Here is a 57671-nt window from a genome sequence, read left to right on the forward strand (position 1 = left end):
GTGGCGAGAGTGACGATGTCTTGGTGATTTGGTGGCACGGATTGTTCGCTTTGACCGATTCCGATTGTGAATTTGTTAGGGTCGATTCCGCGGTGTTCCGCCAATTCTTCGAGGTTTAGGTAATAGTGCGGCGTTGCGAAGGAGATGCGGTCGATGCCGACGGCAAGGGGAGTGGTTGTTGTGGTTGCGGCTGTGTTGGCTGCTGCGGTTGCTGATATTTCGATATTTTGTGTGCTCATTTGTCCTAAAACCCCTAAATTTTCTTAATTTTTACTTGATTCTCGTAACTTTTGAAGTAATTGTGTAACTTTTTCTGTAGTTCTTTCTGCAGGGCTAAGTTGCAAAATATTATGCGTGATTTCTGTGATTTCCGCACCTTTGGCACCTGCTGCAATTGCTAGGTTTGAAGACTGCAATGCCATGTGACCTGCTTGAATTCCAGGGCCTGCTAGTGCACGAAGAGCCGCAAGATTTTGCACCAAACCGAGCGCGGCAAGCGTATTTCTAAAGTCGTTTGCGTTTTTGTATTTGCCGATTTTGATCGCGAGTTTTGCCATTGGAAGCGATGAGATTGAGCCGCCGACAATGCCGATCTGTAGCGGAATTTCAATACTGCCGTGGAGTATGGTTTTTCCGTTTAAAGTTTCGGTGTTCCACTTTGACAGTGGTAGGTAGCGACCGGAGCGCGCCGCCCACGCGTGTGCTGCCGATTCTAGCGCTCGCGTATCATTCCCGGACGCGAGCGCGGCTCCTGCGATTCCGTTTAGGATTCCTTTGTTGTGCGTGGCGGCGCGTGCAGGGTCGCTGGCGGCAAGCGCGCTCAATGCCGCGATTCGGCGCGCAAGGCACTTTCCCTCGCGCTCTCGTTCAGAGTCTTCCAGCCGCCTGGATGCTAGTGCTTCAACCGGTATATGCACTTCTGCTGTGCTGGCAACGCGGCTGGTGTTCGTGAGTATTGCAACTAGCGCCTGCACGCCGAGCCAGCTTTCCAGCTGGGCTTTGACGGCTTCGCCCATAGTGTTCACTGTGTTTGCGCCCATTGCGTCGCATGTGTCTACGTCAATCTCGAGCTTTGCGAAGCCGTGCAAAGCTGAAGCGCGGCATTTTCGCGCGCCGCCACCCCTTTTACTCATTGATGGGTGTGACTCGTTTGCGATGCGCAACAGTTCTGCAACCTTTTCTTTATCTTCAACGATTCTGCTCAAACGCGCCGCCACGCTCCCGTCAGCGTCCTCAAAAGCTATTTGCGCTGTAGTCACGTATTGTGGCGAGTTTGCTACAATGCAACCTTCAATGCTTGCTGCAGCAATCCGCGCCCCATTGCACGCAGCTGCAATCACGGATGGCTCCTCAGTTGCAACCAGCACGTCACGCACTTCGCTGTTCACAATCAGCCCACGCACAACGCCAACCGGCAGCGTATACTTTCCAATTTGATGCTCAATCATATGATTTGCAACGTCTGTAGAAATTGTAGTATCGGAACTTTCCGCAAACTGTTTAAGCAAAAATGCTGCCTCAGCCTTGTTAATTGCGCCCTCATTTTGCAAGGTTTTTATGCGATTTTCCACGCTTAATTCACGAAAAGCAGCCATCGAAATCACCTCATGATTTGTAGACTACGAATGCTTCTGATCGCTTTGCATTCTGACTTGGTTGTTTGCATTCTGACTTTATTGTTTTACATTCTGGCTTGATTGTTTCGCATTCTAATTTGCATAGAAACGCCGATTCCGCCGCCGACGCACAGCGCAGCAACTCCATTTAACTTATTGCTATCTCGCAAAGCGTATATAAGCGTCGTCAAAATCCTCGCTCCGCTAGCGCCAAGCGGATGTCCGAGTGCAATTGCTCCACCGCGTACGTTGAGTTTTGACTCGTCAATATGAAGTTGCTCCGAAACAGCAATGCTTTGCGCTGCAAACGCTTCGTTTATTTCGAATAAGTCAATGTTGTCAACGTTGCTGCCGGTCGCATTTAGCATGCGTTCCATTACATGTTTTGGAGCGTATCCCATTAAATCTGGGTCGATTCCGCCTTCTGCGAATCCCACAATTTGCGCAAGATATTCAATTCCGTGCGCTTGCGCGTAATCTTTGCTCATAAGCACTAGAGCTGCAGCTCCGTCGTTAATTCCGCTTGCGTTTCCTGCAGTTACAGTCGATTCGTGCTTGCAAACTTCGTTTTCGCCAACTTCGCGCTTGTCAACTTCGCAAGTCGCGTCCGCAGTTTCTTCCGACGCTTTAAAAAGCGTGCGCAATTTCGACAACTGCTCTAAAGACGTATCTTCGCGAGGATGCTCGTCGCGAGTTATAACAGTTCCGTTTGCAAGCGTTACTGGCACAATTTCAGAAGCAAAATCGCCTCTTTTAATAGCGGCAACAGCTTTTTGGTGAGATTTAAGTGCAAAAATATCTTGTGCTTCGCGAGTGATACCAAATTTTGCTGCAACATTTTCTGCAGTAACGCCCATTGCGTCGCCAGTAAAAGCGTCGTTTAAGCCGTCTCGTTGCAAACCGTCAATAAGCGCAAAATTCCCGTATTTGTGTCCGCTAAATCGCGAATTAGTTGCGTAAAACGGTACGTTGCTCATGCTTTCAGTGCCGCCTGCAACAACAACTTGCGCATCTCCCATAACGATTGCGGATTGTGCTAAGCGCACTGCTTTTAAGCCGGATCCGCATACTTCGTTAATTGTCATTGCGCAGCTAGAAGTATCTAATCCTGCTTTTAACGCAATTTGGCGAGCAACGTTTTGTCCGCTGCTTGCTTGTAATACGTTTCCAAAAATAGCTTGATCCACGTCGTGTGAGCTAATTCTAGCGCGTTCTATTGCTGCTTTTGCTGCGATTGTTCCTAAATCAACTGAGGAAAGCGAAGATAAGCTGCCGCCGAATTTGCCAATAGGCGTACGTACAGCGCTTGCAATCACCACTTCAGTCATATGTTTAGCCACCTAATCAATTGTTTGTTGCAATACGTGTTGAAGTATACCAACCGGACTACTTTATCGTATTTTTCGACAAAATTACCATTTGCGAAAAATTTTTCTCGTTTCCTTCACAATTAAGCGTGCTTCAATGAGTTTGCGCTTCCGAATCCGGCATAAACTTCACAGCCGCGTAAATTAAGAGTCGTATTTCTCCCAAACCTTCTGAAGCTTTGCAGTAATGCTCTGCAAACGTTGATTTACTACTGTCCAAAGAACGCTAACATCCGTGCTACTGCACACGTCACACCGGGCACAAATACCACACACCCCACCGCAGCTTAATTTCGTGACTTTAGTTGCACGAATACCAGTGTGGTAGAGATTTGAGATTTTTCGCACTGAGCGAAGGACGCTCGCGCAGCGCTTTGACCGAGCTTGAAATCATTGGGATTTCAAGCTCGGTCAAAGCGTGATTTGGCTCAATTGTGAAGCACGGTGTGCTTCACATGCCAAATCAGCCTCACGGCTACCAATAGCCGTGAGGAATAAGCTCGCTACGAAACTCGCGTTGGAAGTCCACTGGACTTCCAACTTTAGCGAGTTTCCGCTCCGAGTTACTTTCGCGCGCTACGCTCTAAGCGCGAAAGCAGGTCGGAGCGCTACTTACGGAACGAAATCGAGCCGTCAACAGGATCCATCGCGTCAACAATCGCCAGCGAATCCAAGTCATATCCGGCTTCACGAAGCGCATCTCCACCACCTTGGAAGCCCTTTTCGATAGCGATTCCAATGCCGGCAACGCTAGCTCCAGCATGATTGCAAATGTCGATTAATCCTTGCAAAGCTTTGCCGTTCGCCAAAAAATCATCCAAAATAAGCACGCGATCTTCCGCACTTAAATACTTACGTGACACAATCACCGGAAACTCGCGCTGCTTTGTAAAAGAAAATACCGTAGATACGTATTGGTCGCCATCGAGATTAATTGACTGAGCTTTCTTTGCAAAAACTACAGGAACTCCGCCAAAATGACGTGCTGCAACACATGCAATTCCAATACCAGAAGCTTCAATCGTAAGAATCTTAGTAATATTTGCGTCGCGGAAATGCTCAGCCCAAGCGGCTCCCATATGATCAAATAAATTCACATCGCACTGGTGGTTCAAAAAAGCGTCTACTTTTAATACATTGCCTGGTTTTACGATACCATCTTGGAGAATGCGTTCTTCCAGTTCTTGCACGATGCGCCCCTTCTTACGAACAATTACATTGCAGTACGCTCAAGCATACCCAAGTTCGTGACACAATACGAGTAAAAACGACTGCAGCATGTGGTAAACCTGATTAAATACGTGCGCAATTAAAACGTGGGGGCGTTTTATTGCTGAAGCTAAAACGTAGGTAATTGGCAGCATTAATGGAGTACAAGTATGAGCGTAAGTATGGGCGCAAGTATGAATGCAAATATGAGTGCAAAAGATAGCGATTACGGATATGTAAGTGATTTGTTGGGGAATCCAGTTGATTCGTTCGATTCTGACGATCGTTTTTACGAGAATGTTGCGGATGTGAATGATTATGCCAACTACAGTTACGACGAGTATGCTGACGCTTACGCTAAAGAGCCTGATTTTACGCAGCAAGAATATGCGTCTGATCAAGAATCAGTGCCTCCTCAAGAAGAAGTGCCTTCCCAACAAGAAGCTCTTGCCCAACAAGAACTGCTTCCTCAAGAATCTCAAGAATATTCCCAAAATTTCGCACATTCTAGAGTTGCAGTTGACGCGCAAAAACTACTCGACGGCTTAAATCCGCAACAATCTCAAGCAGTCCAGTACGACGGACCGGCACTGCTTATTGGAGCAGGAGCTGGAAGCGGCAAAACGCGAGTTCTTACGCGAAGAATAGCTTGGATATTAAGCCAAAAAGGTGCCTGGCCAAGCCAAATTCTTGCCATCACTTTTACAAACAAAGCAGCTGCCGAAATGCGTGAACGTTTAAGCAAACTTATTGGTAGCGAAGCAAATACTATGTGGGTTTCGACGTTCCACTCTGCATGTGTGAAAATACTTCGCAGATCAGGACAGTATATTGGCTTAAAATCAGGCTTTTCTATTTACGATACTTCCGATTGCGAGCGATTAGTAAAAATTATTGCAACAGAGCTTAACGTTGATATTAAGCGTTTTACGCCACGCAGCATTTTGGGCAAGATTTCGGATTGCAAAAATAGTTTAATCACTTGGCGTGAGCAACTAGACATGTATGCTAACGATTACAAGCCTGGTGTTGCAGGTCAACAAATTGCGCACGCTGGCAATTCTGAAGCTGTTTACGCAACTATTTATGCGGAATATCAGCATCGTTTATCTCAAGCAAATGCGGTTGATTTTGACGATTTAATTATGCGAACTGTGCAACTCATGCGCGAAGTACCAGAAGCTGCGCAATATTACCGCCATAAGTTCCGCTATATTCTTGTAGACGAGTACCAGGATACGAATCACGCTCAATACGAGCTTATTCGCGAGCTTGCTGGAGTGGATGTAAAGCAAAATAGTGCAAATCCATCTCAGCAAAATAACACTCCTGCATCAATCACAGTTGTAGGTGACTCCGACCAGTCGATTTACGCTTTCCGCGGAGCAGATATTCGCAATATTCAAGACTTTGAAAAAGATTTTCCAAACGCTACAACTATTATGCTTGAGCAAAATTATCGCTCTACGCAAACTATTTTGGATGCTGCAAATGCAGTTATTTCGCATAATCAAGGACGAAAGCCTAAAAAATTGTGGACGGCACTAGGTAAGGGCGCTCCAATTACTGGTTATGCAGCAGACAGTGCTCAACAGGAAGCAGCTTGGGTTGCGCAAGAAATAGCGCGATTAGCAGGTGAAGAGGGCGTTGCTTATTCGGATATGGCGATTATGTATCGCGCTAATGCACAGTCTCGTTCGCTGGAAGATGCGCTCGTTAAAGCAGGTCTTCCGTATCAGCTTGTTGGTGGCACGAAGTTTTACGAGCGTCGCGAAGTAAAAGATGCGCTCGCATACTTGCAATCTATGGCAAACCCAGATGACGATGTGAATATGCGTCGAATTTTGAATGTGCCTAAGCGTGGGCTTGGAGCGCGTGCGGAGGCTTTGTTAACGCTTTATGCTCAAACACAAGGAGTTAGCTTCTGGCAAGCCTTGGAGCATTTGGAGTCAATCGAAGGTATGCCAACTCGCACTGCAACCAAGCTTAAAGAGTTCCGCGAGCTTATGCACAACTTAATTACGTGTATGCAAAACAATGACTCGAAACCTTCTAAAGTTATTGACAGCATACTGAACGACAGTGGTTTGCTGGAGGATTTGCAACGTTCTGAAGATCCTCAAGATGCCGCTCGCGTGGATAATTTGTCGCAATTGCAGTCGGTTGCAGCTGAGTATGAGCAGAATACGCCGGATGCTAGTGTTGCTGGTTTCCTTGAAACGACGGCGCTTGTGGCTGATTCGGATCAATTGCCGGATGAAAATGAGGACACTGGTAAAGTTACGTTGATGACGCTTCACACGGCTAAGGGTTTGGAGTATCCGGTTGTGTTCCTAACTGGCATGGAGCAGGGAACTTTTCCGCATTCTCGCGCTTTGGAAGACGATGGCGAGCTTTGCGAGGAGCGTCGTCTTGCTTATGTTGGTATTACGCGAGCTAAGCAGCGTTTGTATGTTACGCGTGCTGCTGTTCGTGCGCAATGGGGGCAGGCTCAAGATATGCTTCCAAGCCAGTTTTTGGATGAGATTCCAGATAATTTGATTGATTGGAAGCGCAGAGAGTCTGATGTTGAGCGTTGGGGTGCTTCGTCTAGACGCGGCGATGATTTCGATAGCGATTTTGATAGTGATTTTGGCGGCGATTTTGATAGCGACTTCGGCGGCTGGGATGACGATTATAGCGATGCGTTTAGTGAAAAAACAACTTATGGTGGAAGCAGTTACAGTTCTGAAAAATCGCATGGCTCTAAGTCTTACGGAAGAAATAAATCGTATGGCTCGAGTTCTTACGGATCTTCTTACGGAAAGTCTTATAGCAAGTCTTATGGCTCTTCTTACGGATCTTCTTATTCTAAATCGAATTGGTCTAAGTCAAGTGCAGTAAAAACGCGCAAAGTTACCGCAAAAACTGCGGCTTCAACAAGCGCAACAAAAGTTGGTTCAACTTCCTCAGTTATGAATAAAGACAATCATCTAAATATTCAAGACTTCCAAGTTGGCGACAAAATTACTCACGATACTTACGGCTTAGGAACCGTGCTAGCAACGCAAGATAAGGGCAGAAACTCAATTATTACAGTCGATTTCGGCTCCGATGGAGTAAAGCGACTAATGCTTAGAGTTGCACCAATCGAGAAATTATAAAATCTTCTATTTATGCACTTTAATGTAAGATAAATTTTTAACAAGGACGTGGCATTCGCGGGTGTGGGTGCCGGGAAGCGTGTTGCATTAACGAAAATGTGACACTAAAAAATAAAAACATACATTTCATGAGGTATAAATGATGAAAAACAAATTATTCGCATCAATTCCTGCAATTATTTTCGGCTTGCTTATTGCCATTGCGCCATTGACGTTTGCAAAGCCATGCTCAACCGGAGGCATGCACAAAATGCATATGATGATGCAACCTATGGCATGCTACTACACAGGTCGTGCAGCTGTTGGAATTGGCTTAGTTATTGCAGTACTTGGAATTATTGCGCTATTTGTTAAAGAAAATGTTCGCATTGGTTTAAATATTGCTGTAGTTGTGAATGCTTTGCTTATGCTTGTTGTTACAACATTCCTTATTGGCGTGTGCAAGAGCCCAATGATGCATTGTGCATCAGTTATGCGCCCAACGCTGATTGTTCTGTCTGTACTCGCATTGGTGTTCGCAGCTGTTTCCGTGTATTTGGATAATAAAGAAGATTAATAGTTCAAATAGTTCAAAAAGCTTACTAAAGCAAAATTATGCGCACTATTACGCTAAAGCGATTGCCGCTGGAAAATCTTAAACGCAAGCCATTGCGCACTGCTGCACTTATTGTTGTATCTGCGTGCTTGTCTGCAATATTTTTCGGCGGCTCGCTGATTTCTATGAATCTTGAACGCGGCTTGAACAGTATGCGAGAACGTATGGGAGCCGATATTATGGTTATCCCTCAAGGTACGCACACTAAGGCAGAAGCGTTGCTTACAAACAGTGGTTCAAGCACTTTTTATTTCACTAACGATATTGAGAATTTAGTAAGACGCTCTCCGGGTGTGCAAAAGGCGAGTGCACAAACGTATATTTCTTCGCTTTCTGCAGGATGTTGCGCTGAAAAATTGCAAATTATTGGTTTTGATCCCGATTCTGATTTTGTTATAGGTCCTTGGATTTATTCTCAACATAAGCAGAAGTTACAAAAAGGCGAGATAATTGCTGGCGCAAATGTAATCGTGTCTTATATGAATACTGTTCGTCTTTTTGGACACCAATGGCCTGTAGCTGCACAGCTTGCAAAAACCGGCACAAGCATTGATAATTCAGTGTTTGTGCGACGCGAAAGTGTGCCGCAAGTAGTTGAGTATTCAACGAAAGTAGGGCACACTGCTATTCCAAAGGAATATGCTAAAAAAGCAGTTTCTGCAGTACTTGTAAAAGTACAAAAGGGTTACAGCGCGCAAGAAGTTGCAAAAAATATTCGCAAAACAACTGGTCTTTCAAGCATTGGCATAGTTTTTCCGGGCGGAATTACAGCAACTACGCAAGCTAATCTTGGTGTTTTTACTCGCACGTTGACTTTTATAATTGCTGCGTGCTGGCTAGTTGGATTGCTAGTTTTAGTTGCAGTGTTTTCAACATCTGTAAACGAACGCAAAAAAGAGTTTGCTTCTCTTCGCATACTTGGCACAACAAGAAATATGCTTTTAGGCGTTGTCGTTAGGGAATCTGCGATACTTGGCTTAGTTGGTGGAGTATTGGGTGTTGCGTCTGCAAGTCTTATATTGTTCCCTTACAGTTCTCTTATTTCTGAACAATTGCAGCTTCCGTATTTGGAAGTGACTGCGCTACCAGTAGCAGTGCTTATGTTAGCGTCTGTGCTACTTGCGCTTGTTGCAGTTGTTGTAGCTTCAGCGCTTACCACATTGCGCATTGCTATGCGCGAAACGTATTTGACACTTAGGTCAGGTGAGTAAGTATGGAAGATAAGAGTCAAAAACTGCCAAGTAATGAGTTTGATATTTTACCTGTTGTTGAGCTTACTCGTGTAACTCGCGAATTTATGCGCAGAAAACACAAATTTTTTGCAGTAAATAACGTGAGTTTTGCGCTAAATAGCGGCGATTTTGTGGCAATCGTTGGAAAGTCAGGTAATGGAAAATCTACTTTACTAAATTTGATTGCTGGGTTATTGAAGCCAACGCATGGAAGTGTAAAAGTTTGCGGCGAAGAGATTTCTGAACGCACTTTTAGTGATGCAAAAATGTCTCGTTTGCGCGCATGTGATATAGGTTTTGTGACGCAATCGCAGACGCTTTTACAAAATCTTACTGTGCATGACAACATACTTTTACCTGTGCAAATTGCAGCTAGTGCTTGTGAAGTAAGTAAGTCTGGAATAAGTAAGGCTGAAGTAAGTAAGGCTGAAGTAAGTAAGTCTGAAGTAAGCGAAGATTTAAACGAGACTCGCGCGTTAGAACTTTGCAAGCAATTGCATATTGAAGATTTACTGTGGTGCTACCCAAATGAGCTTTCGGGTGGTGAAATGCGTCGCGTAATGATTGTGCGCGCGCTAATAAACAATCCAAAGCTTCTTATTCTTGACGAGCCTACTGGCGATTTGGATGTAGAGCATACTCGCATAGTTGTGAAAATGTTGCGCGAGGCTGCAAAAAATGGTGTGGCAGTGCTCATGGTAACTCACGATGTTGAGGCTGCTCGATGTGCGGATCGCAAATACACAATGGATGCTGGCTCCCTTCGCTAATTTATTCTTACGGGTGTGTAGAATCAGAAACGATGCCTATTTTGTGTAAGCATCATCTGGAGCCTTAGCCCATCAGTGGGTCGGCGCGCGGTAGTTATGGCGTTATTTCAACGTTTTAATACTTACGCGTTCGTGTGTTAGCACGAAGAAGCACTGGAGAGGCCGGCTCAGCGTGAGTAATTTTTAAGTATTTTAACGAATGCTTAAAATTTTGGCTCACGTTCCGTTCAGATAACGACAGAATTAAAGGATTAGTTATGACTAATATTCAGCGTTCTCGCCGTCAGGTGCGTCTTTCTCGCGCCCTCGGCATCGCTTTAACCCCAAAGGCTCAGCGTATCTTCGAGAAGCGTCCATATGCTCCAGGTGAGCACGGTCGCACTCGTCGTCGCACCGAGTCCGATTACGCAGTACGTCTTCGCGAGAAGCAGCGTCTTCGCGCTCAGTACGGCATCTCCGAGAAGCAGCTTCGTGCTGCTTACGAGAAGGGTACGCACACTGCAGGCCAGACCGGTGACGCAATGCTCACCGATTTGGAAACTCGTCTTGATGCTTTGGTTTTGCGTGCAGGCTTTGCTCGCACCACCGCCCAGGCTCGTCAGTTTGTTGTACATCGTCATATTTTGGTTGATGGCAATCTTGTCGATCGCCCATCTTACCGTGTGAAGCCAGGTCAGACCATTCAGGTTCGTGCCAAGAGCCAGACCATGGTTCCATTCCAGATGGCTGCAGAAGGCGTTCATCGCGACGTTTTGCCAGCAGTTCCTGGTTACCTCGATGTGAATCTTGCCTCTTTGAAGGCTACTTTGACTCGTAAGCCGGAAGTCGATCAGATTCCAGTTGAAGTCAACATTCAGTACGTCGTCGAATACTACGCTCGTTAATTCGCCGATTTAATTCTTAAGGACATACCGCTTGACCCCTGTTGCGCATTCGCGTGGCAGGGGTCAATGCGTTTTTGTCGATTTCATCGGTTTGTTTGGTGTTTTCGACAGTTATGTACCGCGTAGTGCAATAATGGAGTTATGTTGCTGCATCTTTATTTAGTGCGTCACGGTCAGACGCTATTTAATCGCTATAATCGACTGCAAGGCTGGTCAAATTCTCCACTTACTGAAAAAGGTTTGAAAGATGCGGACACGGCCGCAAAAAAGCTAGAAAATATTGCTTTTGCTGCAGCTTATTGTTCGGATACTACTCGTGCGCAAATCACAGCACAACGTATTCTCGATGCAAATGAATCTGCCGGTAACGTGCGCCCGACGCTTGTAAGCGACATGCATTTTCGCGAGCAATGTTACGGCTATTTTGAAGGTCAAGATATGCAAATGGCTTGGTGGGCTGCAGGAGCACCTCACGGAGCTCACACTTATAACGAAATCGTTGAAAAATTTGGGCTTGCAGCCACTCGTGACATGCTTAAAGAAGCGGATCCTTTCCACGATGCCGAGTCAGATATCGAATATTGGACTCGCGTAGAAGACGGTTTTGCGTTAATCGCTTCAAATTCTTTGCTTAACGATGGAGATAATGTTTTGCAAATTTCGCATGGCAACACTTTGCTAAGTCTTATGCACCGTTTTGCGCCTGCAGGTTACGATTTAAGCGAGCGCCCGGCAAACGGAAGCGTAACTAGGCTCGATTTTGACACTACTAAACCTATTGATAACGCTATTACTATCCAAGGCTACAACGAGTAGATTCTACTTTTTAACTTTGTTATATGCGTCGTTACCGTTCGTTAGTCTTAAGTCATTGCGAATGGTTTTAACTGTAGTCTGATTTGCTATTGTATTAGCTTTCAGCGCGGTGAAGTCTTAAGCAAAAATGGTACAGAAAGAGGTTACGATGAGCGTTGGAGACATAGCTGCTCTTATTGCCGCGATTGCGTTTACTGTGCTTTCGGGTTTTTTGATTTATCCGCTAATTAGATTGGGCAAGTTGTTCGATCAGATTGCGAAAACTGTCAAAGAGTCGGGTGAGCATGCGATGCCTGCAATTGACGAGTCTGTGACGACGATTAAGCAAGTTAATAAGACTCTTGACGATGTAAACGCTGTTTCAGGAGCTACGCGCACAACTGTTACGAATATTGGTGCTCTTACTGATTTGTATGGTGCTTTCCTTGGAAAACCGCTCGTAAAAATTGCAGCTGCCGGTTACGCTCTAAAAGATACTGTTTCTTCTTTCTTCAATAAGCCGACTGTGCCAACAGACAAGAATAGTGCCAATAGTAACGCTTCAAAAGAATCCTCTGATAAGAATGCAACTAAGAATGCAAGCAGGGGGGAGTAATGTTCAAGCGTTTATTTTGGATGTTTGTTGGCATTGTAATTGGTGTTCTTACAGTTACGAAGGCTCGTGCATATGTTAAAGCAAAAATGCCGTCTTCTGCTAGTCGTTTTATATTTGATAAGGAACCGAAAAATATCACATTGCGCACAGTAATGGGATTGTTTAAAGATTTCAATACTAGCCGTAAAGAGCATGAAGCTGAGCTTAATTCTCGTTATGCTAATCGTAGAAATAGGGAATTTTAAATAAAAAACGAGTTTTTCATAATTTCGTTACTTTGCTAAGTTTAGTTAAGTTAAGTATTGAAGTACTATATTGAATGTTTGCATGATTGCGTCGTGCGTCATGCGGCACGATTTCGTGTGAGCGTTGCATGTGGCTTTTGTTTGTGACGGTTATTTGTGACAGTTTGCGTGGGTCTTGCTAAAAATTACACAAGGAGTTCGTACGTATGCGCACAGCAGAAATTGCAAAGCGTTATCTTGACTATTTTGCTAAGAATGGTCATATGGTTGTTCCTTCGGCTTCTCTTATTTCGCCGAACCCAACAACATTGTTTACTATTGCCGGCATGGTGCCGTTTATTCCTTACTTGCTTGGTGAGCAGACGCCTCCTTCGCGTCGTATGGCTTCGAATCAGAAGTGCGTTCGCACTCTAGATATTGACGAAGTTGGTAAGACTACTCGTCACGGCACCTTCTTCCAGATGGTTGGTAACTTCTCGTTTGGCGATTATTTTAAAGAGGAAGCTATTCACTACGCTTGGGAGCTTTTGACAACTCCTCAAGATAAGGGCGGCTACGGTTTCGACCCAGAAAAGCTTTGGGTTACTACTTATACTGACGACGATGAAGCCCGCGCAATTTGGAAGAACGAAGGCTTCGACCCAGAGCATATGCAAGTTTTCGGTATGGAAGATAACTTCTGGACTACCGGCGGCCCTGGTCCTGGCGGCCCATGCTCTGAAATCTACGTGGATCGCGGTCCTAAATATGGTCGTGACGGCGGTCCTGCTGCCGACGAATCTCGTTTTATTGAGATTTGGGATTTGGTTTTTGAAAATTACCAGGTAGATAACGTCAAATCTAAGACTGATTTGCATATTGCTGGCGAACTCGATCAAAAGAATATTGATACAGGCGCTGGTTTGGAGCGTTTGGCTTACCTTATGCAAGGCAAGGAAAACATTTACGAAACCGATGAAGTTTACCCAGTTATTGAAGCGGCAGAAAAGCTTAGTGGCGTAAAGTATGGCAGCAACGCTGATGCGGATGTTCGTTTCCGCGTTGTAGCAGATCACGTGCGTTCCGCTTTGATGATTATGAGCGATGGCGTGCGTCCAAGCAATGTTGGCCGCGGATACGTGCTTCGCCGTCTTCTTCGCAGAACTGTTCGCGCAATGCGTATGCTTGGCGTGCAAGATCCAGTTTTGCCAACCTTGTTCCCAGTTTCTAAGTCTGCTATGGAGCCAAGCTATCCGGAGCTTAACGATACTTTCCACGAGGTTAGCGAAGCTGCTTACGGTGAAGAGGATGCTTTCCGTCGCACTCTTGAAAAGGGCACGACTATTCTCGATTTTGCTGTTGAAAAAGCTAAGAAAGAGAAAAGTGACGACCCTATAGTTGGCGGCGCAGACGCGTTTACTTTGCACGATACTTACGGCTTCCCAATTGAGCTTACTCTTGAGATGGCAGCTGAGCAGGGTGTCAAGGTCGACGAAGCTAAGTTCCGCGAGCTTATGAGCGAGCAGAAAGGTCGCGCTCGCGCTGATGCTTTGAAGAAGCGCCACAACGTGGACGTTAGCGTTTACGACGATATTAAGAAGGCTCTTGAAAAGCCAATTGACTTCCTTGGCTACACTGACTTCTCCAGCCGTTCTAACGTTTTGGCAATTGTTGAAGCAGGTAAGGGCTCTGTTAAAAGCGTTAGCGCTCCTGCAAACGTTGAGATTATTCTCGACCGCACGCCATTCTACGCTGAGCGCGGCGGTCAGATTGCTGACCAGGGTGAGATTATTTCCGACGACGGCGCAATTTTGGAAGTTGACGACGTTCAGCGTCCAATCAAGGATTTGATTGTTCACAGCTGCCGTTTGACTGAAGGAACGCTTAACGTTGGCGCTCCTGTAAACACGAATATTGACCAGGTTCGCAGGGCTGCTTTGGCACGTTCTCACACCGCTACTCATACTCTTCACAAGGCTTTGCGAGAAGAGCTTGGTCCTCAGGCAACTCAGCGCGGTTCCGTGGTTGATCCAGACCGCTTGCGCTTCGACTTCCAGTGGCCAAAGGCTGTTGATAAGGATGCGCTTTCTCGCGTTGAAGCTCGCGTAAACGAGCGTATTCGCGACGATTTGCAGGTTGTTCCTAAGGAAATGCCAATCGACGATGCTTTTAAGCTTGGAGCAATGCACTTGTTCGGCGAAAAGTACGGCGATGTTGTGCGCGTGGTTGAAATCGGCGACGGTTGGAGCCGCGAGCTTTGCGGTGGCACTCACGCTAAGAGCACCGGAAAGATTGGTATGGTTACAATTCTTTCCGAGTCTTCTATTGGCTCTGGCGTTCGCCGTATTGACGCTCTTTGCGGCGAGGCAGCGTACGAGTATGGCGCCCGCGAGCACACTTTGGTTGCGCAATTAGCAGACATGGTTAATGCTCGCCCAGACGAGTTAGCTGAACGTTTGGAATCTTTGCTTAACAAGATGAAGGATTCTGATCGTAAGCTTGCTTCTGTTTACGAAGCTCAATTAAATGAAGCTGTACCAACATTAGTTGATGAAGCAAAGAATAGTAACGAAAAAGTTAAGTTGGCTCTTAAGAATGTTGGCAACTTTGGCTCATTCGATGCTTTGCGCAAGACAGTCCTAGATATTCGTGCTCGTTTAGGTGAAGATGCTCCAGTGGTTGTTGCACTTGCTGGTGTTAATGAAGACGATCGACCAATGATTGCAGTAGCTACAAACGAAGCTGCTCGCGGTCTTGGCGCTAAGGCTGGCGACTTGGTTCGTACTGCTTCCAAGGTGCTTGGTGGCGGCGGTGGCGGCAAGCCAGACTTCGCTCAGGGCGGTGGTACAGATGCTTCTAAGCTTGATGAAGCTCTCGAAGCTGCGAAATCAGAAGTAGCTAAGCTCGCCTAGTGCGTGTTTTACAGCTTAAAAATTTACGAATCTATACCAAAAGCAACACGAAATATGGTGTGGTTAGGTATTGATTTAGGTGACGCAAGGGTCGGACTTGCACTTTCCGACCCTGGTCTCACCTTTGCACATCCTATTGGTAATGTGCAAGTGTTTGGAGATTCCTTCCATGCTATAGATGAAGTGCTTGAAGTTATTGAAGATAACAATGTAGAAAAAGTTGTTATAGGCTTGCCTTTGCAACTCGATGGCACTGAAGGAAAATCTGCTAAAAAAGCTCTGCGCTGGGGGAAGAATCTAATAAAACGCATGCAAATATTGCATGACGAAAAAGATTGGACGTTGGATTATATGCCAGAAGTAGTTTGGAAAGATGAGCGTCTGACAACAGTAAGTGCTCATCGTCAGCTTTTGCAAGCGGATCTTTCTACTAAAAAGCATCGTCCAATGGTAGATCAGCAGTCGGCAGTGTTGATTTTGCAGTCTGCGCTTGACGCAAATAATGCAGAGTAGTTTTGAAAATCGAGTAAAAGCAGAAATAGCGAAGAGGAGAATAGCGTGTCTGACAATTTTGATGAATTTTTTGACAAACATGCAAAGTGGACTGAGCATGATGGCGAGCTGTCGTCAGAATCATCTAATTCTTCTAAATACAAGTCTTCGACTGTTAGCTCCAGAAAACGTGCTAAAGCTCGTCTTGAAGCAAAAAAACGCAGGCGTAGAGCAAAAGTCGTTTTATCTATTCTGCTCGTATTCGTATTAGCTGTTGTTGGATATTTTGGATACAGTGCGGTTCGCGCGTGGAAATTATCTCAAAATAGCGAGTCGGTTGCAGACTGGCCAGGTCCAGGCTTTGGAACGGTTGAGTTTACTATTGACACCGGCGAGGGTGCTATTAGCGTTGCCAACAAATTAGTTAAGGCAAATGTTGTTAAATCGCAAGCTGCATTCACTTCAGCTGTTTCTGCAAATAATAAAATTTTGTATCCTGGCGTTTACTCACTGAAAAAACATATGGCTGCTATTGATGTAGTTGATATTCTTTCAGATCAAACAAAAGCAGGCGGATTCCTTGAAGTTCGTGCAGGGGATCACGCAGCAGACGTTTTGCAAAAAGCTTCAACATTATCTGGAATAAGTTTAGATAAATTCAAGGCTGCGTTAGCTGATGGTGCTGCAGGAATTCTGCCTGCTGAAGCAAACGGTAGTGTTGAAGGCTGGCTAGAGCCTGGAGTTTATAACGTAAAAGCTATGAAAAGTGCGGATGCTATTCTTTCCGCAATGGTAAAAAAGCGTATTGAAAAACTTGATTCTCTTGGAATTCCTAAAGGTAAAGATAGAGAAAAAGCCTTAATTATGGCGTCTATTGCCGAAGCTGAAGTGAATAATCGCGAATATTATGGCAAAGTTATTCGCGTAATACTGAACCGTTTGGCAAAAGATATGTCGTTAGGAATGGATTCTACTGTTGGTTACGGCGCAGGAGTAAAACCTATTAAACTCACGCAAGCAATGCTTGACGATGCAAATAATCCGTATAATACACGTATTCATAAGGGTTTGACCCCTACGCCTATTGGCATTGCTGGCGACAGCGCGTTGCTTGCAACCATTAAGCCTCAAGATGGTCCATGGCTTTACTTCGTCACCACGAATTTGAAAACTGGTGAAACGAAGTTTGCGGATAACAAAGACGACTTTTTGAAATTCCGCGACGAGTACAAGCGCAACAATCCTGAAGGCAACTAAACTGTTAAATAAAAATATAGCTTTTAACCACATATATGTTTTGAGGTTGTAACAGTTTCGCAAGTTTTCGTAATCTGCTTTAATGAAGCAATTAATTATTACGATACTATCGGTGCTGCCAACGCTCACATGTTTAATTTCAGTTTGCGCAACAGACATAAAAAGTCGCGTAGTGCCAAGACTTTGGGTTGTTATTGCAGGAATTTTTCAATCTTTTGCGAATCTCATATATTCGATTATTTTGTTTAGAAATATTAGCGTGCTTATTTTCGGCTGGATTTCTTGCGTAATTATTTTTGCAATTTACTGGAGTATACGAAAAATTTCCGCAAAAAATGCTATTGGTTTCGGAGATGTTACGAGCGCGTCAATGATTGCGCAAGCCTTGGTATTATTCGGCTTTTACTGCTTAATTTACTGGTTCGCTTTAGTTGGAGCAGTTGGCTTACTTTGGCTTTTGCTATGGAAAATTTACTGCAAAATCTGCTCGCCAATCAACGCATCAATACCATTCGTACCAGTAGAAGCAATATCTGCAATACTCGCAGCATTGCTGTCAATAACAACCTGCTCAATACTTGGTAGTTAGTAGAGTAAAGTATTTAGACGCGTAAATTACTTGAGAATGGAGAAATGGCATGCTTAGATGGCAAACGGCAGGGGAGTCGCACGGTGAAGCATTAGTAGCCATGATTGAAGGTTTGCCGGCTGGCGTGCGCATTACTAGCAATGATGTAGTTTCGGCACTTGCTCGCCGTCGCCTTGGTTATGGTCGTGGCGCGCGTATGAAGTTTGAGCAAGACAAAGTGCGTCTTTTAACTGGAGTTCGCCACGGCGTAACGCTTGGTTCTCCGATTGCTGTAGAAATCGCGAATACAGAGTGGCCAAAGTGGACCGAAGTAATGAGTGCAGATCCTTTGGATCACGAGGTTGAGCAAGTTGGCAGAAATGCTCCTTTGAGCCGCCCTCGTCCAGGGCATGCGGATTTAACTGGTATGCGCAAGTATGGTTTTAATGATGCTCGCGAAGTTTTAGAGCGTTCGAGTGCTAGGGAAACAGCTTCGCGCGTTGCTTTGGGTGCTATTGCTGATGCGTTTTTACAGCAAGCTTTAGGCGTGCGCACAGTTGCGCATGTTATCGGCATCGGCGGCGAATACACTAACAAAAGTTTAGCTTTACCAACACCAGATGATGTTGCTGCTTTGGATGCTTCTCCAGTTCGCACTCTCGACAAAGATGCGCAAGCGCGAATGATGGCTCGCATCGACGAAGCAAAAGCAAATGCAGATACGCTCGGTGGAGTAGTGGAAGTGCTTGCTTATGGCATGCCTGCAGGAGTTGGCACATACGTTGAGTCGGATCGTCGCTTGGATGCGGCTCTCGCGAGCGCGATTATGGGAATTCAGGCTATTAAAGGCGTGGAAATTGGCGACGGTTTTGCAGAAGCAGATTGCCCCGGATCGGCCGCGCACGACGAAATGGTAACAGACGAAAACGGGAAAATTAAGCGTCTTACTAATCGAGCTGGAGGAATTGAAGGCGGAATGTCGAACGGCGAAATTATTCGCGTGCGCGCTGCGATGAAGCCAATTCCGTCTATTCCACGCGCTTTGCGCACAGTGGATGTGCTTACTGGTGAAGCTGCTCAAGCTATTAATCAGCGCTCCGATTTCACTGCTGTGCCAGCTGCTTCTGTAGTTGCAGAAGCAATGGTAAGGCTTACTTTAGCGAAGTATGCTTTGGAAAAATTCGGCGGAGATTCTTTGCAAGAAACGCGCCGAAATGTGGAGTCTTACGTAGCTTCCTGGCCGGAGAATATGAAATGAGCAACACTAAACTTCCGCTAGCTGTTATTATTGGCATGCCTGCTGCTGGAAAAACGCGCGTTGGCCGCGAAGTTGCGCATCTTATGAATCTGCCTTTTTATGATACAGATGACATGATCGAGTGCGATATTGATATGTCAATACCGCAATATTTCGAGGAATATGGCCAGGATGCTTTTCGTAAAATAGAAGCTCGCATAGTGCGAGAGGCAATTTTGGGAGATACACCTATAGAAGATTCTACAAAAGGAATAGTTTCGCTTGGTGGCGGTGCGCCTATGCGTGAAGAAACTCAAAAAGTTTTGCGTGAGTATATGCGCTGTGGCGGTCGCGTTGTGTATTTGCAAGCCAATGCTAAAGAGGCTATTGAGCGCGCAAGCTGGAATAATAATCGTCCTATGTTTTCTGGAGAAGACGCGCAAAAGCGTTGGATGGAATTATTTGAGCAGAGAGACCCTGTTTTTAGAGCGGTATCGAATATCCACATGCAAACAAAAGGTTCGACTCCGTATATGGCTGCAGAAAAATTAAGGAGCATGATTATGCAACGTATTGTGCACGTAACAGGTGAAGGAATTGAACCATACGATGTGCGAATTGGCGACGGTGCAATGCAACTTCTGCCGCAAATGCTTGGAACTAAGCCAGTTAAAGTGGCGTTAGTTCACACGCAACCTGTTCAGCGTCATAGCGACAAAGCTCGAACTATTTTGCGCCAATCTGGTTACGAAGTTTTCGACATGTTAATTCCGGATGCAGAAGCTGGAAAAACTATTAAAGTTGCAAGTGGATTGTGGGCTAACCTGGCAGAAGCTGGTTTTACTCGTTCGGATGCAATTGTTGGTTTAGGCGGAGGAGCAGCAACGGATGTCGCTGGATTTGTTGCTGCAACTTGGATGCGTGGAATTCGCTATGTAAACTGCCCTACTTCGCTTCTTGCGATGGTTGACGCGTCTACGGGCGGTAAAACTGGTATTAATACGGATGCTGGAAAGAATCTAGTCGGCAGCTTTTACACTCCAGCTGGCGTTTTAGCAGATACTTCTACGCTTGCAACTCTTCCAAACGATATTCTTATTGAAGGCTTGGGCGAGGTTGCAAAATCTGGTTTTATTCGCGACGGCGAAATTTTGAAGATTCTTAGCGATGCCAATAACGCAAGGCTTTTGCGTGAATTTAATGGGGATGATTTAGAAAATAATAACGAACTTCATGAACTGCTCGTGGAGCTTATTGAACGCACAGTTAAAGTAAAGGCGTATCACGTATCGAGCGATTTAAAAGAGCAGGGTTTGCGCGAGTTTTTGAACTACGGGCATACGCTTGGTCACGCTATTGAGCAGATTGAGCACTTCCGTTGGCGTCATGGAAACGCTGTAGCTGTTGGCATGGTTTTTGCGGCGGAGCTTGCGCAAATTTTAGGATATTTGGATGCGGGAGACGTTGCGTATCATCGTTCGCTTTTGGATTCGCTTGGATTGCCAACTTCGTGGCAGTGTGCCAAAGATGCGGATGCTGCTTTTGAGTGTGTGCTTAACCTTATGCATCGCGACAAAAAAGCGCGCGGCAACATGCTACGTTTCGTAATTTTGGATGGTATTTCTAATCCTATGCATTTAGACAATCCGCCTATTGAAGCTGTTCGTGAAGCTTTTGAGCGCGTTTATAAGCAAAAATAATTAATCTTGCGAGGTAAAAATGGAAAATCAGCATACAAAAAAAGTGCTTGTTGTAAACGGACCGAATTTGGGTCGTTTAGGCGTGCGTCAGCCGGACGTGTACGGTAGTGAGAACTTTGAAACTTTGCGCGAGAAATGCGAAAAGTGGGGTGCGGAACTTGGGTTTGAAGTAGAAGTGCGCCAAAGTGACGACGAAGCGCAAATGGTTCACTGGATGCACGAAGCTGCAGATACTCATACGCCTGTTGTTATGAATCCTGCCGCTTTCACACACTACAGTTACGCGCTCGCGGACGCTGTTCACATGGTTTTGGATGCTGGAGTTCCGCTCATGGAAGTGCATATTTCTAATCCTGCTGCGCGCGATGCTTTTCGTAAAATTAGTGTAATTAGTCCTGTTGCAACCGGCACTATTACAGGCATGGGATTATACGGCTATAAGCTCGCTTTGGAAGCTGTTGCGCATCTTGTTTGATTTTGTTCGATTTTTTGCGAATCAACACCCAGCGTCGAGGCTCGAAGATACCATGGAGTTCCATGGTTAGAAGACAACATGGTAACTCTCAGGAGCATATTACAAAGCATATTTTTGTCACAGGTGGCGTAGTTTCGTCCCTCGGAAAAGGCCTTACAGCATCATCTTTAGGTCGACTTTTACGCAGTCGCGGATTGCATGTATTACAACAAAAACTCGACCCTTATATCAATGTTGACCCGGGTACAATGAACCCATTCCAGCATGGCGAAGTCTATGTTACGGAAGATGGTGCAGAAACAGATCTCGATATTGGTCATTACGAGCGATTCCTCGATGTTTTCTTAAGTCAGAAAGCGAATGTAACTACAGGTCAGATTTATCAATCTGTGCTTCGTAAGGAGCGCGCTGGCGAATATTTGGGTCAGTGCGTGCAAGTTATTCCGCATATTACTGGCGAGATTAAGTCGCGTATGCGCGCGCAAGCTTCCGACGATGTAGACGTGATTATTACGGAAATCGGCGGCACAGTTGGCGATATTGAATCCCAGCCATTCTTGGAGGCTGCTCGCGAAGTTCGTCGCGATTTAGGTCCTGAAAACTGCATGTTTGTGCACGTTTCTTTGGTACCTTATATTGCTGCAGCGCACGAGTTGAAGACTAAGCCAACTCAGCATTCTGTGATGATGCTGCGTCAGCTTGGTATTTCTCCAGACGCGCTTGTTTTGCGCTCCGATCGTCCGCTTAATCAGGCTATTAAAGACAAGATTTCGCTTATGTGTGATGTCGATGCTGAAGGCGTTGTGAACTGCGTTGACGCTCCAAGCATTTACGATGTGCCGAAGATTTTGTTCAACGAGGGCTTGGACGCTTACGTTGTTCGCGAGCTTGAGCTTCCATTCCACGATGTTGATTGGAACGAGTGGGAAGATTTGCTTGAGCGCGTGCATCATCCAAAGCATGAGCTAAACATTGCAATCGTTGGAAAGTATATTGATTTGCCGGATGCTTACCTTTCTGTTACCGAGGCTATTAAAGCTGGCGGTTTTGCAAACTGGGCTAAGGTGAATGTGCGCTGGGTTGCTGCCGACAAGTGCGAAACTCAAGAAGGTGCAGCTGCGGCTCTTGACCAAATGGACGGCATGGTTATTCCAGGCGGCTTCGGCATTCGCGGTATTGAAGGTAAGATTGGCGCACTTCGTTACGCTCGCGAGCATGGTTTGCCAACGCTTGGTCTTTGCCTTGGCTTGCAATCTATGGTTATTGAGTACGCTCGTCACGTGCTTGGGCTTGAGGATGCTAATTCCACTGAGTTCGAGAAGGATTGTGGCGATCCAGTAATTGCGACTATGGAAGAGCAGAAGGATATCGTGGCTGGTAAGGGAGATATGGGTCACACAATGCGACTTGGCTCTTACCCTGCAATGCTTGAAGAAGGTTCTATTGTTGCTGAGCTTTACGGCACTACGCATGTTACTGAGCGTCATCGTCACCGTTACGAAGTGAACGTGGCATATAAGGATCGTTTGCGCGAAGCTGGCTTGCGTATTAGCGGCCAAAGCCCAGATGGTAATTTGACTGAGTTTGTGGAGCTTCCAAAGGAAGCTCACCCATTCTACGTAGCAACTCAAGCTCATCCAGAGTTTAAGTCTCGTCCAACTAAGCCTCATCCACTGTTTGCTGGATTGGTTGCGGCAGCACTGGAACATCAGGAAGCTGCTGCTAGTAGTAAGGCTGATAAGTAAGGCTTAAGTAAGAATTAAGTAAATAGAAATAAGCGGTAAGACTGGGTTTTCCTAAGTTTTGCCGCTTTTTCATTCGCAACCGATCTTTTCTTTACACGCGCGTAAAGTTTCTGCCGTTTTTGTTTTATTAGATTGTGATAAACATTACGTTTTGCGCGTAACACGGCTATACCAAGAAATCGCATTACGAGGTAACCTTAGATAGGTGATAATTGAGTGGGGAGAGTGCAAAAGTAGCGCTTGGGGAGCAGCTTTTGCCAATTGATACGTACCGCGCGCAGGTGTGCGTTAAGTATGGAGGTGTTACAGGCTTTATGAGCGATACTGGCAATATGAATGATACTGGCGTTACTGGCGATACAAGCGTTGCAGCAAGCGATGGTAATCTAGCAAAAAATAAAGCTGCAGACGTTGAAATGAGCCAGTATGTGGCAGATCGCGCTCGCGTAAACGAAGAGAAAATCCGCCAAGATGAGCAAATTGTTGCTGAATTTGGTGATTACAATTACGGCTGGCACGATTCGGACGCTGCAGGCGAGGCTGCAAAAAAGGGTATTGACGAGTCGGTTGTTCGCGCAATTTCTGCCGATAAAAACGAGCCGGAGTGGATGCTAGATCTTCGCTTGCAAGGCTACCGCGCGTTTTTGCAAAAGCCAATGCCGGATTGGGGCGTGGATTTAAGCGGTTTTGACGCTGACGATTTTAAATACTACGTGCGCCCGGTTCACGATCAAGCAAAAACTTGGGACGATTTGCCGGAAGATATTCGCAAAACTTACGATCGCTTAGGCATTCCGGAAGCGGAGAAAAAGCGCTTAGTTTCAGGCGTTGCAGCACAGTACGAGTCGGAAGTTATTTACAATTCGATTCGCGAAGACTTGGCAGCTCAAGGCGTGATTTTTGTTGACACGGATACGGCAGTGCAAAAGTATCCGGAGCTTGTAAAAAAGTATTTCGCAACCGTGATCCCTGTTGACGACAACAAGTTTGCGGCTCTTAACACCGCGGCTTGGAGTGGCGGCTCGTTCGTGTATGTTCCAAAAGGCGTGCACGTGGATATTCCGCTTCAAGCTTACTTTAGAATTAATACGCCGAACATGGGTCAGTTTGAGCGAACGCTTATTATTGCGGACGAAGGCTCTTATGTGCATTACGTTGAAGGTTGCACGGCTCCAATTTATTCCACGGATTCGCTTCACGCTGCAAACGTTGAAATTGTTGTGGAAAAGCATGCGCGTGTGCGTTACACAACAGTGCAAAACTGGTCAAATAACGTGTATAACTTGGTAACTCAGCGAGCTTACGTGCGCGAGGGCGGCACAATGGAGTGGGTTGACGGAAACATCGGCTCCAAAGCTACTATGAAGTATCCTGCTTGTATTCTTGCCGAGCCTTACGCAAAAGCGGAGACTATGTCTTTGAGTTTTGCTGGCCGCGGACAATATCAAGATACTGGTGCGAAGATGATTCATTTAGCTCCTCACACGAGTTCTACGATTGTTGCTAAGTCGATTTCGCGCGGCGGCGGACGTTCAGCTTACCGCGGTCTTGTGAAGATTATTAAGGGTGCGAAGGGCTCTAGTTCGTCTGTTGTGTGCGATGCTTTGCTTGTTGACGATTTTTCCAGGTCCGATACTTATCCGCATGTTGACGTGCGCGAAGATGACGTTTCGATGGCTCACGAGGCCACTGTTTCCAAGGTTTCGGAGGATCAGCTTTTCTATTTGATGAGTCGAGGGCTTGAAGAAAAAGAGGCTATGGGCATGATTGTTCGCGGCTTCGTGGAGCCGATTAGCCGCGAGCTGCCAATGGAGTACGCGCTTGAGTTGAATCGCTTAGTTGAGTTGCAAATGGAAGGATCCGTGGGCTGATGAGCGAAGATTTAAAAGAGAATTTAGGCAATAAAATGACGGAAAAAGAAATTACTATTCCTATAGCAGACCCTAATGATCCGTATGCGGTTCCTGCAGCAATGCCTTCTAGCGCAGATAAATCCGTGCGCTCGTTTAATGTGGAAGATTTTGCGATTCCAACTAGAAAGCAGGAAGATTGGCGGTATACTCCAGTTGAGCGAATTTCCGAGTTTTTCGAGCGTTTTGAACCATCTAATAGTATTCAAGTAACTCTTGAAGGTGTTGGTGGAGCTGCATTGGATGATTCTTACGTTGGTAGCGACGGTTCCGTAAGTTTGCAAGTAAAGCCGAAAAACGAGGCTCCTCATACCGATATGAAGCCGTCTGATCGCGTAGCTGCAGTCGCGTGGAATACAGCGAAATCTGCATACGTGCTTCACGTATCTGGCGAAATCAAAAAGCCAATCGTACTGAAAATTCAGGGTGATAATGTTAATACGCTTGACGCATTGCACTTAGTAATCGAAGCGGATTCTCGCTCGAATGCTGACATTATTATCGAACATACCGGCTGCGCAAAACTTGCTGAAGGTGTGGAAATCATCCTCGGAAAGCACGCGCACGTTTCTACTACCTTTATTCAAGAGTGGGATTCGGGCAGTAAACACGTTGGAAATCAGCGTATTCACGTTGGTGAGGGAGCTTCGCTTCGCCACACGATGGTCACTCTTGGCGGAGATGTTGTGCGCATTCGCATGGATCAGGATTTTGGCGGCGAACAGGGTGATTTGAACATGCTCGGCATGTATTTTGTGGATCCAGGCGAGCATGTTGAGCACCGCACAATGGTTGTGCACAATTATCCGGAATGCAAGTCCAGAGTAGTGTACAAGGGTGCCTTGGAAGGGAAGGGAGCGCATTCAACTTGGGTTGGAAACGCGCTTATTAAGCCGGAAGCTCCTGGCACAGATTCGTACGAGTTGAACCGTAATTTGGTGCTCACTCCTGGCGCAATCGCCGATTCTGAGCCAAATTTGGAAATTGAAAACGGCAATATTATTGGCGCGGGTCATGCAAGTTCAGTTGGACGATTTGACGACGAAGAGCTTTTCTACCTGCAGTCTCGCGGAGTTAGTGAGGTTGAAGCCAGAAAGCTTGTTGTGCGTGGATTCTTTAACGAGCTTATTGAAGAAATTGGCGTTCCGGAAATTGTTGATCACTTAATGAAGGCGATTGAGCGCCGTCTTGCAAGAACGGAAGAATAGGAGAAAAACATGTCAACTTTGGAAATTAAGGATTTGTACGCTTCTGTAGAAACAAAAGAAGGTCGCAAGCAAATCTTAAAAGGCGTAAATCTTACAGTTAATTCTGGCGAAACTCACGCAATTATGGGTCCTAACGGATCTGGAAAGTCTACTCTTGCTTACACTTTGGCAGGTCACCCGAAGTATGAAGTCGATTCCGGCCAGGTGCTTTTAGACGGCGAAGATATTTTGAAAATGACTCCTGACGAGCGCGCGAAAGCGGGATTGTTCCTCGCAATGCAATACCCAGTAGAAGTACCGGGCGTGTCTATGACGAACTTCCTTCGCACTGCAAAAACAGAAGTCGAAGGCAAAGCTCCATCTTTAAGAAGCTGGGTGAAAGAACTTAGCGAGGCTATGAAAAAGCTTCGAATGGATCCAAAATTTGCGTCTCGTTCCGTAAACGAAGGCTTCTCTGGCGGCGAAAAGAAGCGCGCGGAAGTTTTGCAACTAGAGCTTTTGAAGCCAAAGTTTGCAATTTTGGACGAAACTGATTCTGGCTTGGATGTTGACGCTCTTCGAATCGTGTCGGAAGGCGTGAATCGCGCCAAAGAGAACACCGGTTTGGGCATTATGATGGTTACACATTACACGCGAATCCTCAAGTATATTAAGCCGGATATTGTGCACGTTTTTGCGCAAGGTCACTTTGTAAAGACGGCAGGACCGGAGCTTGCGGACGAGCTGGAAGAAGAAGGCTACGACAAGTACTTGCCGGAAGGTGCAACAGAGTCGGCGCTGGCTTAAGCGCGGTTTATAAATAATAGTTTTAAATAACGGCTTAGAATATGACTACAGTGATTGAAGAAAATATTATGCGAGAATTTAGCGATTTGCGCTCGCAGTTTCCGATTTTGCGTCGCACAGTTCACGGCACTTCGCTTTACGACACTGTGCACGGAAAACCCTTGATTTACTTGGATTCTGCAGCAACTTCGCAAAAGCCGCAAGTTGTAATCGACGCCGAAAAAGAGTTTTACGAAACAATTAACGCAGGAGTTCACAGGGGAGCACACGAGTTGGCGGCGCTTTCCACGGTTGCATTCGAAGAAGCGCGTGCGAAGGTTGCGCGTCTTGTTGGAGCGTGCGCGGATGCTGGGCGCGAAGAAATTGTTGTTACTCCGGGCGCGACCGGCGCGCTTAATCTTCTCGCAACTGCTATTGGCAACGCTAGTGCAAAAGCGAGAATCTGCAAAAAAGACAGTAGTGATTCTGTTAGTTCTAAGCGTGATTTCCGCCAAAATTTTGTTCTTCGAGAAGGCGATGTAATAGTCGTATCTCGCGCAGATCATCACTCTGTTTTGCTGCCATTCCAAGAGCTTGCTCTTCGCACGGGAGCGGAGCTTCGTTGGATTGACGTAACAGAGGACGGCCGCGTGCGCACGGACACGGATTATTTGCGAACAATTATTGACGAGCGCACGAAAATTGTTGCAGTTACGCATATTAGCAACGTTACTGGCGCGATTACGGATGTTTCGTCGATTTGCAAGCGCGCTCACGAAGTTGGTGCGATTTTTGTGCTTGACGCATGCCAGTCAGTGCCTCATATTTCGGTTGATTTTCACGCGTTAGACGTTGATTTTGCAGCATTTAGTGCGCATAAAATGTATGGACCTACGGGAGTTGGATTCTTGTATGGTCGCCGCGAGCTTTTGAACGCTCTTCCGCCGGCGAATTTCGGCGGTTCAATGGTGGAGCTTGCGTGGCTTAACAAGCCTGCGCAATACATGGATGCGCCTTACCGTTTTGAGGCTGGAACTCAGCCGGTTGCGCAAATGGTTGCGGCCGGAGTTGCAGCGGATTGGTTGCGCGCGGTGGGTATGAATAAAGTTGCAGAGCATGAGCAGGAAATTGCTGCAGAATTGCTAAAATTACGGGATGTTCCAGGCGTTCGCGTTTTGGGTCCAACTGATTTGAGCCAGCGAATTGGCACAGTTGCTTTTGAAGTTGAAGGCGTGCATCCGCATGATGTTGGCCAGTTTTTGGACGCGCAGGGCATTGCGATTCGCGTCGGACACCATTGTGCTCAGCCGATTCACCGTCATTTTGGCGTGTATGCTTCGAATCGCGCTTCCGTTGGTGTTTACAACACGATTGACGAAGCTCGCGCGCTTGTTGAAGCAGTCTCACACGTTCGCGCCTACTTTGGCGCATAATATTGTTAGCGAGCGAGTTGGATAGTTAGCGAGTTAGCAAAGCGAATTGGCGAGTTAGCGAATTAGCGAGTAGGTAAGGAGTGCGTATGTTTGATATGGGTTTTGGTACAGGTGCAGGTTTTGGTGCAGATGCTGGTTTTGGTACAGGTGATGCGGCTGGTGACGGCTTAGAAAGCATGTACCAAGAAGTAATTTTGGATGCTGCGCGAAATCCGCATGGCAAAACTCATTTCGAAACTACGGACGCGCTTGCACAAGCGGAATTGCAGGAAGAAACTCAAGAATCTACTGAATCTGCTGAAAATACAAAATCTGCCGAAATCACCCTAAATAATACTCACGAAAGTTGTGCTGTTACATCTGACGAAAACTCTGCTTTAGGTCAATCGCACCAATTCAATCCAACTTGCGGCGACGAAGTTACCATGCGCGTGGAGCTTTCGCGCAGCGCAAATAATGACGAAACACCAATAGTATCAAGTATTAAGTGGGACGGTCACGGCTGCTCAATTTCGCAAGCAAGCCTTTCAATGATGGTTGATCTAGTCGAAGGAAAATCAGTTGACGAAGCCTTACAATTAGACGCGCTTTTCCACAAACTTATGGAATCTCGCGGAGAAGGTTTGCAAAGCGAAGAGGACGAAGATGCGCTGGAAGATGCAATGGTTTTGCAAGGCGTATCGCGCTACCCAATGCGAATTAAGTGCGCGCTTTTGGCGTGGGAAGGCTTAAAAGACAGCATCGCAAAAGCTTCACAAAACTTGAATCCGCAAATTCTTGGCAGCTTGTAAAATCGAAATTTGGTACAAGCAAAGCAAGGAATATTATGGAAGAAAATAAATCGGCAGTTGAGGTGGCGGCGTCGACACCTTTAAGCGCGAACGATATTGGCAGGGTTACCGAAGAAGATATTAAGGAAGCGCTTCACGATGTTGTGGATCCTGAGCTTGGCATTGACGTGGTTGATTTAGGCTTGGTTTATGGCATTGAAATTGATGAGCTTGGGCGCGCAATTATTACTATGACGCTTACCACTCCTGCATGTCCGTTAACTGAATTGATTGAGGATGAGTGTGCGAATGCGCTCGCGGGTTTGGTGGAAGAATTTCGTATTGATTGGACGTGGAAGCCGCGTTGGAGTGTTGAAAACATTAATGAGGACGGTCGTGCGCAACTTGAGGCACTTGGCTACAATCTCAACAGTTTGCAAGCGAATTTTGCTGCAGGAATGTACGGTTCTGGCGTAGTTGGCGATGCGTCGATGAGTGCTGGTATTCCGCCAACTGTGTGAGTATTTGGTTGGCGTGCTGTTTTGTTTTGAGAGCAACGTATTGCACAAGTGGGAATTATGGGCGCTGAAATAAAGGCAGTTAGTGCAAGCGGTATCTGTGATATTCGCGAAATAAGTGATGTGCGCGAAAATAGTATTCGCAAGTATGCTTTGCGCAGAATAACTGACGTTGTTTTCGACTTGCAATTGCTTGTGGATTGGAATGCGCGCCGCACTCTGGATGCAGATTATCCGGATTTTATTGGGGAAGTGCTCTTTAGTTTCGAGCCGGAATGGGGTTTTGAGTTTCACGAGTCATTGCGCGAGGCTGGGTGGAGCAGCAAGCAAGCGCTGAATTCGTTTGATGAGCATCACGGACCGGCAGTTACGTGGCTATATCGCTTGTATTTTGAGCGTTTCGAGCGCGGTTTTGCAGGCGAGCTCGCGGATGCTTCTGCCGCGGCGCGCGAGTTGATTGCGAGCGGCGTGCGCGTGTGGGCACTTGGTAACGCTTCTTGCGATTGGTTAAATTGCGCGCGTAAAACTTGCCCAATACTCGGCGAGCTTAACGGCGTTTGTGCATCTTACGAATTGCATTTGCGCAAACCCGACGTAATGCTTTACCGCACGTTTTTGCAACAAACCGGTCTTTCCGCTGCTTCCGCGCTTTTTCTCGAAAGTGACTCTCGCGCAGCTTCTGCAGCGTCGCTGCTTTATTCTTAAGCTGCATTTCTAATCTGCGCGCGCTCGGCCGCTTCGAGCGAATCGTAGCCATACATGTGCACGGTATTCGCGATTATCATTTGCGTAAGATTTAGGTTTTCCGCGCGCAAGTTATGTACAAAACGCTGGTATTTAGCGAGAGTTGCGTCAGAATACGTGCTTAATTCGCCTCGCAAATAGGTTTCAAAAGACGTATTCTCTGCCGTATCTTCGCTAGTTTTAAGCACGCGCATCGCAAGACCTAAATGCGGGTAGCAATTGCGAAAATCTGCAGCCCACTCAACTTGCGTTAAAATAATCTGCTCCTGCGCGCTTTTTCTAGGCTCCAAAATCGGCTTAATATAAGGCTTAATCGTGCGCTCAAAAATTTCCGGCGCAGTCGATTCCATCATTCGCGCATACTTTTCCGTAATCAAATTGCCGCCGTCGCTGTGCGCGCGCTCAAGATCCTGCTTATAAGACTCCTGCAAATCAAGCGGCCACGCCAAAAACTGACTTATGCGCATAATGCGAAAAGTTGGCCAGTTTCCTTGGCAATTCGCGCGTCCGCCTTCGTTTTCTGTAAGCTGGAACTGATCCCACTCGAGTTTAGTGATTTCTTCCGCAAGCTTTTGCGTTTTCGGATTTTGCGCTTCCGCAAGCTTTTCTGATTTTGGATTTTGCGTTTTTGGATTTTGCGCTTTCGTTGCCGATAAATCGCACATCATATGCTCCTTAAGCACGCAGCACGCGAGTGAATATGTGCTTCAACGTACGGCCGCTGCCATTCCAAAAAAGTTTCGCTGCAATCACTTAAGCCTTGATATTGCAATTCTCGCACAATATCTTCGCAAATGCTGTCAATTATTTGCGTAACTTGCTTTTGCGCAAGTCCAGCGCCCTTGCCGCCTTCGCCAAAACCGTCTCCGCCGGAACCGTCTCCGCCAAAGCATGCAGCGGAAGAAAGTCGCATTACCGACTCAAGTTTGCTGCATACTTCCGGAAGCCTAGATGCCATGCGATTGCTGAGCTTGCGCAATGCCGCAAACTGCCACTTGTAGTAAGGCAAGTAGCCTGCGGTTACAGGATTGTTGAGCAGAAAAACGAGGGAAGCAGTTGCGCGCACGAATTCGTTGATAGAAAGCCATGCTGCGGATGCGTCTTTGCGCGCGATCATGCGTGGGAAATTGTACTGGCCAGCTTGCGAAATCATGCCAAGTCTGCGCGAGATTAGTGAGATTCGCACATCGTCCGGCATGAGCTTGAAGCTTTGGCGCGCCTTTGAGAACTTTCCAAGAGGATCCGCGAAAATTTTGCCATTCGTTGCTGCTGCAAGCGTTGGCTCGTTTAATGATAGCCATAAGTGTGGCTCGTTTTGGCTTGGAGCAGTGGGGAAGCCGGTTAAATTTTCGAAAAATTCGCTTATGCGAAATACTCCGACGCGTTTGCTGCTTTCGCATGATTTTGCGCGCGGCGTTTCGTTGCGAGAGTCAAAACCGGCGTATTTTCGCGGAAGTGCGTCGTAAGCAGCCTGCAAATCCGCGCCGATTTCCGCGTAATCTTCGTCGGTAAGCCACAAGCAGAAGCCTGGTCCAAAATCGTGATCGCGCGAAATCTCGTCGTCAAAACCGTAACATTCCGATCCGTGACCAACTAATCCGGCTGCAATGCGATTTTTGTATTTCGCAAATTTTGGATTGGCTAGTAGTGCTTTTCCGTAAGTTTGCCAGTATAATTGTGCTAATTGCATGCCGGTTTTTATGTTATTGTTTGCTGGGTTATTGTTTGCTGCGTGTTGGTTTTCTGTTTGTTGGCTTGATGATTCTTGAATTTCTATAGATTCTTCCGTAACTTTTTCTGCCAACTCGCGCGTCTGCCGCAAATTTTCCGTCGTAATCACGTAAGATTCGCTATCTTTTCCGTAGCATCTCGCAATCAAATCAAGTGCCTTACTGTAACTCTCCTCCGCTTGAGCGTACTCGCCGCGCGCGCACTGTACTTGCGCAAAACCTGCCAATGCAGAAGCGTAGTGCGGCTGATTTTCGTTATTCCCCGCAATATACATGCGAACGCTGGTCGAAGCGTGTTCAAAAGCGGATTCAAGAGTTGCGGATTTGCTGTTTGTGCTGGTGTTGGGATGCGAGCACTCCTTCGTATGCTCCTTCGTACACTCCTGCAGCATCGCAAGCGCAAGATTCGTGTGCGTGGCGGCAATATCGATGTCGCGCTCAGGATCCGTGCTCGTATTTTGCAAAATTTCAAGCGCCTGATTAAGCTCCTCAATTGCATCATGCGTGCGACCGGTTTCGCTGTAAAGCATCGAAAGATTGTTGTGAAGCGCGGCAAGCTTGCGGTTTTTAGTGCCGAGCGTTTCAGCGGATTCGTTAAGAGCTTGAGTGTAAATTTTTTCGGCGCGATCGTAGTCGCCAGCCGCGCGGAGGCTAGTAGCAGCGTTAATTAGCGTAGTTGTGCCAGCTTCGGTGCCAGCTAATTGCATTTTGTTTGCAAGATTTAGAGCGCGATTGATGATTGGCTGATTTTTTGTGTGTTCTCCGCGCGAACGGTAAAAGCCCATGAGTTCGTTGAGAATAGACAGTTGCAGGGGATTGGTTTCGGCAAGTTTTCGCAAAAGATACGTTTCAATCGCGTCTGCGCTCGCGTGATTCGCGAACATTTCGTCAAGCTCGCTATAAAATTGCGCAGCGTTCTGCATCAAAGCCCCCTTGCTATTGCGCCTGTTCACAATCAATCGACTTCAATTTTACAGCCATGTAAAGAAACTGCCGTTTTTACGCCAAATTGCGGCAGAAACTTTACGCACGTGTAAAGGAAATATCGCCTACGCGCCTTAATTCGGCAGAAATTTTACAACCGCGTATAGGAAATGTCGGAATTGCGTGTGCGTGGGTGGAGGGTGATTCTAGAAATCAAAAGTCGGGCTGGCGGGATTTGAACCCGCGGCCTCTTCGTCCCGAACGAAGCGCGCTACCAAACTGCGCTACAGCCCGATGCTGAAACTAGCGAAAGCATATGCGCATAAAAGTTCCAACAACGTCCGTAATGTTACATGTTGGCTAATACAAATTATTGTAAAGCGTGTGCAAGTCACGCAAAGCAAGTCACGCAAAGTAAGTCCCGCGTAAGCATATTGCTACAGGCTGCGGAATTCCTTTGTAAATATATCGCAAATTATCGCTACAGCTTCTGTGCAAACATATTACAAATTATCGCTGCAAGTCGCGTATAAAACCTGTATTACCTACTGGCTACAATTAGCGTTTATGACTGACACCAATACTGCAATGTCTGCCGCGCAAAGTGCCGCAGAATCTGCCGCTAAAAATGCAGCAGAAAACGAAGCAACAGATACCGTCAATGAAATTGACACTGTTGAACATGCCGAAATGTTACTCGCTCAAGACGAGGCAATCGCCAAGCGCGTAAACGAAGGCGCAACCCTGGATGAAGCAATCGACCCAAGCAATAAAGAATTTGGGCCACAAGCTCATCCTGAGCAGGTACAGATGCGCGTTGCTAAGCGCGCAATGATGCTTAAGGAGGGTGTGCAGCCTTATCCTGTGCATCTTAACGTTACTGACACAATCGAAAAGGTGCGTGCTGATTTCGATGGCAAGCTTGAAGCAGGCGAAGAAACCGATACCGAGGTTGGTATTGCAGGTCGCGTGCTTTTCTTGCGTAACGCTGGCGGCTTGTGCTTTGTTAAGCTTTCTGCCGGTGACGGTACTACGATTCAGGCGATGGTTTCCAAGAAGGAAATTGGTGAGGAGTCCATTAAAAGTTTTAAGCAGATGGTGGATTTGGGTGACCACTTGTACGTTCGTGGTCGCGTGATTTCTTCTAAGACTGGCGAGCTTTCTGTATTTGCAACCGAGTGGGCGATTGCGGCTAAGGCTTTGCAGCCGCTTCCGGCTTTGCATAAGGAATTAAGCGACGACACTCGTACGCGCAAGCCTTATATTGGCATGATTGCGGACGAGAAGATTCGCGATATGGTTCGCAGGCGTTCGCGCGCTGTGGCTTCGCTTCGCCGCACTTTCGACAGTCATGACTTCTTGGAAGTCGAAACTCCAATGTTGCAAACGGTTCATGGCGGTGCTGCTGCTCGTCCATTTACAACTCACATGAACGCTTTCGACATTGATCTTTATTTGCGCATTGCGCCTGAACTTTTCTTGAAGCGTTGCTTGGTTGGTGGCATTGAGCGCGTGTTCGAAATCAACCGCGATTTCCGCAACGAAGGCGTGGATGCAACTCACGCTCCAGAGTTTACAATGCTTGAGGCTTACCAAGCTTACGGCACCTACGATACGATTGCTGCTCTTACCAAGGAGTTGATTCAGAAGGCTGCACTAGACGCATTCGGATCTACTAAGGTGACTTTGCTCAACGGCGAAGAATACGATTTTGGTGGCGAATGGAAGCAGATTACCATGTACGGCTCGCTTTCTGAGGCTTTGGGCGAGGAGATTACGCCGGAAACTTCCGTTGAGCATTTGGGTGCGATTGCAGACAAGCTTGGTGTTGAGCGCGACGAAGTGGAGAATCACGGCAAATTGGTTGAGCACTTGTGGGAGCACTTCTACGAGGATAAGCTTTACGCGCCAACGTTTGTGCGCGACTTCCCAGTTGAGACGAGCCCGCTTGTTAAGGGTCATCGTACGAAGCCTGGAATGGTCGAAAAGTGGGATTTGTACGTGCGCGGCTTTGAGCTTGCAACCGGCTATTCCGAGCTTAACGATCCTGTTGTGCAGCGCGAGCGCTTTGTTGCTCAAGCCAAGGATGCTTTGGCTGGCGATGTTGAGGCAATGGATATTGACGAGGACTTCATTGAGGCTCTCGGTGTCGGTATGCCTCCTGCTGGCGGCATGGGAATGGGTATTGATCGCTTGCTGATCGCTCTTACTGGCGCAACTATTCGCGAGACAATTACGTTCCCACTCGTGAAGCCTCTTCGCTAGTTGGTAAGTTTTAAGGGATATAAAGCCGTTGGATGTTGGTTAACATTCAGCGGCTTTTTTGTATGCGATGAGGTTGTTGCGTAGTGCTCCATTTGCGATGGGACGCTCGCGCTATAAGCGCTCGCTTACGAAACTCGCGTTGGAAGTCCACTGGACTTCCAACTTGAGCGAGTTTCCGCTCCGAGTTGCTTTCGCGCGCTGTGCTGCGCTCAAGCATGTCGTCGCGCCCGCGTTTGGAGTGTTTGGTGTGGTGTATCGCTCCAAATGTGCGCAACTTTTCTCACATTTGGAGCATTTGGGTCTGTCGTCGTAAGGCGTTAATAAACTAGGTGACTATGACATACAAATTAATATTGCTCCGACATGGTCAGAGCGCATGGAATAAGACCAATCAGTTCACTGGTTGGGTTGATGTACCGCTGACTGAGCAGGGTGTTGAGGAAGCTAAGCATGGTGGCGAGCTTCTTAAAGAGAAGAACGTTCTTCCAGACATCGTGTTCACTTCTTTGCTTCGCCGCGCTATCAATACCGCGAATTACGCGCTTGATGCAGCCGACCGCTTGTGGATTCCAGTTCGTCGCAGCTGGCGTTTGAACGAGCGTCATTATGGTGCTTTGCAAGGTAAGAACAAGTCTGAGATTCGTCAGGAATATGGCGATGAGAAGTTCATGATTTGGCGTCGTTCTTACGCAACTCCACCTCCTGAGATTGATCCAAACGATGAGTATTCTCAGACGAATGATCCTCGTTACGCAGGCGATCCAGTTCCAGAAACTGAAGCTTTGGCAAACGTTGTGACTCGCGTAACTCCTTACTGGGAGTCGGATATTATTCCAGAGCTTAAGTCCGGCAAGACTGTAATGATTGCTGCTCACGGCAACAGCTTGCGCGCAATCGTTAAGATGCTCGACAACTTGAGCGAGGAAGAGATTTCCAAGGTGAACATTCCAACCGCTATTCCTCTGCTTTACGAGTTGGATGAGAACTTCAAGCCAATCAAGCCTCGCGGTGAGTATTTGGATCCAGAAGCTGCTGCTGCCGGCGCTGCTGCCGTGGCTGCTCAAGGTCAGAAGTGAGACTCTGATTAAGTTAGCTTTGAACTGCTTAAGTTAGCTTTTACAATAAAAGTAGGTTTGCAATTGATTTGCAGACCTACTTTTTTATTCACGTTTTATTTTCGTGCGCACTTTTGAGTAACTTGAAATTGCGTAGCGCGTTTCGCTGTAACCGCTTTACGCTACAACCGTGTCTTTATCTGGCTCCGGCTTCTTGGACGGATCGAATCCGGAAACAATAAACACAATTTGCCTTGCGACGGCAACGCAATGGTCTCCAATTCGCTCAATAAAGCGGCTAAGCAGAACGACATCAATTAACTGCCTGCGTGTACCCTTCCAATTTTCGCCTTCTACCAGCTCAAAAATCTTCTCGTGCAATTTGTCGAGCGCATCGTCGCCAGCAATAATAGTTTCCGCCATTTGCACATCGCGATTTGCAACCATGGTCGTTAAGCGGCCTGACAGTTCGTGCAAGAAATCAACCATTGCAACAATAGTTTCGCGTCCTTCTTGCGCAATAGCAGATTCAGGCCAGGTTCGTCTAGTAATTTGAGCGATATGACTTGTTAAATCTCCCATGCGTTCAAACGTTGCAGCTAATCGCATTGTAGCTACAACTTCGCGCAAGTCCGTTGCCACAGGGTTTTGGCGAGCAAGCAAAGTCAAGCATTGGTCAATAGTGCTTGCTTCTAAAGCGTCTAAGTCTGCGTCTTTATCGATAACAGTTTGAGCAGCTTCCAAATCCGCGTTTAAAAGCGCGCTTCCAGCATCGTTCATAGCTTTTGCTACAAGTTCTGCCATGCGTTCGAGGTTTGAAGCAATCGCCTTCATTTCTTCGTTGAAAATTACTCGCATGGTGCGTCCTTTCTCAGTGCTGTGAGTTTATTTGAACGCCTAGTTTGCACGTCGCTATAAGTCAGGCATCCTATGTAATTATAGACGATGCTGGTAACGAAGCGACCGAAACTTTACAGCCGTGTAAAGTTTCTGCCGCTTTTTAGTTGCATAGTTACAAAAGCGCGCAAAATATGAGATTATAGGAGTATGCCTCAAGGTTCTTCTGCGGTTGTGATCGTTGTATTTGTTGCTTTCGGCGTGCTTGCGTTGTGCGTTGTGCTTTCGTTGTGTGTGTTGATGTCGGATTGGTTTTCTACAGTTTTGCGTCTTTTTAAGCGAGCGTTTAATTATATTCGTGGCGCAAGGTATGGCGCAAAGTATGACGAAAGCGACGACATAACCGACGACATCAGCGACAACGCAAGTGACGACATCAGTGACGACGCGTCCCAAGTTTTGGCAATGCTCGACATGCCAACTGTTGTCATTGATGCCAACAATGACGTAATTCGCGCAAGTTCTGAAGCTTATTTGCTGGGTGTTGTTAGCGATGATTCTCTATGTCAGTCTCGCGTTCTTCAAGCTGTTAATTCCGTACGCGCTTCTGGCGGATTCGAGCGCTTCTCTTTGGTCACTTCGACCCCTGAGCGTTATGTGTCAATAACTGCAAATCCTCAAGAGTCAACCACTGTTTCGCGCCCTAATTGGCTTACTGTTACGGCTGGAAGCATTGGAGGCGGTATTGTAGTTGTAATTATTGAGGATACGAGTGCAGCTCACCGTTTTGCGCAAACTCGCGACGACTTTATTTCCAACGTTTCTGAGCAGTTAATGCGATCTACTCGCAACTTAACTCAGCTTACGAAAGTTTTGCAAAATGAACAGGTATCTGCGCAAAAAATTAAAGATATTGCGCAAATTGCCGGTAAATCTTCCAAGAAACTTGAGCACATGCTTGAAGATTTGTTATGGCTGGTTCGCGCTCAAAATCCTATTGATTTAGATTCTGCGCAAGTATTTTCTTTGAATGATGTTTTGTCGTATGTGCAAAATCAAGTTGCTGCGTTTGCTAAGGATTGTTGCGTACGCGTCGTGTCAAAAGTTGATTCGCACTTATGCGTGCGCGGTGAAATTTCGCAAATTCAAGCTGCAGTGCGGAAATTAGTTGAGAATGCAATTACGTATTCTCCAAAAAATTCTACAGTTTCGCTATCTGTGTCACTTTCAACAGATGGTCAATACGCTGTGATTCGTGTTGTAGATCGCGGAGTTGGCATTGATTTGCAAGATCAGTCGCGAATTTTTGAACGATTCTATCGTGCGAATAATCAAAATAGTCAAAGCCAGGATGGTGTAGGTTTAGGGCTTGCAATTGCTAAGCATGTGGCACTTACGCACCACGGAAATATTACGCTTTGGAGTATGCCGGGGCAGGGTACTACCGTAAGTTTTGCGCTACCAATTGCAAATAAATAAGCAGCAAGTAAGTAAGTTGCAAGTTAGCAAGTAGCAAATCAGCAATAAACTATTTTCCTAAGCGCCTGTAGTCCCAGCGGTCAAAATGTTCCCAAATTAATAGCAGAACGCCAATAATTGTTCCCGATACGCAAAACAGCACAGGAAACCAAGTTGTAATATGCAATAACGCAACGATGAGCGCAATTATTGTTGCGACTAGCCACGCGATCGTTCCTATAGCAAAAACCTTTCGCAAATCAACGCGCAGCGGTTTTGGTGCTGCTTTTCGTGCATCAGGATTAACTATAGGTGCAAATTTCATACTTCCAACCATACAACTTACCGAAGTCTAAGTGTGACAAGTGCAGCTTAAGCGCGAAAATTGGCGGATTTAGGTTGTGTGCGTTTCTTACATCCTAACCACGTTGTAACCTTTCACATAGAAGATTGGAAGAAAATCAGTTGGGGGTGTAGCGTTTGTGCGCTGCGTTCCACGTTTAACATAAGAAAGTGATTAGTATGAGACATGCTGCACATGGTGCCACAAAAGCAAAGAGGCGTGGTGATTCGCCGCTTTCGCTGTTTGTAGCTCAGCATGGCGCGCATGGTGCGCATAGTGTGCGCGGTATGCGTTCTGTTCAGGCTAATCGTGTTAGTGAGCGTTTGGCTGCGGTTGCTACTAGCAATGGTGCTGTTGTAGAGCTTCCAGAAGCTGTTTCTGAGCGTTTGCAGGAGCTTGTTCCTCAAAGCAGGCGCGCGCTTAGGTTGTCTAAGCTTGCTAATGAGCGTCGTCACAATGTAATACTTTCGGCTTCTCTTGTTGCAATGGTTGGTACTGTTGCAGCTACTATGGCTTTAACTAAGGTTAATAGTTTTGATGCTCGCGCTTCCGAATTTGAGCCGTCTATGACTGCAGTTGGCGACGCATCTTCAACAGTTTCGCGTTCTAGCCAGCGCGAGTCTCTTAATCCTATGGCGACTATTAATAATGCTGTTGACTCTATTGAGAATGCTGCTAAAAAATCGCATAATGCGGGCTCTGCTGATGCTGCAAATAACGCGAATGAAGATAGTTCTGCTCGCTCGGATTCGAAGCATGGAAACTTAGCCAATAAGGTTGCTAATTCAGTACAACCTGGCACTTTTTCTACTATATCTTCGAAGTCTGATTCGTGGAATTTAGGTTCTGATTCAGGCTTTAATATTGCGGAAATGTCGCGTTCTGCTGCGAATAATCCTAAGGTTGCTTTGTTGATAGATAAAGACTTTGACGTTTTGCCGAAGGGCTTTAATCCAAATCACGCAACTGGGGATACCGGTAACGCGTATGAGTTCAGCCAGTGCACGTGGTGGGTGTATATTCGCCGCCATCAGTTAGGTTTGCCTGTTGGCTCGCATTTTGGTAACGGAAATATGTGGGCTGATTCTGCGCGCAGTCTTGGCTATTGGGTAGATAATTCCGCTCGTCATGTTGGTGATATCATGGTGTTCCGCTCGGGTCAGGCTGGTTCTGATCCATTCTATGGGCACGTTGCAGTTGTTGAAAAAATTAATTCAGACGGTTCTATTGAAACTTCTGAATGTGGTGCTTCTTATCAAGGACGAACTTTTTCGCGCAAGTTTGATGCTAAGGAAGTTTCTCAATATCAGTTTATTCATTACTAAAGCTGCATTACTGAAGCTTCGTTACTAGAGCTGGTTTGCTAAAATTAGTTTGCTTATTACTGGCGTTGCTATTTTTCTCGTATGTAATACCCAGATGATACACTACGGAAAGTATGCTAAAACAAAGTAGAATTTTCTCAGTTTTTGTATCAGCTGCCGCTGCAGCTTCAATGCTTACTGTTATGGCGCCATTCGCCATGGCAGAGTCTTCGCATGAGCTTTCCGAGTCAGCTGTCACTTCTACGCGCGCATTTCCAAAGGTGACGAATGTGCGTCGCGATATTTTAACTGAATCTACTTCTACTGATGTCGACGCAAATTCTCATTGGGGTGGCATAGAAAGCTTGAATGTACCTCAAACTAAGACTCCTAGCGAACAAGCTGCTGAAACGGCACGCCGTGCTTTTGCTGGAAATGCCGCTGCAAGCCGTTCTGGTTTCCGCAGTGGTGTTGAGCAGGTTCCTCTTGCTTCTGTAGTTCCTCCTGACGGTAAGTCTGTTGCCTCTCTTTTGAATTTTGCTACTCAATTCTTAGGCAAAGTTCCGTATCGCAGCGGTGGCAATACTCCTGCTGGATGGGATTGCTCCGGTTTTGTGCAGTATGTTTTTGCTAGTGTTGGTATTTCTTTGCCTCGTACTTCTGGAGCGCAAGCAACTGTTGGAACCCCAATCCCAAGTTTGGCTCAAGCGCAGCCTGGAGACATTATCGCGAATGCGCAGCATGCTTCTATTTATGTTGGTAACGGCATGGTAATTAATTCGCAGCTTGCTGGCACTAAGTACGATCCTATCCGCTGCGTGTTCCCAGGCGGATACTCTATTCGTCGCGTTCTGTAGTTTCTATAGCTTCTGTAGAGTTTCTGTAGTCATATATCGCAAAACTGGCCAACACTCAATCTAAAATTACGCTACAATAGTATTTACAAGTTGTGCGCGAGTGACGCTGCTGTCGCAAGTGCAAGTATGAGGAGGTTGGCAATGATCCCAGAAAAAGCTGTATTGGTTGGAGTTGACGGCTCGCACGCGAGCTATAAAGCGGTTTGGTGGGCTGCAAATTACGCAAAGCATGCTGGGTTGCAATTGCAAATTGTTTGCGCTTATTCGTTGCCAAGTTATGCTGCTGTTTCTTTTGATGCCACTTACACTGCGATTGGTGACGATAATGCAGCTCATCACGATGCACAAGAAATTCTATCTAAAGCAAAAGCTGTTGCTCTTGAGCAGGGTGTTGACGCGACTACGCTAATTGTTACGGGTGATCCTTCTTCGGTTTTCGTGGAGCTTTCTCGTAACTATCAGCTTATTGTGATTGGCAATCGCGGCAAAGGTGGCTTGGCAGAGCGTTTGCTCGGCACAACTAGTTCTTCGCTTCCAGCTTATGCGTATTGCCCAATTGTGGTTGTGCCTTACACTGACGATGACGGTCAGCGTATTCATTTGAATAATACGATTACGCGTGTGGCTGTTGGTTCTGACGAGTCAAAGTGGGGGCTTAAAGCTCTTGAAATTGCGGCTGATTTGGCGGATAGCTGGCATGCTGAGCTTGATGTTATTTCCGCAGTGCCAAGAGTGCAAGGTGCTGAGGGCGACACCGCTGTTATGGGATCGTACATGGAGGATCTTGAGGAGCGCGTGAAGCCAATTTTGCAGCGTTTGCCGGATTTGCAAATTCATCGAACTGTTGTGCCTGGTTCTGCTGTTGAAGCTTTGACTCAAGCTAGTTTGAATCATGATCTTGTGGTTGTTGGTTCTCGCGGTCGTGGTGGCTTTACCGGTTTGCTGCTTGGCTCGATTAGCCAGGGATTGTTGCAGCATTCTTCGAGGCCTGTGTACGTTGTGCCGCGCAAGTATGTGGAATTTAGTGCAGCTCAGGTTGCGGCAGCGCAAAAGCAGCATTCTGAAGCGTCTATTGACGATATTTCCGGAGTGCATGAGGTTGATGTGCCGAAGGCTGGTAAAGAAGCTGCTAAGGAGATTGAGCAAACAATCGATCCGCTGCGATAATGCAACGACTGCTTGGGATAACGCTCGCATTGGCGCGACGACCTGCTTGAGCGCAGCACAGCGCGCGCGAAAGCAACTCGGAGCGCCGAGCTTGCTTAGGGTTGAAAGCACGGTGTGCTTTCAACGCAAGCGAGGTCTGCCTTCGTCTCGATTGACGAAGGCAGGACAGATTTGTGTGGTTATGCTTTAGAAACTAGGTTGTGTTTTGTGTGCGCTGACGACCTGCTTGAGCACTGAATTACTAGCGTTGACTTGCTTTCTGCGCGCGTGTCTCATTTTGCCCATTTTGAGACACTGGTGCAGATGAGTTACTGCGTTATTGTCTCTGTTTGGTTGTTTTCGGACATTAGTGCAGATTGCGTACTGCGTTAGGGTCTCATTTTGCTTGTTTTGAGACATTCGTGCAGATTGCGCTCGCGCTGATTACGCTCGCGCGCGAAACTCGCTTAAGTTGGAAGTCCACTGGACTTCCAACTTAAGCGAGTTTCCGCTCCGAATTGCCTTCGCGCGCTAAAATCGCAGCGCGAAAGCAGGTCGTCGCGCTGCGCGCGTGTCTGAAGACCGGCGTAGTGAAACATTTGCCGGAGTTTTTACTGGCGTTTGTTGTCGGTTTTGCCGAAGCTGACCACATTTGCCGGGGATTTTATCCCACATTTGGAGCGCGCAGGTCATCTAGTCTTGCGGCTTTTGCGGCTCTTGCGACTCCGCTTCAGTATTCTCGCGCTTTTTCAGCATAAAACGCGCGCGCCTGGCATCTCGCTTAGCTTTCTTCTCAGTGAGCTTTTCCTTGTTCATCTCAATTGCGCGCTTGTAAATCTTAAGCAGCTCAAGTGCTTGGCTTTTAAAATCGTTATTCTTCGAATACTCGAGCACGTTCGCCTTAAGCTGAGCCTGCTCAGCCTCGCTCATATTCAAAACTTTACTAAAAACAGCCTTAAAATCTTCCTTAGTATCCCACTGATACCCGTTTTGACCGCTGATAATCTGCTTCTCATTCGGTACATCATGCTTTACAAGCGCAAACAGACCGGAAGCCATTGCTTCTAACATCGAAAGTGAGTGCATTTCGGAAAGTGATGCGGTTGTGTAGTAGTCCATTGCGTGCAAATACTTTGGAATTTCCGTGTGAGCAATAGGCCCAAGCAAGCAAATTCTGTCGTCAAAACCATTATCTGCCACGCGCTTGCGCAACGATTCCAAATCAGGACCGCCGCCAATAACAAATAAGCGCGCTTTTTCGCGAGGAAAATCGCAATACATAAAGTTGTCAATTAATTCTGAAATATTTTTTTCAGCGCCGATTCTACCAACGAAAACAAACAGCTTAGTAGAGTCAGAAACGCCATATTTTTCGCGGAAAGCTTTGCGGAATGCAAGTCGCTCAGGCGTTGGTAGGAACTTTTTATATTCCACAGCATTATTCAGCACAATTACTTTTTTATCAACCTTCTGACGGTCAATATATGCCTGTGCTTTAGGAGACATGCTCGTAATAATTGTGGCATTTTTCGAGAATCGCATAAAATATTTCGCCGAAATATTGCGAGAGAACTCAGTAAAATGCTTTAAGCCAATGTAAAACAGGAATTTATCGTATTCTGTATGAAGCGTGTAAATAACGGGAATATGCTCTTTTTTTGCTACTTCCAAGCCGATTTCGCCAATGCCAAATTCGTTTTGAATATGAATGACATCCGGCTTAAATTTAAGAGGAAGTTGCTTTCGCATGTGACCAATCGGAAGCGCAACGCGGTATTTGTAAAGCTTTTTAAGCAATATGCCCGGAACGTAAACAACTCCATCTTCAAGCTTGGTTTTGCGCTGTTTTTCGGAGCCGACCGTGACTACTAGCACTTCATGCCCAAGCTCTTCATACATCTTTTTGAGCATATAAGACTGTGTTGCGACGCCATTTATGTACGGTGGATACGTTTCGGTAAAAATAGCGATTTTCAAAGTTTCCTCCGGTTGCATACATGCATGCGTAGCGTCATTATTGCGCAAATATCTTGTGTACTCAATTGTGCCACACGTGGTGAATTTTAGTGCAAGTTTAGTGCAAGTTTAGTGCAAGTTTAGTGCAAGTTTAGTGCAAGTTTAGTGCAAGTTTAGTGCAAGTTTAGTGTGATTTTTCGCGACTTTTGGCTTATTCTAGCTGCGAACCGTAACGTTTACGCTAACTTGCGCGCCTTTTTCGAGCGTATGTTTAACAGTACAACCCCTGGAAATGTGGCGTTCCATGCGCTCTTTTAGTGCGGACGCATCTTCCTGGCTGAGTGCAGGTTTTGCGCCACTTGCGTCAAGAGTGACGTCTTCTTGAAAACGCAAGTATGTGCCTTCTTCCGCGTCGTACGTGCCGTTTACTACAACTCGCGCTCCAGCGCCCTCGCCAATAGCGTGTTCTGCAGCGTACTGGCTGCTAAGAGCTGTGCAACCAGCTAAAGCGATTTGCATTAATTCAACCGGGTTGAACATGCTTTCGCTGTGACCAAACTTCAAGCTCACACCGTCGTCGCTGTGTGCTTCCCAAGTGCCGTCTTCGTTGCGCTCTACCCATAATCTTCTAGACATTTTTGCTCCTTTGCTGTAGTCGTATTTGTTCATGTTATCGTAAGGATTGTAACTTTGCGTTCAATTGCAGAAGTTAGCGTTTTGCGCGGTAGGCATATGGTTTTACGAGCGCGATTCTTTAAATTTATTAGCACTTTGTTAACATGGCAGCATGGCTTTAACAGAAGAAGAACTTGCCGCAATTCGCGCGCGCGTACCACAAAAACCGCTTTCCAGCATCCCAACTCCTTACGAGGATTTAGTGCGAAAAATCCTTACGGAAGGCACTTTAAAATCAGATCGCACAGGCACTGGCACGATTTCGCTTTTTGGTCAGCAAATTCGCTTCGATATTAGCAAATACTTCCCGCTGATTACCACGAAAACCGTGTTTTTCAAAGGACTTGCGTACGAGCTGCTTTGGTTCCTTAAAGGCTCGAGTAATGTGCGTTGGTTGCAAGAAAACGGCGTTCATATTTGGGACGAGTGGGCGGACGAAAACGGCGATTTGGGCCCTGTTTACGGCGTGCAGTGGAGGAGTTGGCCGGCTCCGACAGCGGAAAATCCAAACCGCACAATCGACCAAATCGCAAACGTTCTGGATCTTATGAAGAATCACCCAGATTCTCGCCGCATGATTGTTAGCGCTTGGAATCCTGCGGAAGTTGAACATATGGCGTTGCCGCCTTGCCACTCGCTTTTCCAGTTCTACGTTGCTGACGGCAAGCTTTCGTGCCAGCTTTACCAGCGTTCTTGCGACATGTTCCTCGGCGTGCCGTTTAACATTGCATCCTACTCGCTTTTGACGATGATGATGGCTCAGCAGGCAGGCCTTGAGCCGGGCGAGTTCGTGTGGACGGGCGGCGATTGCCATATTTACGACAATCACGTTGAGCAGGTGCTCGAGCAGCTTTCGCGCGAGCCATACCCGTATCCGCAGCTTGAAATTCGTAAGGCGGATTCGATTTTTGATTACGATTACAGCGATTTTAAGGTGGTTGAATACAAGCATCATCCGACGATTAAAGCACCGGTTGCTGTGTGATTGATTGCGGTTTGATTGGTTGCGAATTATTTTGCTTGATTTAGTTTAATTTTTAGCTTGATTTAGCGTGTGAGGTGCGTATATGGCAAACAGCGTGTCGCATAATTTTCCTGTGCGACTGATTTGGGGCGAGGCTTTTGGTTTGGACGGCAAGCCAGGCGCGATGGGTGTAAACGGAGGTATGCCGTGGCGACTTTCGCCGGATTTGCGCTATTTTAAGGCGATGACTATCGGTTGCCCTGTGATTATGGGTCGTGGCACGTGGGATGCGACGCCGCCGAAATTCCGTCCGTTGCCTGGGCGTGAAAATATTGTTGTTACGCATAATCCCGATTTTGTTGCGGATGGTGCGCGTAGTTTTACTAGCATTGACGCGGCTTTGAATTATGCGCGCGAATGGCTGGAAAATAGGGAAACGCTGAGAAGTCAGGGAAGTGTATCTCAAGACGCATCTCAAGACTTTCCGCAAGACTCGCCTCAAGACGGACGCGCAATCTGGGTTATTGGTGGCGCTGCGATTTTGCGCGAGATGCTTGCGAATTATCATGCGGACGCAGCTTACGTAACGCAAATTGACGCGAAAGTTGCAGCGGACACATTTGCTCCAAACATTCATGCATTGGTTGATGCAGGAAAATGGCATGTTGCGCGCGAAGGTGAGTTTGAGGAAGCGCTGCTTAAGGTTGGTAGCGAAAGCAATCCTGCACGATACCGGTTTATGGTATATGAGCCTGCGCAGTAAACGAGAATCGCAAAGTAAACGAAAACCGCAAAGTAAACGAGGAAATATGACTGAAGAATCAAGCAAAATCAAGGTTGACGCGCGTCACCCATATACCGTTATGACGGTTTGCACAGGCAATATTTGTCGCTCGCCAATGGCGGAAATCGTGTTGCGCAACGAGTTTCAATTGAGGGGATTGGGCGACGTCGTTGCTGTGCGTTCCAGCGGTGTAAGCGACGAAGAGTATGGCAATCCGATTGATCGCCGCGCGCAAAGGGAATTAACTAAGCGCGGATACAGGCTTCCTGCTTCGCATTTTGCGCATCGAATTGAAGCGGATGAGATTGCGGAAACGAACCTGTTTTTGCCTATGACGGCTTCGCATATGCGCTCGCTTTTGCGTTTGTTGCCGCCGCAAAAGCGCGAACTTGTGCACATGTACCGCGCGTTTGATCCATCGCTTCCTAAGCCGCAGCCTGGTCGCGAGATGTTGCTCGATTTGGCTGATCCGTGGTACGGCGGTCCGTACGAGTTTGAGGTTGCGATGGATCAGATTGAGCAGTGCGCGCCTTATATTGTCGATTGGGTTGCCGCGCGCATTGAGAGGGCTGACTAAGCTGGACGCTTCAAACGTGCGCGACGACCTGCTTGAGCGCATAAAGCGTAGCGCGCGTGTTTACCCGCGTTTGTTGACTTGAGTAGTGCGTAAGTCCACATTTGCGCGCATACTTCCGCGTGTTTGTGGACTTGGGTGGAGTACAAGTCCCCATTTGCGCGCGAGTTACCCCGCGATTGTGGACTTGGGTAGTGTATAAGTCCCCAAACGCGCGCATATTTCCCTGAATTTGGGTTAGTGCGCGACGACATGCTTGAGCACTTATAGCGCAAGCGTTTGCGAAAAAGTTTGCGGACATAGTTTGGGTATAATTTATAGGTATAGTTTTACAGGCATCAATTACCGCTCTGTTGCTTTTAGTTGGGAGGATTTATGGCAGATTTGGCTGTCGAAGACGTGCGCGCTCGCGTGCAAAACGCCTGGAATGACGTGGTTTCCGTGCTGAATAAGAAGATTTCGCTGGCTGCGGTGTCGGCTAATGGCATTGCTGGTGAGCATATGCGCAAGTCCGCGCAATACGTGGCTGGGGTATTGCGTGAGGTTGGTATTGACGCGCGCGTCGAGCAGTCCACGAATCCGGACGGCACTCCAGGAGCTTTCGAAGTGGTCGGCTCTCGTATCGTAAACCCAAGCGCGCCAACGGTTTTGCTCTACGCTCACCATGACGTGCAGCCAGTGCCGGACCCATCCGAGTGGGAAACCAACCCATTTGAAGGCACAGAGCGCGACGGTCGTCTCTACGGACGCGGCTCAGCTGACGACGGCGGCGGAATCGCAATTCACTACGGAGCTTTGCGCGCACTAAGCGACGATTTGCGCGTAAATATTAAGGTTTTCATCGAAGGCGAAGAGGAGATGGGCTCGCCAAGCTTCATCCCGTTCATTGAATCGCATAAAGACGAGTTCGAATCCGACGTAATCATTGTGGCTGATTCTGGCAATTGGTCCGCCGAAATCCCAAGTCTTACAACGAGTTTGCGTGGAAATACCGACGTGGATGTAAGGGTTAAAGTACTTGGTCATCAAGTGCATTCTGGACAGTTTGGCGGTCCGATTTTGGACGCTTACACGCTCGCTTCCATGCTTATTGCCTCGCTTTACAACGAAGCTGGCGACTTGGCAGTTCCTGGAATTGAAGCACAGGAACCGGTTGGCGGTTTGCAGCGCGATTTGGACGAAGCACAAGTGCGCGCCGACGCTTCCGTGGTCGATTCTTATAAGCTTGCAGGCACCGGTTCTCTCGCCGCGCGCATGTGGACTAAGCCAAGCCTGACGGTAATCGGCATGGACGCACATCCTGTTGAGGGCAGTTTTAATGTGATTGCGCACGAAACTAAGTTGCGTCTTTCGCTTCGTACCGCGCCTTCGCAGCGTCCGGAAGAAGCGCAAAAAGCGTTGTGCGACTTCTTGGTATCTCACGCGCCTTTTGGTGCGGAAGTTACTGCAGAGCCGATTGATAACGGCATGGGTTGGGCAATGGATCCGGATGCTGTTGCAACGAAGGATGCGCTCGCTTCTATGCGCGATGCTTTCGGCGTGGAGCCGGTAAACAAGGGCGAGGGCGGCTCGATTCCGTTTATTCCTGAGCTTCAGCGCATCTTCCCGAAGGCGCAGGTGCTGGTGACGGGTCCGGAAGACCCTAAGTCTAATGCACACAGCCCGAACGAGTCGATTTCGCTTTCTGGTTTGCGCGGAAATATTGTGACGGAAGCGCTGCTTTTGGATCGATTGGGCGAGTAATTCTGGCTAATTTTGCGCGAAGGCGGCATAAACTTTGCAACGCTGTAAAGTTTCTGCCGTTTTTTGATATGTACCCCTTTTTCTTTACATGCGCGTAAAGTTTCTGCCGTTTTTGTGGCGATTCTCGACCGAAATTTTACGTTACTGTAAATTTTCTGCCGTTTCCGCCGCGTCTGCATGCGTCTAGTCTGTTGAGTAATCTGCAAACATGACATGGAATCCATTTGCAAAGAAAACTGCCAATAATGAGGGCGCGTCTACTCCTTCGTCGCAAAAGAAAGTAGCGGATGCAGAATCGTCCGTAGCGACGAAATCTCGCGAAAAAAACGCGCCGACTCCTAAGCGCAACGCTGCTCAGGCGCAAAAGCTTCGTCCACTAGTGCCGGCAGATCGCAAGGAAAGTGCAAAACGCGCGCGCGCTCGTCTTCGCGAATCTGAGAATTTGCAATACAACGCAATGCGCACTGGCGATTTGGTGCATATGCCAAAAATTGAGCAGCTTCCGTGGCGTGTGTATATTCGCGATTACGTGGATGCTCGAATTAATATTGGCGAGTTTTTCATACCAGTTGCAGTGCTGATTATGATTTGCTTGTTTGCGCTATCTAAATTTGTGATTGTTTATTTTGTTTTTGCAGTGTTCTTGTACGCGTATTTGTTTGCATCTGTAATTGACATGTTTGTTATGTGGCGTAAGTTGCGCAAGGAGCTGATTCGTCGTTTTGGCGATGTGGCTGTGTCGCGCAAGTCGCGTTCCGGCATGTATGCATTCAGCCGCGCTATGCAGCTTCGTCGCTGGCGTTTGCCTAAGCCGAGTAGCGCAAAGCGTGGTAACTGGCCGAAGTAAGTGCAAAAGTAAGTGCAAATTTATTAATATTTGCACAAGCTACTATTATTATTTGGGATACTCAAAATAACGCGAATATTATGGGGTAAACGCATGGCACAAGATAAAGCACAAAGCAAATCGCAAGGCGCGTCGAAGGGTGCGACGCAAGGCATGAAGCAGCCTAAGAAAAAGCAGGGCATGTTCTCGCAGATTATACGTATTTATAAGTACACGCATTCTGACGATAAGCAGCTGCCTTTGTGGTTGTCTTGCGCGTTTGCTGCGCCGATTTTGGTTGCTGTAATTCTTGGAATTGTATCTCGTTGGTCCATTTTGATGTGGATTATGATGCTTATTACAGCGGTGATGCTTGGTTTGCTGCTGTTTACTGTTGTGCTTACGAAGCGCGCAGATAAAGTTGGTTACGCAAAGTTGGAAGGTCGCCCGGGTGCGGCTGCCGGCATTATTTCTGCGATTAATAAGGGCGGTTTTACTTTTCCGCAGCAGCCTGTGTGGGTGGATGCGCGCACGAAGGATGCGCTTTGGCGAGGCACTGGTTTTAACGGAATTTTCCTCGTTGGTGAGGGTAATTACGAGCGTTTAATGCATGCTATGGATCGACAGGAGCACGCTATTAAAAGCGTTACTGCCGGATCTAATATACCTGTATACCGTATTGCTGTTGGTAATGGCGAAAATCAGGTGAAGCTTAAAGAATTGCGCGGAAAGGTGTTGCGCTCGAAGACGCTACAGCCTGTGAAGCACAAGTTTGCGTTGTTCGATAAAATTCATCCGAACCGCCGATTCTTCCTTACTAAGACGGAGCTTGCGATTTTGAATGAGCGTTTGCGCACGTTGCAAAGCAAGAGTGGATTTGGCATTCCGAAGGGCATCGATCCAACGCGTCCGCAGCGCATCAGCCGTCGTGCAATGCGCGGTAAGTAAATTTTATGTTTTAGCCTTATTGTTGCGTGCGTAAGTGGCGTTTGTTCGGTGCTTGCGCACGTTTTTTATTGACGTGACGGACCTGTTTGAGCGCAGCACAGCGCGCGCGTTATCTCACATTTGGAGGGTTTATTGTTGCCATACGCTCCAAATATGGGGTGCTTTTCTCGTGTTTGGAGTGTTTGGTGTGGCGTATTGCTCCAGACGTGAGAGGACGCTCGCGCGGGTTACGCGCTCGCTTACGAAACTCGCGTTGGAAGTCCACTGGACTTCCAACCTAAGCGAGTTTCCGCTCCGAGTTGCTTGCGCGCGCTGTGCTGCGCTCAAGCAGGTCGTCGCGCGCGTTTGGAGGGTTGGCGTCGACGCAGTGCCGTACAATCGTCAATCGACACGGGTGCTCTGTGTTCTCGCTTATGCAAGCGTGAACATTCAGAGCTGAGAGAAAACCGCTTGAACGTGAATCCGGGTAATACCGGCGCACGGAGGTCTGTTTTTCCCGTGCCTGGAGAGGTGTTGCAAGGTTTCTTTGTAACGCAAAGTATTGCATGTAACGCATCGCAATGTAACGCGTTTGACGCACAGCATCGTAATGTACACATGTAACGCAAAATATTGCATTGCGCACAATGTAACGCATTGCAACACGTAACAAGAAAGGCACATTTTTATGTCAGAAGAAAATTATCAGTCCAACATGCAGTGGCGTGTTGCAGACATCGCAGTTGCTTCCGTAATTGGCGTTGTTTCTGCTTTTATTTATTGGGTTGTTGCCATTTTTAGTGAGGTTCCATGGACTGCGCTAAACAGCATTCTTCCAGGTTTTGCAGGTCTTATTAACGGTCTTTGGCTCTTCGCTGCTCCTTTGGCCGCAGTAATCGTGCGTAAGCCGGGTGCTGCTATTTACGCTGAAGTCGTAGCTGGCGTGCTCGAAGCTTTGATGGGCAATCAGTGGGGTGGTGCTGAAACCTTCGCTATTGCAGTAGTTCAGGGTTTGTTTGCTGAAATTGCGTTCATTATTTTCGCTTACAAGAAGTGGAATTTGAACACAATGATTCTTTCCGGCGCATTGACTGGTATTGGTTGCTGGGGTTACACCTTCCTCGGTAAGTTGCAGGCTGTTAGCGTATTCGGCAAGTATGGTCTTCCATACTTCGCCAGCACAGTGGTTTCCGGAATTGTGTTTGCTGGTGTTTTAATGTGGTTCTTGTATGTGGGAATCGCTAAGACCGGCGCGTTGGATCAGTTTGCGTCCGGTCGCGAAATACGCGAAAAATAGCGAATAGCGTATTAAGAAATAACTAAAATCTATCATTGCCATAAAGGATTTACTATGCCTGATGCTACTCAATCGCAAGAATCTGAAACTTTCCTTCCAACAGATTTAAGTGATCGCAAGAGTATCAGCAACGCTAGTGACGCAAGTAGAGCTAGTGATAACGCTTCTAACGCAAGTAACGCTGAACTTTGTTTTGAAAACTGGGGTTATCGTCATGCTTCCCGTCGCGCTTTTGCTGTGCGCGGGTTGGACCTCACGATTAAGGCGGGGCAGCGCGTGTTGCTGCTTGGTGCATCAGGCATCGGTAAATCCACGATTTTAAGCGGCGCGGCAGGTCTTATTGGCAATGATTTTGTGGCGAAAAATAGCGCAAAATCCCAGCAAACCACTCTCGTCGAAGATGCCGATGGTGGTGTGAGCGAGGGTTGCGTTTTGGTTGACGGCGTGCCGGTTCGACGTGCGCGCGGTCGTGTTGGTTTGGTTTTGCAAGATCCGGATGCACAGGCGATTTTCCAGCGTTTGGGGGATAACGTTGCGTTTGGTCCGGAAAATATGAACGTTCCGCGCAGCGAGATTTGGGATCGCGTGCGCAAAAGTCTTAAAGAAGTTGGGTTGGATGGCTTGCAATTGCATCGCTCAACTTCGCATTTAAGTGGCGGTCAGATGCAGCGTTTGGCGCTTGCTGGCGCGCTCGCTATGCAGCCGAGTGTGCTGCTTTTGGACGAGCCGACTGCGAATTTGGATCCGGATGGCACGCAGCAGATTGTTGGTGCTGTGCGCGCGGTTTTGGATTCGACGCATGCCACGATGGTGCTTGTGGAGCATCACGCGGAACCGTGGATTGACATGATTGACCGCGTGGTTGTGCTTGGGCTTGAGAATGATGAAGCTGCGAACGGAAAAGCTGCGAACAACGAAACCGTTCACGACGACGATATTGCGCGCGTGGCTTCTTCGCGCACGGTGATTGTGGCGGACGGCACGCCAGACGAGGTGTTTAATCGCACCGATTTGGACTTTGAGGATCTGGGTATTTGGCTTCCGGAACGCTACAAGAAAAACGTAAAATCTTCTGCAAATGAATCTTCCGTAAGTAATTCTTCCGCAAATGCAGAATCTTCTGAAAAATATTACGAAAACTGCAGTCCAGCAGAAGGCTACGGAGAAGTGCTACTTTCCACGAAGGACCTCGCAATCAGCCATAATAGCGAGCCGATTGCGCGTCACATCAATCTTGAGTTTAAAGCCGGGCAGATTACGGCTTTGGTCGGCGCGAACGGTGCTGGAAAATCAACGCTTTCGCTCACTTTGGCTGGTCTTTTGCCGGCAGTAAGCGGCGAGGTTGTGGCGAGTGATGCTCTTGCTCAAGGCACGAATGGTACGGATCCAATGAAGTGGAAGTCGCCTGATTTGGCGAAGCGCATTTCGTACGTTTTTCAGAATCCGGAGCATCAGTTTGCGTGTGGTTCGGTGTTGGATGAGGTTATGTTGGGGCCGCTTCGCACGGGTGTTTCGGCAGATGAGGCGCGAGTGAAGGCTCAGGAGTTGCTGAAGCGATTCCGTTTGGCTCGTTACGCGAAGGCGAATCCGTACACGCTTTCGGGAGGTGAAAAGCGTCGTCTGACTGTGGCGGCGTCGCTTGCTGCGGCTCCGCGTGTGTTGATTTTGGATGAGCCGACTTTTGGGCAGGATCGCAAAACTTGGTTGCAAATTATTCGCTTGATTGCAAGCCTTCGCAGCGAGGGTGTGAGCATTATTGTGGTGACGCACGACCGTGAGCTGGTTGAGGTGTTGGGTGCGCGCTTGGTTGAGCTTGTGCCGGATGTGAAAGCTGAAGCTGCTGAAATGAGTGCTGCTGAAGTGAGTGCTTCCGAAGTGAAATCTTCCGAAGCGCTTTCCGCAACTACCGGCGCAACAGACATTTCGCGTATCAAAGTGAGCGCTGTAAACAATCGCGACGAGGAAGCGAAACTTTCAAGCAAATCGCCGCTTCTTGCGTCAATTAATCCAGTATTTCGCATTTTTGGAGCGTTCGCGGCTTCGATTCCGCTACTTTTTACGCTTGATTGCGTTTCTGCTTCGGTTGCGTTGCTGCTGGAATTTGTGATTTTTGCGTGCATTAAGCTTCCGCCATGGCGTGTGATTCGCCTTTCGTGGCCTGTGTGGGTGGGTGCGCCGACTTCCGCGCTCACTGTGTTACTATACGGCAAAAGTGGCGGAAATACTTGGTTCCAGTGGTGGCTGATGCATGCTACGGATCGTTCGGCTATGCTGGCTGTTGCAACTTCGCTTAGGATTTTGGCGATTGGCGTGCCGTCGATTGTGATGGTGATTGGGCTTGATGCTACGGATTTGGCGGATGCTTTCAGTCAGGTGCTACATTTGCCGGATCGATTCGTGTACGGCGGTTTGGCTGGAATTAGGCTGTTTGGCGTGCTACAGGATGATTGGGCGGCGCTGACTGCGTCGAGGCGTTCGCGCGGTTTGGGTGATGAGCATCGCGTGAGGGCGTTCTTCCCGCAGTCGTTTGCGCTGCTTGTGCTTTCGATTCGACGTTCGACGACGCTCGCTACTGCTATGGAAGCACGCGGTTTTGGGGGAGTTGGTGCGCGTTCGCACGCTAGGGTGAGTCGTGTGCGTGCACGCGACTGGTGGATTTTTGCTGTGTGCGCGATTGTGCCGTCGGTTGCTGTTGCGGCTGCGCTTTACTTTGGCACCTTTGCCTTCCTCGGTGGCGCGTGATGGCTGTGCGCGCGATTGCGTGCGCAGGCGGCATAAACTGCGCGCGGCTGTAAACTTTCTGCCGTTTTTTCGCCTCGCATCCCCAGTCACAATCTAGTTTCTAAAGCACAACCATACTAACCTGCCCTGCCTTCGTCTTTATTAACGAAGGCAGACCTCGCTTGCGTTGAAAGCACACTGTGCTTTCAACCCTAAGCAAGCTCGGCGCTCCGAATTGCCTTCGCGCGCGCAATGCTGCGCTCAGGCAGGTCGTCGCGCATCCTCACTAGCGTGTATACTTTCTCGAGTTGCGGGCTTGTAGCTCAGTGGATAGAGCGTCTGCCTCCGGAGCAGAAGGTCGTGGGTTCGAACCCCATTAAGCCCACTTTTGATTTTCTACTTTTGGTCGTGCCTGTCTATTCGTTGCTTTTCGTGTAGTGTTTTGTAGAATATTTGCATATGCGCTGGTGCATTTAAAGAGTCATCGAATGCTATTGGGGTAGTATTCGCAAAAATAAAAGATATTTATCCATAGTTTGGAAAAGGGGAATACATAGTATGGACAATCAATGCGATTCGGATATAAAGAAAACATGTGCAATTAGTAAATTGCCTGTGAAGCTTTCGTCAATAGATCAGATAAAACATCTTAAGAAGCAAGGTATAACTTTTAACAAACAATCTGAAGATTCTGCAATTTCCTACCTTTCAATCTTCTCATATTATTTTGAGACTTGTTCATATAAAAAATTGTTTAGCAAGAGAGTTGGTGGATCTAGGGATGGCCAGTATATTGACTTGGATTTTGATCAATTATGCAAAATAGAGCAGCTTAATAGGATGTTTCAAATACTTTTGCTTCTAATAACTTTAGCTATAGAGCATGAGGCAAAAGTTAAGTTAATGAAAATGTTTACTGAAAATCCTGAAGAAGATGGATACTCCATTGTTGAAGATTACATGTCTAGTCTTTATAACGATGACCGCAAAATACTAATTGCTGAATTAGAACGACTTAAAGATGGGAAATATAGCAGAGAATCGGCGGCAAAGTATACAGGTGGAATGCCAATTTGGGTATTTGTTGAAGGTATTACATTTGGAACATTGTTAAGATTTTATCGTTTTTGCGCAAAAAGATGGGGTAGTAGAGAGATGCAGAAGGAGCATCACTTATTGTGCAGGGTAAAATCCGTGCGTAATGCTTGTGCTCATTCTAATTCAATATTGGATGGAATTACTGAAAAGAGTTTTGACAACGTGCTTTTGCTTGAAGAAGTAAGTAAAGCTATTGAAGCTGTAGGGTTCAATAAGCGTGCGAGGCGATCGAATATGTGTAATGCGAAGATGAAAGAAATAGTGATAACTGCATATATGTATAAGAGATTTTTGTCTAGGAATTATCAATGTGATGAATGCGTGAATGATCAAAAAAGCATTATTAGATACATTGCAGGAGGATTTATAAAAAAGGCATCTGAGTACACAAAAGAGTATGATAAAGCGAGTAAATTTAACTCATTGCTTGCTTTTATTTGTACTGTTATTGACAGTTGGATATGTGAAAGATAGAATTGAAAATGCTTGAAAACCTTAGGGTTTTGGGGGGCGGAAGTGCGAGAGTGCATCTGCCCCGATTTTTTTTTGCGCGCAAACGACTTTTTCTGTACACGGCTGCACAGTTTCTGTCGGATTTTCTTGCTGACGCGACGACCTGCTTTCGCGTTGCACAGTATATATAGCATGGCATATAGTGACGAATCTCACACAGTATATAGCGACGAAGCACACAGAATACAGCAGCGCAGCACACAACACACACAGCATATACCAGCACAGCATATAGCGGTGCGATGCATGCGTTATAACAACATGTAGTGCTTTGGGTTGGGGAAGTGGTCGGTTTTTAGACACGCCGAAGATGCGATTTTTGCGTTTTGGCGTCGGAAATTATGCGTTATAAATGCGTTTTACAGTAGATTTTTTAGCGATATTCGCGAATTATAGAAATTTTTTATATGCACAATTATAATACGTGTTTTGCTTGAAATCCTTCATGGGGGGGGGGTATAAATATTAGGGGCTTTTCAGCAACCATGCTTGTATATAGGGCATGCAGGTATGTTATACTGGACTACCTGTGGTTGGCTCTGTCTGTGGCATTTGCAGTAGTGTGCGTACAAGGTTTTAGTGCACCGAGCATTGGCATCGCATGCAGGTTGAGTGCGTGAAGTCTTAAAGATTAGAGAGTTGGAATTTGAGATATACTGCGGCTTGTGCAGCAGTGGAGGACTAGGAAGGCGAGAAAATGTTACCAGCAAAGTTCCGTGGATTCGCATCACGCGTGGGTCGTCTTGCGTCGCGCGCTTTGGTCTGGCATAAGACCAGCGAGCGTGATGCCGCCGTTCGTACTTCCAGCACCACAGTTATTTCTTCCAGCAATGCCAGTACTTTCGGCACCGCCAGCACTTCTTTCGACAAAGCAGTCATTTCCGACAGCGCAGCCAATTCCGACAACGTTACCACCATCGCTCGCACCGCTCACCCAGCCCACACTCTTCGTCGCGCGCTCTTCGCAATGTTCGTAGCCGCCGCCACCATAGTAACCATGCTCATAGTGCCGCCGATGAAAGAAGCTAATGCAGCTAATGTTAGTTGGGATTACATTGGTAACGGGTATATTTCTCCTAACTCTGTTGCGAGTTATGATGTATATAGAGATTTCGATGTTCAGTCTCCAGATATAAATACAGTAACCGTTAATGGAAAGAAAAAAACAACCATCACTTGGAATGTTCTTTTTAACGCAAATGGATGCAGAATTAAAAAAATAGAAAATCCAAATGTAGATTGTGATGAAAATACTGCTCTACATGCGTATGATGGTAGACCTGATTTTTATCTTATTCTTCCAAAAAACATCAAGGATAATAGCATAAGAATTACAAGGTATCGTACAAAATTTGCTGGTTACAGTGGTAGAGGCAAAAGGTTTGTTTGGGAAGAACGAGGCAAAGATCAAATACCAAGCGATTTTAATGGTTATACTAATGCTACGCGCTTACCAGGTGATAGTGATTATGAGAATTTCTGGAAAGCA

At 47.0% G+C, this 57671-nt stretch carries 49 protein-coding genes and 2 tRNA genes (2 of these 51 cut by a window edge); 40 read left to right on the plus strand and 11 right to left on the minus strand.

Going from position 1 to position 57671, the window contains the following annotated elements; genetic code table 11:
* The 4 genes from HXT44_RS01600 to HXT44_RS01615 form a co-directional block, all read right to left on the minus strand.
* Positions 1-239, minus strand: the 5' portion of a protein-coding gene (locus tag HXT44_RS01600; RefSeq protein ID WP_421782993.1) for a hydroxymethylglutaryl-CoA synthase. The gene continues 1075 nt to the left of window position 1, outside the view; 239 of the gene's 1314 nt are visible here — the first part of the coding sequence; it begins with the start codon at positions 237-239; the stop codon falls past the left edge of the window.
* A 24-nt stretch (positions 240-263) separates the two neighbouring features.
* Positions 264-1595 (minus strand): hydroxymethylglutaryl-CoA reductase, degradative, encoded by a 1332-nt coding sequence (locus HXT44_RS01605; protein ID WP_421782995.1) that lies wholly within the window; start codon positions 1593-1595, stop codon positions 264-266.
* An 86-nt stretch (positions 1596-1681) separates the two neighbouring features.
* The gene (locus HXT44_RS01610) at positions 1682-2944 is read right to left on the minus strand and encodes an acetyl-CoA C-acyltransferase (protein WP_415707418.1); all 1263 of its coding nucleotides are present in this window, start codon (positions 2942-2944) and stop codon (positions 1682-1684) included.
* 647 nt (positions 2945-3591) lie between these two features.
* Complete coding sequence (locus HXT44_RS01615; RefSeq protein WP_004110321.1) at positions 3592-4173, minus strand: xanthine phosphoribosyltransferase; 582 nt, start codon at positions 4171-4173, stop codon at positions 3592-3594.
* Between the two features lie 189 nt (positions 4174-4362).
* On the opposite strand from HXT44_RS01615, the gene HXT44_RS01620 reads away from it, so the two are divergent.
* The 23 genes from HXT44_RS01620 to HXT44_RS01730 all read left to right on the plus strand — a co-directional run bounded on the left by HXT44_RS01620 (position 4363) and on the right by HXT44_RS01730 (position 30146).
* Entirely contained in the window at positions 4363-7335 is a 2973-nt protein-coding gene (locus tag HXT44_RS01620; RefSeq protein ID WP_421782997.1) for an ATP-dependent helicase, read from the plus strand.
* Positions 7336-7477: 142 nt separating this feature from the next.
* A complete protein-coding gene (locus HXT44_RS01625) occupies positions 7478-7891 on the plus strand; it encodes a DUF4418 family protein (protein ID WP_421782999.1) in 414 nt (137 codons plus the stop codon).
* Positions 7892-7929: 38 nt separating this feature from the next.
* Positions 7930-9141 carry an FtsX-like permease family protein gene (locus HXT44_RS01630; RefSeq protein WP_421783001.1) on the plus strand — a complete coding sequence of 404 codons (1212 nt, stop codon included), beginning with the start codon at positions 7930-7932 and terminating at the stop codon, positions 9139-9141.
* A 2-nt stretch (positions 9142-9143) separates the two neighbouring features.
* The gene (locus tag HXT44_RS01635; RefSeq protein WP_064621550.1) at positions 9144-9932 is read left to right on the plus strand and encodes an ABC transporter ATP-binding protein; all 789 of its coding nucleotides are present in this window, start codon (positions 9144-9146) and stop codon (positions 9930-9932) included.
* A 257-nt stretch (positions 9933-10189) separates the two neighbouring features.
* Positions 10190-10816: a 30S ribosomal protein S4 gene (gene rpsD, locus HXT44_RS01640; RefSeq protein WP_004105277.1), complete on the plus strand. Its 627-nt coding sequence runs from the start codon at positions 10190-10192 to the stop codon at positions 10814-10816.
* Between the two features lie 141 nt (positions 10817-10957).
* Positions 10958-11632 carry a histidine phosphatase family protein gene (locus HXT44_RS01645; RefSeq protein WP_064621551.1) on the plus strand — a complete coding sequence of 225 codons (675 nt, stop codon included), beginning with the start codon at positions 10958-10960 and terminating at the stop codon, positions 11630-11632.
* 148 nt (positions 11633-11780) lie between these two features.
* Positions 11781-12227, plus strand: coding sequence for a DUF948 domain-containing protein (locus HXT44_RS01650; RefSeq protein WP_004110334.1), 447 nt, complete (start codon positions 11781-11783; stop codon positions 12225-12227).
* The gene (locus tag HXT44_RS01655) at positions 12227-12472 is read left to right on the plus strand and encodes a hypothetical protein (protein ID WP_064621552.1); all 246 of its coding nucleotides are present in this window, start codon (positions 12227-12229) and stop codon (positions 12470-12472) included. Before HXT44_RS01650 ends, HXT44_RS01655 begins: the two co-directional genes overlap by 1 nt.
* Positions 12473-12678: 206 nt before the next feature.
* Positions 12679-15363, plus strand: coding sequence for an alanine--tRNA ligase (gene alaS, locus HXT44_RS01660; protein ID WP_064621553.1), 2685 nt, complete (start codon positions 12679-12681; stop codon positions 15361-15363).
* A 54-nt stretch (positions 15364-15417) separates the two neighbouring features.
* A complete protein-coding gene (gene ruvX / locus HXT44_RS01665; RefSeq protein WP_064621554.1) occupies positions 15418-15876 on the plus strand; it encodes a Holliday junction resolvase RuvX in 459 nt (152 codons plus the stop codon).
* A 45-nt stretch (positions 15877-15921) separates the two neighbouring features.
* Positions 15922-17112: an endolytic transglycosylase MltG gene (gene mltG, locus HXT44_RS01670; protein WP_064621555.1), complete on the plus strand. Its 1191-nt coding sequence runs from the start codon at positions 15922-15924 to the stop codon at positions 17110-17112.
* A gap of 82 nt (positions 17113-17194) precedes the next feature.
* On the plus strand, positions 17195-17701 hold the full coding sequence (locus HXT44_RS01675; RefSeq protein WP_064621556.1) for a hypothetical protein: 507 nt from the start codon (positions 17195-17197) through the stop codon (positions 17699-17701).
* Positions 17702-17750: 49 nt separating this feature from the next.
* Positions 17751-18938, plus strand: a complete 1188-nt coding sequence (aroC, locus tag HXT44_RS01680; RefSeq protein WP_064621557.1) for a chorismate synthase — start codon at positions 17751-17753, stop codon at positions 18936-18938.
* A complete protein-coding gene (locus HXT44_RS01685; RefSeq protein WP_064621558.1) occupies positions 18935-20617 on the plus strand; it encodes a bifunctional shikimate kinase/3-dehydroquinate synthase in 1683 nt (560 codons plus the stop codon). The genes aroC and HXT44_RS01685 overlap by 4 nt, the downstream gene beginning before the upstream one ends.
* 19 nt (positions 20618-20636) lie before the next feature.
* Positions 20637-21092 carry a type II 3-dehydroquinate dehydratase gene (gene aroQ / locus HXT44_RS01690; RefSeq protein WP_064621559.1) on the plus strand — a complete coding sequence of 152 codons (456 nt, stop codon included), beginning with the start codon at positions 20637-20639 and terminating at the stop codon, positions 21090-21092.
* Between the two features lie 62 nt (positions 21093-21154).
* Complete coding sequence (locus tag HXT44_RS01695; protein ID WP_012913898.1) at positions 21155-22837, plus strand: CTP synthase; 1683 nt, start codon at positions 21155-21157, stop codon at positions 22835-22837.
* Between the two features lie 332 nt (positions 22838-23169).
* On the plus strand, positions 23170-24708 hold the full coding sequence (gene sufB, locus HXT44_RS01700; protein ID WP_049762345.1) for a Fe-S cluster assembly protein SufB: 1539 nt from the start codon (positions 23170-23172) through the stop codon (positions 24706-24708).
* Complete coding sequence (gene sufD / locus HXT44_RS01705) at positions 24708-25955, plus strand: Fe-S cluster assembly protein SufD (protein ID WP_064621560.1); 1248 nt, start codon at positions 24708-24710, stop codon at positions 25953-25955. The genes sufB and sufD overlap by 1 nt, the downstream gene beginning before the upstream one ends.
* Before the next feature lie 9 nt (positions 25956-25964).
* A complete protein-coding gene (gene sufC / locus HXT44_RS01710) occupies positions 25965-26741 on the plus strand; it encodes a Fe-S cluster assembly ATPase SufC (RefSeq protein WP_004110671.1) in 777 nt (258 codons plus the stop codon).
* A 68-nt stretch (positions 26742-26809) separates the two neighbouring features.
* A complete protein-coding gene (locus HXT44_RS01715; RefSeq protein ID WP_415693669.1) occupies positions 26810-28153 on the plus strand; it encodes a SufS family cysteine desulfurase in 1344 nt (447 codons plus the stop codon).
* An 86-nt stretch (positions 28154-28239) separates the two neighbouring features.
* Positions 28240-28944, plus strand: coding sequence for a Fe-S cluster assembly sulfur transfer protein SufU (sufU, locus tag HXT44_RS01720; RefSeq protein ID WP_421783006.1), 705 nt, complete (start codon positions 28240-28242; stop codon positions 28942-28944).
* 35 nt (positions 28945-28979) lie between these two features.
* Positions 28980-29444, plus strand: a complete 465-nt coding sequence (locus HXT44_RS01725; protein WP_119522434.1) for a metal-sulfur cluster assembly factor — start codon at positions 28980-28982, stop codon at positions 29442-29444.
* Positions 29445-29501: 57 nt separating this feature from the next.
* Positions 29502-30146: an HAD family hydrolase gene (locus tag HXT44_RS01730; protein WP_421783009.1), complete on the plus strand. Its 645-nt coding sequence runs from the start codon at positions 29502-29504 to the stop codon at positions 30144-30146.
* Here HXT44_RS01730 and HXT44_RS01735 read toward each other — a convergent pair.
* The 3 genes from HXT44_RS01735 to HXT44_RS01745 form a co-directional block, all read right to left on the minus strand.
* Positions 30143-30853, minus strand: coding sequence for a DUF4125 family protein (locus tag HXT44_RS01735; RefSeq protein WP_421783010.1), 711 nt, complete (start codon positions 30851-30853; stop codon positions 30143-30145). The two genes, HXT44_RS01730 and HXT44_RS01735, sit on opposite strands and share 4 nt — an antisense overlap.
* Complete coding sequence (locus HXT44_RS01740; RefSeq protein WP_421783012.1) at positions 30850-32838, minus strand: DUF4037 domain-containing protein; 1989 nt, start codon at positions 32836-32838, stop codon at positions 30850-30852. The genes HXT44_RS01735 and HXT44_RS01740 overlap by 4 nt, the downstream gene beginning before the upstream one ends.
* A 221-nt stretch (positions 32839-33059) precedes the next feature.
* Positions 33060-33133 (minus strand) — tRNA-Pro (locus HXT44_RS01745).
* A gap of 273 nt (positions 33134-33406) precedes the next feature.
* On the opposite strand from HXT44_RS01745, the gene lysS reads away from it, so the two are divergent.
* The gene (gene lysS, locus HXT44_RS01750; protein WP_410310985.1) at positions 33407-35104 is read left to right on the plus strand and encodes a lysine--tRNA ligase; all 1698 of its coding nucleotides are present in this window, start codon (positions 33407-33409) and stop codon (positions 35102-35104) included.
* A 335-nt stretch (positions 35105-35439) separates the two neighbouring features.
* Positions 35440-36180 carry a phosphoglyceromutase gene (locus tag HXT44_RS01755; RefSeq protein ID WP_410310986.1) on the plus strand — a complete coding sequence of 247 codons (741 nt, stop codon included), beginning with the start codon at positions 35440-35442 and terminating at the stop codon, positions 36178-36180.
* 156 nt (positions 36181-36336) lie between these two features.
* On the opposite strand, the gene phoU is transcribed toward HXT44_RS01755, so the two are convergent.
* A complete protein-coding gene (gene phoU / locus HXT44_RS01760; RefSeq protein ID WP_103013925.1) occupies positions 36337-37017 on the minus strand; it encodes a phosphate signaling complex protein PhoU in 681 nt (226 codons plus the stop codon).
* 189 nt (positions 37018-37206) lie between these two features.
* On the opposite strand from phoU, the gene HXT44_RS01765 reads away from it, so the two are divergent.
* The gene (locus tag HXT44_RS01765; RefSeq protein WP_410310987.1) at positions 37207-38475 is read left to right on the plus strand and encodes a sensor histidine kinase; all 1269 of its coding nucleotides are present in this window, start codon (positions 37207-37209) and stop codon (positions 38473-38475) included.
* 49 nt (positions 38476-38524) lie between these two features.
* On the opposite strand, the gene HXT44_RS01770 is transcribed toward HXT44_RS01765, so the two are convergent.
* Positions 38525-38791, minus strand: coding sequence for a DUF2530 domain-containing protein (locus HXT44_RS01770; protein WP_410310988.1), 267 nt, complete (start codon positions 38789-38791; stop codon positions 38525-38527).
* Positions 38792-38976: 185 nt separating this feature from the next.
* Here HXT44_RS01770 and HXT44_RS01775 point away from each other — a divergent pair, with 185 nt between their 5' ends.
* The 3 genes from HXT44_RS01775 (at position 38977) to HXT44_RS01785 (ending at position 42125) form a co-directional block, all read left to right on the plus strand.
* The gene (locus HXT44_RS01775) at positions 38977-40122 is read left to right on the plus strand and encodes a CHAP domain-containing protein (protein WP_410310989.1); all 1146 of its coding nucleotides are present in this window, start codon (positions 38977-38979) and stop codon (positions 40120-40122) included.
* 113 nt (positions 40123-40235) lie between these two features.
* A complete protein-coding gene (locus HXT44_RS01780) occupies positions 40236-40958 on the plus strand; it encodes a C40 family peptidase (RefSeq protein ID WP_410310990.1) in 723 nt (240 codons plus the stop codon).
* Between the two features lie 141 nt (positions 40959-41099).
* The gene (locus tag HXT44_RS01785; protein WP_004105206.1) at positions 41100-42125 is read left to right on the plus strand and encodes a universal stress protein; all 1026 of its coding nucleotides are present in this window, start codon (positions 41100-41102) and stop codon (positions 42123-42125) included.
* Positions 42126-42797: 672 nt separating this feature from the next.
* Here the strand turns inward: HXT44_RS01785 and HXT44_RS01790 are convergent.
* A complete protein-coding gene (locus tag HXT44_RS01790; protein WP_410310991.1) occupies positions 42798-44099 on the minus strand; it encodes a glycosyltransferase in 1302 nt (433 codons plus the stop codon).
* A gap of 177 nt (positions 44100-44276) precedes the next feature.
* Complete coding sequence (locus HXT44_RS01795; protein ID WP_410310992.1) at positions 44277-44696, minus strand: OsmC family protein; 420 nt, start codon at positions 44694-44696, stop codon at positions 44277-44279.
* A 151-nt stretch (positions 44697-44847) separates the two neighbouring features.
* On the opposite strand from HXT44_RS01795, the gene HXT44_RS01800 reads away from it, so the two are divergent.
* The 11 genes from HXT44_RS01800 to HXT44_RS01850 all read left to right on the plus strand — a co-directional run.
* Positions 44848-45720 carry a thymidylate synthase gene (locus HXT44_RS01800; protein WP_004110615.1) on the plus strand — a complete coding sequence of 291 codons (873 nt, stop codon included), beginning with the start codon at positions 44848-44850 and terminating at the stop codon, positions 45718-45720.
* Between the two features lie 82 nt (positions 45721-45802).
* Entirely contained in the window at positions 45803-46462 is a 660-nt protein-coding gene (locus HXT44_RS01805) for a dihydrofolate reductase (RefSeq protein WP_421783016.1), read from the plus strand.
* A 46-nt stretch (positions 46463-46508) separates the two neighbouring features.
* Positions 46509-47060 carry a low molecular weight protein-tyrosine-phosphatase gene (locus HXT44_RS01810; protein WP_410310994.1) on the plus strand — a complete coding sequence of 184 codons (552 nt, stop codon included), beginning with the start codon at positions 46509-46511 and terminating at the stop codon, positions 47058-47060.
* 372 nt (positions 47061-47432) lie between these two features.
* Positions 47433-48800 (plus strand): dipeptidase, encoded by a 1368-nt coding sequence (locus HXT44_RS01815; RefSeq protein ID WP_116994867.1) that lies wholly within the window; start codon positions 47433-47435, stop codon positions 48798-48800.
* A gap of 208 nt (positions 48801-49008) precedes the next feature.
* Positions 49009-49647, plus strand: a complete 639-nt coding sequence (locus tag HXT44_RS01820; RefSeq protein WP_004110609.1) for a DUF3043 domain-containing protein — start codon at positions 49009-49011, stop codon at positions 49645-49647.
* A gap of 153 nt (positions 49648-49800) precedes the next feature.
* Positions 49801-50574 (plus strand): DUF4191 domain-containing protein, encoded by a 774-nt coding sequence (locus tag HXT44_RS01825; RefSeq protein WP_064621921.1) that lies wholly within the window; start codon positions 49801-49803, stop codon positions 50572-50574.
* A 667-nt stretch (positions 50575-51241) separates the two neighbouring features.
* Complete coding sequence (locus tag HXT44_RS01830) at positions 51242-51850, plus strand: ECF transporter S component (RefSeq protein WP_004105192.1); 609 nt, start codon at positions 51242-51244, stop codon at positions 51848-51850.
* A 54-nt stretch (positions 51851-51904) separates the two neighbouring features.
* Positions 51905-54592, plus strand: coding sequence for an ATP-binding cassette domain-containing protein (locus tag HXT44_RS01835; protein WP_421783019.1), 2688 nt, complete (start codon positions 51905-51907; stop codon positions 54590-54592).
* A 291-nt stretch (positions 54593-54883) separates the two neighbouring features.
* A tRNA-Arg gene (locus HXT44_RS01840) sits at positions 54884-54956 on the plus strand.
* A 173-nt stretch (positions 54957-55129) separates the two neighbouring features.
* Complete coding sequence (locus tag HXT44_RS01845) at positions 55130-56143, plus strand: Abi family protein (protein ID WP_004110605.1); 1014 nt, start codon at positions 55130-55132, stop codon at positions 56141-56143.
* A gap of 736 nt (positions 56144-56879) precedes the next feature.
* A protein-coding gene (locus HXT44_RS01850) for a Rib/alpha-like domain-containing protein (protein ID WP_421783021.1) crosses the window boundary here: on the plus strand, positions 56880-57671 show its 5' portion. Its footprint extends 5262 nt past the window's final position; the window shows 792 of its 6054 coding nt (coding positions 1-792); it begins with the start codon at positions 56880-56882; the stop codon falls past the right edge of the window.

It is taken from the genome of Gardnerella sp. DNF01198P (assembly GCF_049244165.1).
GTDB classification, from domain to species: Bacteria; Actinomycetota; Actinomycetes; order Actinomycetales; family Bifidobacteriaceae; genus Bifidobacterium; species Bifidobacterium swidsinskii.

What these genes read in the sequence shown, in the direction of transcription:
- sufU (WP_421783006.1), top strand. Translation starts at nt 28,240, where the DNA reads ATGTTTGATATGGGTTTTGGTACAGGTGCAGGTTTTGGTGCAGATGCT.
- sufC (WP_004110671.1), top strand. Translation starts at nt 25,965, where the DNA reads ATGTCAACTTTGGAAATTAAGGATTTGTACGCTTCTGTAGAAACAAAA.
- HXT44_RS01790 (WP_410310991.1), bottom strand. Translation starts at nt 44,099, where the DNA reads ATGCAACCGGAGGAAACTTTGAAAATCGCTATTTTTACCGAAACGTAT.
- sufB (WP_049762345.1), top strand. Translation starts at nt 23,170, where the DNA reads ATGAATGATACTGGCGTTACTGGCGATACAAGCGTTGCAGCAAGCGAT.
- HXT44_RS01810 (WP_410310994.1), top strand. Translation starts at nt 46,509, where the DNA reads ATGACTGAAGAATCAAGCAAAATCAAGGTTGACGCGCGTCACCCATAT.
- HXT44_RS01730 (WP_421783009.1), top strand. Translation starts at nt 29,502, where the DNA reads ATGGGCGCTGAAATAAAGGCAGTTAGTGCAAGCGGTATCTGTGATATT.
- HXT44_RS01725 (WP_119522434.1), top strand. Translation starts at nt 28,980, where the DNA reads ATGGAAGAAAATAAATCGGCAGTTGAGGTGGCGGCGTCGACACCTTTA.
- aroQ (WP_064621559.1), top strand. Translation starts at nt 20,637, where the DNA reads ATGGAAAATCAGCATACAAAAAAAGTGCTTGTTGTAAACGGACCGAAT.
- HXT44_RS01755 (WP_410310986.1), top strand. Translation starts at nt 35,440, where the DNA reads ATGACATACAAATTAATATTGCTCCGACATGGTCAGAGCGCATGGAAT.
- HXT44_RS01805 (WP_421783016.1), top strand. Translation starts at nt 45,803, where the DNA reads ATGGCAAACAGCGTGTCGCATAATTTTCCTGTGCGACTGATTTGGGGC.
- HXT44_RS01845 (WP_004110605.1), top strand. Translation starts at nt 55,130, where the DNA reads ATGGACAATCAATGCGATTCGGATATAAAGAAAACATGTGCAATTAGT.
- HXT44_RS01655 (WP_064621552.1), top strand. Translation starts at nt 12,227, where the DNA reads ATGTTCAAGCGTTTATTTTGGATGTTTGTTGGCATTGTAATTGGTGTT.
- HXT44_RS01645 (WP_064621551.1), top strand. Translation starts at nt 10,958, where the DNA reads ATGTTGCTGCATCTTTATTTAGTGCGTCACGGTCAGACGCTATTTAAT.
- HXT44_RS01605 (WP_421782995.1), bottom strand. Translation starts at nt 1,595, where the DNA reads ATGGCTGCTTTTCGTGAATTAAGCGTGGAAAATCGCATAAAAACCTTG.
- HXT44_RS01735 (WP_421783010.1), bottom strand. Translation starts at nt 30,853, where the DNA reads ATGATGTGCGATTTATCGGCAACGAAAGCGCAAAATCCAAAAACGCAA.
- HXT44_RS01620 (WP_421782997.1), top strand. Translation starts at nt 4,363, where the DNA reads ATGAGCGTAAGTATGGGCGCAAGTATGAATGCAAATATGAGTGCAAAA.
- sufD (WP_064621560.1), top strand. Translation starts at nt 24,708, where the DNA reads ATGAGCGAAGATTTAAAAGAGAATTTAGGCAATAAAATGACGGAAAAA.
- HXT44_RS01610 (WP_415707418.1), bottom strand. Translation starts at nt 2,944, where the DNA reads ATGACTGAAGTGGTGATTGCAAGCGCTGTACGTACGCCTATTGGCAAA.
- HXT44_RS01650 (WP_004110334.1), top strand. Translation starts at nt 11,781, where the DNA reads ATGAGCGTTGGAGACATAGCTGCTCTTATTGCCGCGATTGCGTTTACT.
- HXT44_RS01775 (WP_410310989.1), top strand. Translation starts at nt 38,977, where the DNA reads ATGAGACATGCTGCACATGGTGCCACAAAAGCAAAGAGGCGTGGTGAT.
- aroC (WP_064621557.1), top strand. Translation starts at nt 17,751, where the DNA reads ATGCTTAGATGGCAAACGGCAGGGGAGTCGCACGGTGAAGCATTAGTA.
- lysS (WP_410310985.1), top strand. Translation starts at nt 33,407, where the DNA reads ATGACTGACACCAATACTGCAATGTCTGCCGCGCAAAGTGCCGCAGAA.
- HXT44_RS01835 (WP_421783019.1), top strand. Translation starts at nt 51,905, where the DNA reads ATGCCTGATGCTACTCAATCGCAAGAATCTGAAACTTTCCTTCCAACA.
- HXT44_RS01695 (WP_012913898.1), top strand. Translation starts at nt 21,155, where the DNA reads ATGGTTAGAAGACAACATGGTAACTCTCAGGAGCATATTACAAAGCAT.
- HXT44_RS01765 (WP_410310987.1), top strand. Translation starts at nt 37,207, where the DNA reads ATGCCTCAAGGTTCTTCTGCGGTTGTGATCGTTGTATTTGTTGCTTTC.
- HXT44_RS01675 (WP_064621556.1), top strand. Translation starts at nt 17,195, where the DNA reads ATGAAGCAATTAATTATTACGATACTATCGGTGCTGCCAACGCTCACA.
- HXT44_RS01800 (WP_004110615.1), top strand. Translation starts at nt 44,848, where the DNA reads ATGGCTTTAACAGAAGAAGAACTTGCCGCAATTCGCGCGCGCGTACCA.
- ruvX (WP_064621554.1), top strand. Translation starts at nt 15,418, where the DNA reads ATGGTGTGGTTAGGTATTGATTTAGGTGACGCAAGGGTCGGACTTGCA.
- HXT44_RS01815 (WP_116994867.1), top strand. Translation starts at nt 47,433, where the DNA reads ATGGCAGATTTGGCTGTCGAAGACGTGCGCGCTCGCGTGCAAAACGCC.
- HXT44_RS01630 (WP_421783001.1), top strand. Translation starts at nt 7,930, where the DNA reads ATGCGCACTATTACGCTAAAGCGATTGCCGCTGGAAAATCTTAAACGC.
- HXT44_RS01830 (WP_004105192.1), top strand. Translation starts at nt 51,242, where the DNA reads ATGTCAGAAGAAAATTATCAGTCCAACATGCAGTGGCGTGTTGCAGAC.
- HXT44_RS01715 (WP_415693669.1), top strand. Translation starts at nt 26,810, where the DNA reads ATGCGAGAATTTAGCGATTTGCGCTCGCAGTTTCCGATTTTGCGTCGC.
- phoU (WP_103013925.1), bottom strand. Translation starts at nt 37,017, where the DNA reads ATGCGAGTAATTTTCAACGAAGAAATGAAGGCGATTGCTTCAAACCTC.
- HXT44_RS01685 (WP_064621558.1), top strand. Translation starts at nt 18,935, where the DNA reads ATGAGCAACACTAAACTTCCGCTAGCTGTTATTATTGGCATGCCTGCT.
- HXT44_RS01780 (WP_410310990.1), top strand. Translation starts at nt 40,236, where the DNA reads ATGCTAAAACAAAGTAGAATTTTCTCAGTTTTTGTATCAGCTGCCGCT.
- HXT44_RS01825 (WP_064621921.1), top strand. Translation starts at nt 49,801, where the DNA reads ATGAAGCAGCCTAAGAAAAAGCAGGGCATGTTCTCGCAGATTATACGT.
- HXT44_RS01795 (WP_410310992.1), bottom strand. Translation starts at nt 44,696, where the DNA reads ATGTCTAGAAGATTATGGGTAGAGCGCAACGAAGACGGCACTTGGGAA.
- HXT44_RS01785 (WP_004105206.1), top strand. Translation starts at nt 41,100, where the DNA reads ATGATCCCAGAAAAAGCTGTATTGGTTGGAGTTGACGGCTCGCACGCG.
- HXT44_RS01820 (WP_004110609.1), top strand. Translation starts at nt 49,009, where the DNA reads ATGACATGGAATCCATTTGCAAAGAAAACTGCCAATAATGAGGGCGCG.
- HXT44_RS01770 (WP_410310988.1), bottom strand. Translation starts at nt 38,791, where the DNA reads ATGGTTGGAAGTATGAAATTTGCACCTATAGTTAATCCTGATGCACGA.
- alaS (WP_064621553.1), top strand. Translation starts at nt 12,679, where the DNA reads ATGCGCACAGCAGAAATTGCAAAGCGTTATCTTGACTATTTTGCTAAG.
- HXT44_RS01635 (WP_064621550.1), top strand. Translation starts at nt 9,144, where the DNA reads ATGGAAGATAAGAGTCAAAAACTGCCAAGTAATGAGTTTGATATTTTA.
- HXT44_RS01740 (WP_421783012.1), bottom strand. Translation starts at nt 32,838, where the DNA reads ATGCAGAACGCTGCGCAATTTTATAGCGAGCTTGACGAAATGTTCGCG.
- HXT44_RS01625 (WP_421782999.1), top strand. Translation starts at nt 7,478, where the DNA reads ATGAAAAACAAATTATTCGCATCAATTCCTGCAATTATTTTCGGCTTG.
- rpsD (WP_004105277.1), top strand. Translation starts at nt 10,190, where the DNA reads ATGACTAATATTCAGCGTTCTCGCCGTCAGGTGCGTCTTTCTCGCGCC.